Source organism: Haloferula sp. (assembly GCF_049672945.1).
Classification (GTDB): domain Bacteria; phylum Verrucomicrobiota; class Verrucomicrobiia; order Verrucomicrobiales; family Akkermansiaceae; genus Haloferula.
In genome coordinates this window covers 57672-115342 of record NZ_JBATWY010000054.1, presented here as the reverse complement: position 1 = coordinate 115342, position 57671 = coordinate 57672, and the positions used below count along the sequence as shown (strand labels likewise).

The window sequence follows — 57671 nt, the reverse complement described above, 5'->3', positions numbered from 1 at the left end:
TGGGTCATCTTCAACGATGGCGATGGTGTGGCTTGATTCGGTCATGATGGCGATGGCTGGTTGGCATTCTTGAGTGGGCAGTCGAAGACGATCCGGGTGCCTTCTGTTAGAGAAGAGTCAATGGTGCAGGTGCCCCCGATTTCCTTGAGGCGGTCGGCAAGGTAGGCGAGCCCGTGCCTGCTGCTTTGGGCGCTGGTTTCAAAGCCCTTGCCGTCGTCGGCGATTGTTATGGTGATACGATCATCGTCGTACTTCAATGAAAGTCGTACTTCGCATGGACCTGCATGGCGCAACACGTTGTGAAGGGCTTCCTTCACGGAAAGGCTCAGCTGATGTCGGAAGTCCGAGCCCAAGGCACGGGGTGGCAGGAGCGAAGGGATGTCGAGACGGCAGCGGATCGGGCTATCGCGAAAGATCTCGTCAGCGAGGCGAGTCAGGTGGGAGGCGAGTTGATCAAGGCTGTCGTGTGCGGGGTCGACTGCCCACACGAGGTCGTCCATGGCGACGACGAGATCACGGGCGGAGTGGTTGAGCTTGCCCAGATGGCGTCGCGAGCTTTCGGGGTCGCGGTCGAGTTCCCGCAAGGCCATGGAGGCGGAGAGGTTCAGGACGGTGATCCGGGTTCCGAGGTCGTCATGCATATCTCTCGCAATCCGGGTTCGATCGCGTTCCAGCGCATTTTGAAAGGCGAGTTCCCGCATCCGTCGTCGATTGCGACGCCTGACGGTGCGGAGTATGTAGAGGGCGCAAAGTGCGACGACTGCGGATGTGAGGGCCGGAAGGAACCAGGGGCGTTGCCAGATGGGCAGTCGGATGACAATGGGCAGTGAGAGGCTTGCGGTTGTTGGTGGTTCGCCGGTGGTGAGTCCGATTGCGCGGAACTTGTAGCTTCCGGGAGGGACATTGACATAAGTGGCGCGGTGAAGGCTTCCGCCAATGATGTTGTAGGCCTCGCTCCACGAGATGATGACCGTGCGACCTCCGTAAATGATGGGGTCGAAATTCTGGATGCAGGCCCATTCTCCGAAGTGGGTTTGATCGCCGTCGGAAAGCGTCAGGGCCAGCCCCGGGCCCTCCCCCGAAACCTGAGCGATGCTCGGATCGCTGCCACGGCGGCTCCAGCGTTGGGGAAGTCCCAATGGTGAATCGAGGTCGTCACCGCGACTGAAGTCGCCGTTTTGCCAGAGGGGAATGCTGTCCTTGCCGGGCAGGCTGATGTCGATGTCGTCGATAACGAACGTGCCGGTTGTATCCGGAGATCCCGAGGTGATGGCAATGTAGATCTGCCGACCTTCGGAGGGAATGAAAAGCGGTTCGGCGCGGGACGTCCGTATTGATTCTTCCGGACTGTTCTCCCACCCCTTGCTGCTGCCGACGGCATTGAATTTTGCTTCGGAGATGATCTGGTTTTGCCCATTCCTGACCTGGCAAACCATGCTCATGCCGCGGGTGCTCTCTCTCCAATTTTCGTCGACGCCTTCCAACTGACAGTGGAACTGTACGGGTTCGTTGGCGGGTCCGGATGGGTAGGTGAAGTCGAAATCGAGGCGGTGCAGTCCGGGCTCGAGGACAAGCGTCTCGCCATTGGTGCTTTGAAAGTCTGTGGACTCTCCATCGACCAGTACGTTGGCGAGAAAGAGCGGGAGTTCGTCGAATCCGGGCAGCGGATTGTTCCTATCCGAGATCGCTTTCGAAGGGATGCGCTCGCCGGGTGGGACGAGGATGAAGTCACGCGCGTTGCGGGCGACTGAGCTGATCCGGACTTCATCGATCCGTCCGGGAAAGGGACTGGACTCACCGTCTGTGGAGTCGGATTGGCGGGCCTCGTTGCCGATGGCGAAGTCACCAACTCGGCCGTTGAAGTCGTGGATGAGCGTGCCACTGCCGATGCGGTTTGCTTTCTCAACTTCGGGCGAGATCCGTGTCCAGTAGATCTGAACGTTGTTCGCGAGGTTCGGAATCCCATTGTAGGTGATGGCGACATGAAACCAGTCCTCGGTATTGATGGCATGAAGTCCCTCGGTCGGGATGGCGGCGAGTGCGCCTCCCTGCGATCCGCTATCACTCATGGGGGCAAAAGTGAGGACTCTCTGGCGATCAATCAGCAGGCTGAAAATCCGACCGTCGATATCGTCGTCCATTGAGAGGATCATCATCTCCGGAGAGGCGGCGTCGGCTGGCAGCAGATCGAACTTCAAGAGTGCTTCGTAGGTGAACGCTCCCCCATCGCCGAAGTACTTGAACGAGCTCGGAGCATTGTCCCGGTTGTCGGGGTGGAGCTTCGGAGAGATCGTCAGGATCGCGCCTTTGAGACTTCTGCTTCCAAGCTCGCCGCCAGCGTGATGATTGAAGGAGACGGCATTTTTCAGATTGGCGATGGAGGGCTGTCCCGGTTTGGCTCCGTTCAGGAGGCCAAGCAGAGGAGTGGGGAAACGACCACTGTCTTTGAAGGGAGGGGCGGCCTCGTCGAGGTGCCAGAGGTGGAGGGTGTGCTCGTCTGACGAATAGGGAGTGAGTGTGTCGGACCATCCCACCGCGCTTGGCAGGAAAAAGGTCAGGAGCGTGAGAAGGCGGTGGGCCACAGACATGATCTGAGCAGAAGCCCGTGTGCGAGGCGAGTCGTGACATTGCTAGCAGTCACGGAGGCACCGGTTGGAGCGAGCGAAACATACTGGATCCAAGGTTTCTCAACAGGGCATCTCCCACGTTTAGGGGATGCGGGATTCTTCGTGGGAAGAACATGGTTTGGGAGAAGTGATCTCCCGATGAAGTGTGTTTATTCCGAATCGGACTGCTCCCACGGCCGTGAAACGGGCTGATGCGTTGCGGTGATTGCTTCAGGAAGACCCTCGGCAATCGGGTCGCCGCCCGCGAGGCGGATGTCTTCGAGGGTGCCCAGGTAGTTCTTCTTGAGGTCGACGTCGCCGACTCGGTTGGTCCACAGCGGATTCCTGTAGTGTTCGAGAACGGCTTCGGTGTAGGTTTTCCAATCGCGTGCTGCTTCGACGAGTGCGGCGATGGCTTCCTGCTGCTGCTGGGGTTCTTTGGTTTTCCGGAAGAGGGCCAGTTGAGTCGCCGCACGGATCTTGTTCGAGTAGTAGCGACCCATGCTTGCGACGATACGGATGTCGGTGGTGACTCGCTCCAACTCGGAGCCTGCGCCTGGCTTGAGAGTGGAGATCAATCGATCGGCCTCGGCGGCATGGTGATTGATTTCAGTCGCCAATTGAAGAGGAGCGGTGTGTTCGGATTTCTTCCCTGCAACAAAATCGGGAATCGATTGATAGCCGGCCAGAGGATGGGGTGGGAGGGTGATGAAGCGGTCGACATCGTTGAACCCGGTTTTGCTTTCGGAATGTCCCGCGCGGCTTTGGCAGCCTTCGATGTACCATTGGAAGTCAAGGGCACCCCAGTGAAAGCCCGTCACCGCCGGGTAGATCATGGACGCTTGGTGCCATGCTTCCTGCAGCGCCGTCGCGTCATCCATGGAAATGGCGAAGCGCTGCGAGAGCCAGGCGATGATTCGTTCTTCAGAGAGTGATGGATCGTAGCCGAGGCGACCCCAGAGCATCCATTGATACTCATGTTTCACGAGTTCGAGTTCTCCTTGGCCGTCACCATCGCGGTGAAGAAACTCGCGACCCCAGATCCACTGATCGGATCCCAGGTAGTAGCCTTGGGAAACACGGTAGGGAATGTTTTTGATGAACTCCCGGACGAAGGCGGGCGAGCCCCAACGGAAGTAGAAGGTATCGTCATTCCGAAGCGTCCAGATCGTTTTGACCTTTCGCGGTTCGAGGTCTTTGACGAAGGTCTGATGATAGTGCTGTTTGGTGGCGCTGTAGACATGGGCCTTGGCGTATTTGAAGCTGAAGATGAAATCGATATCCGGGTTCTCGACGAGTGGTTTGAAGGTGTCGAGAATTGCCTGGGAACTCGCTTGATGCTGGCGGTGGATAAAGCGGATTTTCCGGCCGGGCAGGGCTTTGACGGCGTCGAGGACTCCCTGCCCGTAGGTCGCGAAGGCCCAGTCTTCCTTGGCCTGCATGGGTTGCTTGTGCATGTTCTCGCCGGTGGTGAGCCCGATACCGGCAAGGTCGGGGTAGGTTACGAACATTTCCTTCACGCTTTTGCGGAAGTAGTCACGAGTGACGGGGTTTTCGATGTCGTCAGTGATGCCATACTGGCCGAAGGTGCCATCGGTGAAGATATTCCAGGTGATGAAATAGAAGTCGATGTTACGAGACTTACCGTAGGTCATCACTTTTCGCCAGAAGTCGATCTTGTCGTCGATGGTCATCTCACGAACAACCTCGGCATTTTTGAGGATCTCCGGAGTGACGATGCCGACTCCCCAAAGTGAGTAGTTTTCGTTTTCCCGTATCGTGCGGGAACGGAGCACGTCATTGAGAGCGACCTTCTCGTAGCCGGGGACCTTCACCAATGAGGGGAAGGGGTGAAGGCTCCAGAGAGAGATGTAGTTGTAGCGGGATTTGGCAAGGGTATCGATGGTTTCCTTCCAGAAGTCGAAACTCCACATCTCCGGAATGTTGGCTTGGGCGGCGTCTGAAGCATCCGAGTAGCTGGGGGTTCGAGCGTCGAGGGGCGCGTTGAACTTGATGCCTCGCATCGCCATGTAGGGGTTGTGAATGGAATCGTCGATCAATCGGGGCTTCGCCGTCCGAAGGCGCTCCGCGACTTCCAGTCCCCCATACATCAAGCCTGCCGGGTCGAGAGCCGTCACGAGAAGGTGGCCTTCCTCGTTGGAGATCCGAAATCCTTCAGCTTTCAGTTCCTTGTCCTCCGGCACGAGCTTCAGGCGGATTTGGTGGTCGCTACCGGTTTGCGACAGGGCGTTTTTGGCGAATTGAATCCTTGGATCCACGGGCTCTGCGTTCAGGCTGTGGATGGCGAGAACCAGGGTTGCGATGATGGCGGGGACGTAACGCATGATCATGAGAAATGGTTTATCGGTAAGGGTAGTTTGGGGATGTCCACTTGAACAGTCCTGAAGTATTTTTCGCCAAACTGTCAGGATTGGTGCCCTTTGAGCTTTGTCACTAGAATACGTGGCATGCAGCATGGGTGAAGAATGGTTCATGATCTTAACCCGCGAGACCTTCCGGATCAATGAATCACACGTGGAGTTTTCTCTTTGCTCTTGAAGGGCAGTGAATTCGAGAAAAGGAGCTCGCGGGTGTCGGCCGCCTGTTGGTGCCGAACAAAACCTTGGATCCGATACGGTGGTAACATCAAAGAACGACAACGAAAAATCATGAGAAAAAATCAATGGAGAGCGCTGCTGGTGGCTCAAACAAGTGTGATCTTACTGCTCGGAAGCGCAATTGCGGGAGCTGGAACCATCGATCCAAGTCAGAGTGATTGGTACAAGCGCTACAAGGAGCAAGAGAATGTGCCCAAACCGGGTGAGATGCTCTTGAATGAGTCAAAAGAGCCTGAGCTTGAGCCAGGCTTCGTTGAGCTATTCAATGGCAAGGATCTCTCCGGCTGGGCGACCAAAGGGGGTGACTCGACTTTTGAGGTTAAGGATGGAGTCATCGTCGGGACCTGTGTGCCGGATAGTCCCAGCACCTATCTCTGCACTGAAAGGAGTGACTACGAAGACTTTATTTTCACCTGTGAGATCAAATGGGAGATCGATCTCAACTCAGGAGTGATGTTCCGTGCCGCGACGCGCAAGAAGGGATCGACGGAAGAGGTTTTCGGACCCCAGGCGGAGATGGAAGGGATCTCCGGTGACCGGAATTGGTCCGGTGGGGTCTATGGGCAGTCATGTGGTGGCTATTTCTATCCGCTGTGGCTGAAGGAGCATCAGGCGGCTCGAACGGCGCTCATTCCTGACGGTTGGAATCGTTTGACGATCGAGGCCAAGGGGAACGAGGTGAAGACATGGCTCAATGGCGTTCCTGCATCGTACTGGATTGGTGATGGCACCTACTCAAAGGGCTTTTTCGGGCTTCAGGTCCACAAGGCGAAGAAGGGCAAAGTGCTGTTTCGGAATATCCGGCTGAAGGAACTTGGCCAATAGGCGGCGGCGAATTCAGTCTTTGTGTTCTTCGAAGAGCTCGGTGAACTGCTGATGGATCTCGGGCTCGGTGCTTGAGAGGTCTTTTGTTTCGCCCGGGTCCGCATCGAGATCATAGAGCTCGATGGGGGCTTCCAGTCCGTAGCGGACGGCCTTCCATTGACCGCGGCGGGCGGCTTGGAAGACCTCACCGATGATTCCCGAGTTCGGGTCGCCGGCGAATTTTCCAAACTCCCAGTAGAGCGTACGTTCGGGGAGTGGTGTCGGCTTGTCTGTTAGAAGCCCGGCGATCGAGTGGCCGTTGGTTTTGACGCGGGGAACTTCCTTGAGGTTGACACCTGCGAGCTCGGCAAAGGTGGGAAGGACATCGGCAAAGGCCCACGGGGTGGTGTCGACTCGTCCTGTGGTGATGCTTGCTGGCCAGTAGGCGATCATGGGGACATGGATGCCGCCGTCGTAGAGATCCCGTTTCATGCCCTTGTAGGGAGCGGAAGCCTTGAAGAATGCCGGGTTGGCTCCGCCTTCATCGTGGGGGCCGTTGTCTGAGGTGAAGAAGATCAGGGTGTTGTCGGCGATGCCTTTTTTCTCCAAGGCGGTGACGATCTGGCCGACATAGTCGTCGAGCGCGGTGACCATGCCCGCCAGTGTGGCGTTCGGCTTGTCGACCTTTTCGGGGTAGTACCAGGCATATTTGTCCTGGTCGATATCGGTGGACATGCCGAGGTAGGGGACTTCCTCAAACTTGTCGGCATAGGGCTCGATGTATTCCTCGGGAGCGGCGAGGTCGGCGTGGGGGGATGAGTAGGCGACGAGGGCGAAGAAGGGGTTCTTTCGATCTTCGTTGATGTATTTGATGGCTTCTTCGGTGAAGACTTGTTGGGCGTAGACCTGCTTGCGACCGCCTTCGTTTTCTTCGATGCGGATCTTTTTTCCATCTCTCCAGAGGAAGGTCGGGTACTGACGATGCCCTTCGAGGATGGCATACATCCCGAACCAGGTATCGAAGCCCATTGCGAGTGGGTCGGTGACGCCCATTTGGGATCCGATCGAATACTTTCCGAACAGGGCGGTGTCGTACCCGCCTCGCTTCAGGACATGGGCGAAGGTGACGTCGAGTTCTTCGAGTTGGACCGAGTTCGAGTTGTTCGTCATCAGGCGTCCATCACGGCCGGTGAAGAGAGAAACGCGGGAAGGAGAGCAGACGGTGTTGCCGGAGTAGGCATCATTGAAGCGGATCCCATTTGCTGCGAGTCGGTCGAGATTCGGCGTTTTGATTGGTGTGTCACCGTAGGCGCCGATCTGGTTGAAGCCGAGATCATCGGTCAGGATGAAGATGATGTTGGGCTTGCTGGCTTGCGAGGCGGCATGGAGGGATGCGGCCATGAAGAGGAAGAGTAGGATCGAGGTTTTCATTGGGATTTTTCTTAAAGAGGAGTTTTGGGATTCTCGAATCAAGGCTGAATCGCCTGAGTTTCACCGAGGTGGATGTGCACCGGGCCGATGAGGCCGGCCTCGATCAGAGGTGATTTGGCGCTGGGTCCGGCGAGGGTCCAGGTGCGGCGTTTTTTTGCTGGAAGGGAGGCGTCGTAGGCGAGCCGGTTGTGCCAGGTGTTGGTGACTTTGATCTCCACCTGGTTTTTGCCGGGCTGAAGCAGCTCCGTGATATCGCTGCGGAAGGGTGGTGACCAGAGGGTGGCGGCGCGTTCTCCATTGATGAAGATCTCTGCGATGTTCTCCACTTGTCCGAGGTCGAGGATTGCTCGCTGGCCATTTTGAAGGGTCGGGATTTCGATCTCGGTGCGGTAGCTGGCGGTCCCGGAGAAGGCCCGTGCCGAGGGTTCTTTCAGCGATGACCATGGCATCAGCTTGGAGAGCTGGTGCTGGTGAGGCTTCATCCAGTCTTTGGGGAAGGTGAGGGTCCATGGGGTATCGATGGGAAGGGTCTTCACTGCTCGGCTGACGATCTCGATGGTGGATTGGTCCGGACGGCTGAGCTGATAGATTCCGTTCTGGTAGGTAGCGAGGCGGGTGCCTTGTTCGAGGAACTCAAACTTCAGGGGCGCGGGAGCGATCTTGGGCTGCACCGGCATGTTGCCCTGGAGACCGAGGTGAGGGTAAGGGGCGGCTTTGTCGCTTCGTGAGGTTTCATTCGCATCGATGAGGGTGGTGCCATCGAGGGTGATGCGGGTGAATGCGGGTTGTGCTTCGCCAGAGCGGAAGATGACGAAGATGGAGCCGGCGGCGGGCAGCTGAACCGGGATCCGGGTGCGGCCATTTTCGGTTTGAAAAACGGACACGGGTGCCGTTGTGTTGGTGAGAGGGTCCCAGAATTCCGGGCGACCGGTGGCGCGGAAATCAAGGGTCGCATCGAGCGGCGTGGCGCGGTCGGCGGTGATGAAGTAGATCTCGGAATCATCCGTGCGGCGGTGGTTCCAGGCGAGCTTGCGGAGGCCTTTGACATCGGGCTCAATGCCGAGGGTGGTGAGGGCGGTTCCGAGGTCGTCCCCCCAGAGCAGACGTCCTTTTCCAATCCTCCGATCACCCTTGTTTTCGCCTCCCCAGAGTTCTTCGACGAGTGCGGTGAAGCGTGTGTCGGCAGCGTCTCCGCCGACCAGGCTGGGGTTTTCAAGCGGGGCGCTGCCGATCACGGTGGCGCCTTCGTTGATGAGTTTCCGGAGACGCTCAAGCGTGACGGGCGAGAGTCGGCGACATTGTTCTTCGGGAAGCCAGATCGCCGACCAGGTGGTTCCTTCGGGTGTGCGCAGTTTGCCATCGACCACTTCGAGGCGGTTCAAAAGGACGTCCTGGTTGAGGTAGTCAAAGTCGTAGCCATCGGGAAAGGGTGCGTTCTGAATGGGTCGGTGGTCGAGGTCGTCGCCGAGATACCAGAGCACGTCCGCGACGGGTTGACCTTGCTGGAGCAGGTGCTGGCAGCGGGCGAGGTAGTCGGTGAAGAGCGGCATGTGTTTCCACCAGGTCTGGCCGCGGATGAAGGGCGAGCCGATCCGGCCGCCGAAGGAAGTGCCGGGCACTTTATCGAGCGGGTTGTGGGTGTAGGTGTGAAAGACGAAATGGTTGATCCCAAGGGCGAAGTTCCGATCCGCCATGTGTTTGTAGCTGAAAGGATGGTCACTCCAGTCGTGGGTGATGTCGGTGAAGGCTTCAGCGGCGATACGAGGTTTGCCGTAGATGTGACCGGCGGAGACGGTGGGGTGGATCGGCTTGGTCTCGTAGCCGCCCATGTGGGGGTCGTTCGGTTTCCAGATCTCGCACATCGGGATGTCGGCCTTGCTCTGGTAACGGAGGATATCGCCGGGTGAGACGTCGCCGATGGCAGTCTCGAAGGAGAGCTTCATGCCGCGCTCGCGGGCGAGCTCGGCAAGACGGCCGAAGTAGTTGTCGACCAGCAGGTCACTGATTGTAGCACGCCAGTCGCGCAGGAAGCGCTCGGTCGCACGGGCGTCGCCGACGACATATCCTGCGAGTGCGGGCAGCCAGTCGCGCAGCGGGTAAGCCCGGCGCTCGCTGAACTTTTTTTCCATCTTTGGCGTCCAGGTCTGCGTGTAGCATTCCCAGCTATCGATGAGCATGCCTTGCAGACGGCCCTTGTCCGCCGGGCCGCCTTCGGCACTGATGCGGCCGATGTAACCGGCGAAGTGCTGCTCGGCACCGGCAGCCGAGAGTTTGTCGCACTCGAAGCCGGTGGCTTCCGGGGGTGCCGGTTTGTTCTTCGTGCCGGTATTGACGTGGCCGAAACGGAGGACCGTCCACTGGCCGGCTGGCGCGGTCCAGGTGAGCTTGCCATTTCCGTCAGTCCGCTCGCTCAAGTCGATGATCGTGTCTGGGTCGATGACGGTCGCAGGATCTCGTTCGGGTGAATCGATGCGATGGATCTTGCGCAAGGCGAAGCCGGCCTGGGCACGCCAGTCCTGGACGCGGGCGGTGGAGGACAGCCGGAGATAGGCGAGCGCCATCGCGTGTTGGTTCTCGAAAATCATCCGGTATTTTTTTGCCTCGGCATCTGGAATCGAGAGGACGAAAGGATACTCGGGCTGGCGGTCCTGCCAGTTTGCGTAGGGGATCTCGTGGGTGATAAGGTCCTGCCATTTCGTGCCGATCATGGCCTGAATCCGGATGCGTGAATCGGGAATGAAGATCCTGCGCGCCATGAGTAATGAGATGGGTGGCAGTTCGATGGAACGGAGGATGCCTGCTTCGGCGAATTCGAACTCGACCCAGACGGGGTCTTTCGCGACAGGGATCTTGACGGTGAAGTCCTCTTTGCCCTCGAGGAGAGCTTTCCAAGGTAGGTCCTGCTTGTTGCTGCGAAGTTCCAACGGCTCGAGGAACTCGCCGGTGTCGCCTTCTGGTGTGGGGAAGGCGAGGACGGCGACGTCTTGATAGTCGCGCCAGTCTTCCTCGCTCGGCTGAGGTAGTGCGAGGTCGATGCTGATCTCACTGCCGCCGGTGACTTCCGAGCGGCTCCAGATGAGGTGGCGCATGGCTTTGTCCGGCGTGATCCACGGCCCGCCGGACATCGCCCAGCCGGGGCAGTTTTGCATGGTGAATAGGAGATCCAGGCGTTGGGCTTCATCGGCGACATGGGAAATCATGCTGTCCCACGTCGGACTGAGCGTCTGGATCTGGGGAGTCACGCCCGGCCAGGCGCGTCCGGAGCCGTGAAAGAGCTGAATGCCTTGGAGGCCGGCGGCTTTGACCGCTTCCAAATCCGTGGTCAGGGCTGGCTTGCTGACATTGCCGCTGATCAGGTGGAACCAGGTCTCCGGGCGGGCTTCTTTCGGAGGGGAGGTGAAGCCGTCTTGCAGGGAATCGGCAGCGGCGGCCAGCGGAAGCACGGAGGTGAGAACGAGGATTAGCTTGCAGGAAACGAATCGATTCATGGGTGAGTTTGTGAAACGGCTTGAGTGATGCAGGGTGTGCTTGCGCGATTCCGCTCGGTGTTCGGCTTGGGTGCTGAAGATCAGCGACTGAGAGGGCGGCGTCGAAGGTCGAAATGCGGGAAATGTTCCTGACGGAGAGTCTGCACAGCGAGCGAGGTCCGGCAAGAAGGAGTCCCGAACATTCAGGGGAGGGACGGCTCGTCATTTGGAGCTGTTCCGCTGCGAATCCTACTTGGTCTTGCGCCCGGGGTCGCTTGTCCCCTAACAGTATCGTGTGACTCATGGAGAAGAGAATGACGCGAACCCCCAACGCTCGGCATTTCCAGCGACTCCGTGGACTCTCGTGCTTCAGGTAAACGGCGACGATGGGGACCGGGCGCGCGATGCCTTGCAGGACCTCTGCAGCAGGTACTGGTTTCCGGTTTATTCGTTTGCGCGGAGGCAGAGGCTGAATCCCGAGGATGCGGAGGATGCGACCCAGGCCTTTTTCGAGCGACTGATTTCTTCGGACTCCATCCAGCGGGCGGATCGGGACAAGGGTCGTCTGCGATCCTTCCTGATGGGTGGGATGAAGAACTTTCTGGCTCAGCAATGGCGGGATGCGAACACCTTGAAGCGCGGACGCGAGGTCTCGATTGTCCCGATTGACGGGCCTTGGGCGGAGGAGCGTCTCCAAGCCGAGGCGGTGGGTGCCTTGGAAAGGGCAGAAGACGACTTGAGTTTCGACAGGTCATGGGCCATCGCCTTGATTGATCGGGCGACGAGGCGGCTTGAATTGTACTATGTGGAGCGCGATCGGATCAGGGTCTTCGAATCCTTGAAACCCTGTCTGGTCGGTGATGGCAGCTACGAAACTGATCCGGAGTTGATGGATGGTCTTGGTTCTGAAGGGATACCGGATTCAGCGTCTTGTTGAACCGGGTCGGGCGCACGAGTGAGGATCTTGATGGATCGAGTGTCGCAGGGATGGATGTGACACTCGATGATTCGGCTGCGACGAACATTCACGACGCAGGAATCTTTGAAATGTCCTTCAAGCCGGACGGTCGGAACATTGATCCTTTGGATTCGTTCGGAAGTGTGGAGCCGACCAGCTTCCTATCCAACTTCAATGGTTTGGATCCCAACGGGACATGGACTCTCTTCGTGGCAGACCTTGCCCCGGGTGATCAATCCACGGTCTTACAATGGGGTGTCACGATCTCAGCGGTGCCGGAACCGACCCAGATGTGCGTGATCATTCTCATTGCCAGCGGCCTCCTTTTACGACACCGGAAGCCATCGAGTATTCGTTGAGCTCCTTTGTTGGGTTCGGGGGGCTGATCTACTTCACTTCAGCCCTGAAGGTTCCGCTGAATTCATCCGCGAGGATCCAACGTCCGCTTTGCAGATCGGCTTCGACCGGGCTGCCGTTGATGAAAACGCCGGAGGATTTTTTTCCTGCGGGAAGATCGAGCTTTGCGGGCATTCCGTCCGGGAGTTTGACTGAAATACTAAAGGTATCGTCACTGGTCCAGTCGATGAAGATGGGGCCGCGTGGTGTCGGGATCTTCCCTTTGGCAAATTCGAGTTCGCCGGGATGGGGGCGGATCGAGGCTGTTTTCCAACCGGGTTCGAGGGCTTCGACACCCAGGACGTAGCGGGGAAGGAGGTTGGCGGGCGCGGCACCCCAGGCGTGGTTCCAATCCTGGTTGGGTTTGTATTTCTGGTCCCAGGCTTCCCAGGTGATGGTGGTTCCGCTGTTGACCATGTGCTTCCAACTGCGGTCGTTGTCGGCGGTGATCAGATCGAGGGCCTTGTCGGCGGCACCGTGATTGAACAGACCTTCGAGCAGGTACTGGGCGGCGTAGACCGAGCAGTCCATCCCTTTTCCTCGGAGGAATTCGATGACCCCGGCTTGCTTGTCTTCCGGCACCAGGCCGAAGGCGAGGGGGAAGAAGTTCGCGTGGTGGGAGGCGTGGTCGGTGCCGACGCCATCGCGGTAAATCCCGCGCTTCTCGTCGAAGAGTTGCTTCTGAAACTCGGCGTGGGTCTTCTTGAATCTGGCTTCGAACTCCTCGGCTTCCTTGTCTTTTCCGATCGCTCTGGCGAGCACGGCCAGGCGCTGGATGGCTGCAAGGTGGAAGGCGTTGACGACGGTGTTGCGCTTGGTGAAGACGTAGCCGTCGCGTTCGGTTTTCGGCCAGTCGACGATGTCGGTCTTCTTGATCTGTTGCGCGTTGCTGGCGACAAGACCGTCGGGGCCGACGCGCTCAAGAAGGGCTTTGGTTTTGAGTCGCTCATAGCGGGGAGCAATCCACTCGCTGTCACCTGTTTGCATCCAGTCGGCATGCGCGATGAAGATCATGTGAGGCGCCCATTCGGTCGGCCAGGTGGCGAAATCGATCAGTCGGTCATAGGTATCGCGCGCCATTTGCGTGTCGTTGTCGGTGTAGTAGTGGCTGAGCTGGTTGAGATAGGAATCCGCTTCGTAAGGAATGCGCTCCCGGTCACCATCGACGTAGACGCCGGCGAAAGTGGTGGCCTTGATCGAGTAGCGGCAGAGTTCCCAGATGCGATTGAGGGTTTCATCGGAAGATTCGAATGAAGCGGCGTCGTCATCCCAGTTTGCGGAAAACGCGGCTTGGCGGACGATTTGCTCCGGCTTCAGTTCACCGGGCCAGCCTTCGATCTCGACCCAGCGGAATGGGAGGACGACGCCCCACTCAGCTGGTGTTAGAATCGCTGGTGGGTGCTTGTCGTTGGTCTTTTTGGTATTTCGCTTGTCGGCTGGCGGGGCAGCGAGGATGGGGGTGGAACCGGTGAGTTGAAGCGTGGTTTTTGCGTAGCGGACCGTTCCGGGTGGCTTGCGATCAATGCGCCCATTTTTCAGGGATTCTCCGAAATGGACGGTGATCGTTTGGTCGGTGTTTTCCGGAGGAGCGATCATCAGGTTGCTGAAGGCGACGCGTCCGAAGTCGACGAGGATGGTCTTCTTGTTCGGAGAAGAAATTTTGACCGGAGGCTGCTCGACGAGTTTCACTGGAGCTCCCTCAAGAATTGAGGCGGTCGAGAGGATGAGGACGGGAAGGAGGCTAAGATGGAATCGGATCATCGGTGTGGGATCGTTGGCAAAATAGATAGCGGCTGGCAGCATTGGTCAGGGATTGGAAAGAATCGATCCTTATTCGTGTCGCCGCGTTTGATTCTTTCACGGAAGCAAGGGTTCGCAGTTTAGGAGGATCGGGACGATTGCTGAGAAACACGGAGCGTCGGCAGGATGTTGATTTCGGGTGATCGTCGTGCTCCGATTTATAATTTCTGGACCGTTCGGAATGAGATCCCAGCCTATTCTAGAGCTGGACCTCAGCAGGCTCCCAAGGGAAACACCAAGTTCAGCGCCTCAATCAGTCGCCCCGATCTTCCGTCTTCGAGGGTGCTCCTGCCTTGGCGAGTTTTGCTTTTGGGGGATAGCGAAGGGCGTCGATCGGCAGAAGGTCGATCTGTGTGCCGGGTGGAGTCTCGAGTAAATCGGTTTCGAGCAAGCTCGAGGTTTTGCTGAACAGCGGTTTCAACTCCGTCTCGATCGCGGCCGCAGCCCCTCCTGGGGTGATCTGTTTGTAGGGCCACCCTTTCTCGCCCAAGGCGAAGGGCTCGAGAAAGCGATAAGCCTGAGGCAAGCTCCGGCCATCCTCTGTTTCAAACTCCCAGAGATCGACGCCAAGTCCCCGCCCCATATAGGTTAGATTGGCAAATGCCCAGAGGTTCATGCACGAGTAGTGCAAGGACTTGGTGCGTCCGATTTCGCCTGGCTGCTGGCCGCTTGGTTTGATCTGAGTCGCGATTCGCGATGACTTGGTATCCTCAATCTTGGCGATCGCTTCATCGATTCGGCCCAGATAGATCATCAGGCCGACGACTTGCTAGTTGTACCAGCTGGCATGGTTTTGCGGGAGCTGATCGGCTTCCTTGCCCAGCTTGTTTGTCACCAACCAGTCGAGATAGGAATTCATCCAGGCAAGGAGCTCCGTCTTCAATTTGGCGGGTAGAACTCCGCCGCGCTCGAAGATCTGGATGGCCGTGATCATATTTGAGATTCGCGCCCATTCGAGGATCCCGGCTGGACGGCCTTCAGCCAGTCCTGGAACATTCTGGCTGTAGTTGAGGTTGGGGTTGACGCGAGTATCCGGATTCACGAACCAGATTTCCAGAAGCTCGAGCGCTTTGTCTGAGTATCGGGTGTCATCGGAAAAGTAGTAAGCGAAGCTGAGGGCCTCCATGGTCGTGGAGAAGTCACGTAGGCGGGTGTAATCGGTATCGGGTCCGCGGGCTGCCGGATTGGTCACGCCGTCGATAGCTTTCCAAGGGAGGCCGTCCGGCTTGGTTTCATCGGGCCAGCGGTAGGGCGCGTATGAGAGATAGTCGTGCTTATCCCCACTGGGAGGCCTCATGGTTTTGTTGACGACCGGATCGGCAGCTTGAGTTAGCAGCAACTCGCTCTGTGCAATAACCTGGTGGTAGTGGTCCGTGAAGTAGGGGTTCCCGGTCTTGATTGCTGATTTGACCTGGGCCAGATGGGATTCGTTGTAGAAGACGAAGTTGGAGTGCGCTTCAGCCGGGCTCACGCGTTCCGCACCCAGGATTGATGGATGGAGGTTCAGCAGGATCAGAACGATAGAAATGAGGAGGCGGGTTTTCATTGAGGATGGATCGGTTCTGGGGAGTCGCCTGCAATTCATCTGACAAGCTTGATTCCAAGGTGGGGTCGGGGACTGGGAAAAGTGAAGAGAACAAAAGGGGGAGTGTCCTTCGAGTTCCTTCGGATCCCTCAAAAGCACGGAACGAATGGAGGGTGAAGAACGGATTGATTCTTGGCGAACACTACAAGTTGCTGCAGTCCCTCGTTCTTGACCGATGGTGTGACATGATGACGAGCGATTATGAAATCGTCGCGTACAGTGAGGATGGATCGGGGAGATCGAGGATCGTTATCCGAGTTTCGATGTCTAACAACGGGTTCTTGTGTTCGAGAAGTCAAAGTGGGCCCCGAGCGCTGTCATAAGTTATTGTTTCACCTGCTGGCGGGGCAATTTGGCAATAGTGGAGACGCGTCTTTGATCATAATGAAGCGATGTGAGACGGTTCCAATGGCACCGAGCCGACTGAGAATGGTCGACCCAGTCACGCTTTCCTGAAGGTTCAATGGAGATGTCATGGCTCTGGGTCACAGAGCTGGCTCTAGCCCCGGCTTGGGAGTGTGTTGATCTTGGGCTTGAGCTGCGTGTAGATCGCGGTGGCTTGCGCGCGAGAATGCACATGGAGCTTCTCGTAGATCCTTCTGAGGTAGGTATCGACCGTGTGACTGCTGAGGCCCAGCTCGCTAGAGATTTCCTTGTAGAGATAACCTTGGGAGAGCAGATCGAGAACTTCGTTCTCCCGTTTGGAGAGCTGGCTTAGTTCGTTCTCATCATGGTTCGCTGGAACGGGTTTGCGGAAATTCTGAACGACCTTGCGGGCGATGGCGCTGGACATCGGTGAGCCGCCGGCGATCAAGTCGTCGAGGGACTCAAGGAGTTTTTCGGGCGCGTCCCGTTTCAGAAGGTATCCCGAAGCTCCGGCGGCGAGGGCATCGAAGATCCGGTCATTGTTGTCATAGACCGTGACCATCATGATCTGGATTTCCGGGAACTTGTCCTTCAGTCGGGCGGCGCATTCGATGCCGGACATGCCGGGGAGCTGGATGTCCACGAGGACGACCTGGGGAGGAATCCTGGACATTGCCTTGAGGGCGTCTTCCGCCGAAGGGTAGGTGCCGATGAGTTCGAGCGTCGGCGCTGCGGAAACGAGGTCGGAAAGGGTTTCCCTGAGGGAGGGATCGTCTTCGACGATGGCAATGGTGTGGGTCTGTTCGGTCATGGTTTGGCAGGGTTGGTTTGTTGGGGAAGGGGACAATCGAATACAACGCGAGTGCCATCATCGGGAGAGGAAGTGATGGTACATGTGCCGCCGATTTCCTCGAGACGCTTGCAAAGGTACTCCAGACCGTGCCGGGAGGAACCGGATCCGCTTTCGAAGCCCACGCCGTCGTCCCGAATCTCGATCAAAATACGGTTTCCATCGTATTTGAGTGAGAGGTGGGTTTCACAGGGCCCGGCGTGGCGAAGGATGTTGTGCAGGGCTTCCTTGACGGCAAGGCTGAGCTGGTGGCGGAAGTCGGAGCCTAGGATGCGCGGTGGCAGCAGTGACGGAATATCGAGTCGGCAGCGAATCGGGCTATCGCGAAAAATCTCCTCGGCAAGACGGGTCAGGTGGGAGGCGAGTTGGTCGAGGCTGTCATGGGCGGGATCGACGGCCCAGACGAGATCGTCCATCGCCACGACAAGATCGCGGGCGGAATGGTTGAGTTTGCCGAGATGGCGGCGTGATACTTCGGGGTTCTGATCAAGTTCCCGCAAGGCGACTGAGGCAGACAGGTTGAGCACCGTGATGCGTGTGCCCAGGTCATCGTGCATGTCGCGAGCGATTCGGGTGCGGTCTTTTTCGAGGGCATTCTGGAAAGCCAGTTCACGCAGTCGGCGGCGGGCACGGCGGCGGGCCAGTCGAAACAGGTAGAGCGCGAGCAAGGCGACGATGGCTCCTGCCAGCATGGGTGTAAACCAGGGGCGTTGCCAGAACGGCAGGCGAATGAAGATGGGTAGCGAGAGACTGGCGGTGGTAGGCGAATTGCCGGTGGTGAGACCGATCGCGCGGAAGGTGTAATTTCCCGAGGGGACGTTGACATAGGTGGCACGGTGGAGACTGCCGCCGATGACGTTGTAGGCTTCATCCCAGGAAATGATGACGGTTCTTCCACCATAAGTGACCGGGTCAAAAGACTGGAGGCAGGCCCATTCCCCATAGTGGTTCTGATCTCCATCCGAAATCACCAGGGCGCTCGCCGACGCATCACCGGTAATCAGGGCGATGGTGGGATCGGATCCACGCCTGGACCATCGCTGGGGAAGTCCTTGGCGTGAATCCAGGTTGTCGCCTCGGCTGAAATCGCCGTTTTGCCAAAGTGGGATGCTGTCTTTTCCCGGGAGGTCGATGCTAATGTTGTCGATGACGAGGCTGCCGGTCGTGTCCGGAGATCCGGAGGTGACCGCAATGTAGATGAAGCGACCTGCTGCGGGGATGAAGAGAGGTTCGGCTCGCGAGGTGAGTGTCGATTCCTCAGAACTGTTCGCCCAGCCTTTGCTGGTGCCGTCGGCATCGAACTTTGCTTCGGAGATGATCTGGTTGTTCTCGTCCCTGACCTGGCAGACCAAACTCATTCCCCGGGTGCTCTCTCTCCAGTTCTCGTCAACGCCCTCAAGTTGGCACCTGAGATAGATGGGTTCGTTTGCCGGACCCGATGGATAGGTGAAGTCGAAGTCGAGTCGATGTAGACCAGGTTCAAGAACGAGTGTCTCGCGGGATTGGTTTTTGAATTCGGCAGCTTTACCGTCGATCAGCACATTGGCGAGGATCAGTGGCAATTCGTTGGGGCCTGGAAGTGGGGTCGCGACATCAGAGACGGCGTTTGAGGGGATGCGCTTTTCAACTGGGATGAAAACGAAATCGCGAGGGTTTCTGGCAAGCGAACTGATCCTGACCTCATCGATGCAGCCGGGGAATGGCATGGACTCGCCGTCGTCGGGCCAGGACTGGCGAGCTTCGTTGCCGATCGCGAAGTCGCCGAGGCGACCATTGAAGTCATCGGTGAGCGTGCCGCTGCCGATGCGGTTTGCTTTCTCAACTTCAGAGGATAGCCGGGTCCAGTAGACCTTGAGGTTGTTGGTAAGGTTCTCAATTCCACTGTAGGTGACAGCGACGTGAAACCAATCTTCGGTATTGATGGCATGGACACCCTCGGTTGGGATGGAAGCACGAGCGCCTCCACTTGCACCGCTGTCGCTCATCGGGGTGAGGGTGAGGATCCCCTGACGGTCAATCAGCAACCTGAAGATTCGGGAGTCAAGGTCGTCATCCATCGAAAGGATGGTGAGTTCTGACTGTTCGGCGTCGGCCGGAAGCGTATCGAATTTCAGAAGTGCTTCGAAGGTGAACGCGCCGTCCTTGCCAAAGTACTTGAACGAAGGCGGAGCATTGTCCCTGTTGTCCGCATGGAGCCTCGGTGAGATGGTGAGAATCGCGCCCTTGAGGTTTTCGGTTCCAGGTTCACCACCGGCGTCATGGTTGAAGGAGATGGCATTCCTGAGATTGGGAATGGAGGGCTGACCCGGTTCGGCTCCATTTAGGAGACCTCGCAGGGGTGTGGGGAAACGGCCGATATCTCCGAATGGGGGAGCGGACTCGTCGAGATGCCAGAGGTGGAGGGTGTGGTCGTCCGATGAGTAGGGCGTCAGCGGGGGGACATCAGATCGTCCAACTTCGGAGAGCAGCAAAAGGATCAGGACGGCAGGAGCGCGGTAGGCCACAAGCTCGATCTGATCAGAACAATGGGAATGAAGCGAGACGTGACATTGAAAGGGAACAACGGGTGTCATGGGAGGCGTCCTGAAGTGCTCCAATTCAAGGGCTTTTGCCCGATCGGGTGTGAGCCAACTCACACGTTTGTGGGATGAGAATTGTCTCTTCCTGGGCACGGCACATCGTGTGCAGGAGCGCCGTGCGGCCCCCGGACCAATTGCCAGCCGGGTTTGAGGGCTTTCACACCGAGAACCCATCGTGGAAGACGATTGGTCGACGAGTTCCGCCGGAGTTCCCTTCGGGATCGAGGCGAGAGAAATGATGGGGACAGGGAAGAATGGATCCTTGTCCGTGTTGCAGTGCTTGCTACGGCCGGCGACTCCGGGGTTCCCACTTAACGGGGATAGGCAAGGATGATGAGAAGCACCTAGGATCTGCTGGTTGTGACGAGAAATGCTACCTTTGTAAGAAGGAAGCAATTCGTTTCGCAGCTGAAGAATAGAGTGCGTTAACCACTGAACCAAACAATCCAGACACTATGAATCAAAAAAATCTAGCTTCCCTAGCTGCCGTAATCGGAGCTGGAGCCATTCTCACTTCCGCAGCCTGTGGAGCCACAATCATCAGCAACGCTGCTGATGCTACGATCAAGGCCGATGGTTCCGTCCAGAATGGGACGTCAAACGAATTGATTACAGGAAGATCTTTTGCCTCTGAAGACCGGAGTTCCATCTACCTATTCGCTCTGCCGAATTTGGGTGCGACCGTGGACCCCTTCACATCGGCCAGTTTCAGTGTCGAATTCAAGAGCACCAAGAATATGGTCGATGGGCAGCCGAATGTCGATCTCTACGCATTGGCAAGTCGCTCGACTACTGCCATTACCGGTGCGGACCACTACTCTGGAGTCTATCAAACTGATGGGTCTGTTGGGGTTGCCCTGCAGGATGACTACCTTACCCCGTCGACCGCGGTCGAAACGGTTTACGTGACTGGGGCAGGTGCCAACGCTTCGCTGCTTGCATACTTGAATTCAGCCTATGATGGCGGCAACGGCATTGGGAATTTCGCAGTCATCAGGCTGAGTACTGACGGAGTTGTGGGGACGGATGTACGCTACAACACAACCACGAGTGAAGGTGCGATCGCTGCGGACAATGCCTCGCTCGCGCCGACCATCAATTTTACGGCAGTTCCTGAGCCAAGTGCTCCGATCCTTCTTGGTGGTGCGGCACTCCTCCTTGGTCTGCGTCGCAATCGCCGTCAGGGCTAGAGCGTCTCCATCCCACTGAACTTCCTGTGGCCTCTTCGGTGCAACCGGAGAGGTCGCTACCGTTTCGACTTCGTCGGAGTGCTCCCCTTTTTGAGGGAGAAGGTTGCACGAGATTTGCGTGGGAAGCGGAAAGAGGCCAAGAATGAAAAGCATATGGTCCCGCCTGCGGCCAATGCGGAAGATGGAGCGAATCCTCAAATCGTTCGCGGGCACCTAGATCCCAACAAGTTCCTTTTCTCATTTGAAACCCTGCATTCTCCTCTTCGCTGGGGCGTTTTTGGCCGTGCAGACGGCCCGCTCGGAGCTTGCTCTCACCGGGGACTTCACTGATCCGGGCAATCGTCGTGCTCCGATCTACAATTTCTGGACCGTTCGGAACGAGATCCCGGCCTATCCGAACGTCGGCCCCCAGAAGGCTCCCAAGGAGAATACCATGAACTGCATTCGGCTGCTTGGAGGGTGGTCGGTCAATGGCGTTCCGGACAGGAGTGAGGATGTTTGCTATTGGGATGATGCTCAGGGGAAGTACGCCTACCGATGGGCGAAGTTGACCGAACGGATTGATGCGGTCATGTCGGAAGGTCACGAGATCCATCAGCTCGTCCTCGACAATGTTCCGTGGGATTTTCAGCGCGGCTTCAGCTTCGGCAGCGGACCTGACGACGACTACCCGGCGGCGAACCAGGTGACCACGTATGGGAACTCCCTTCCACCCAGCGATCCGCTTGCCTGGAGCGATTTCATCAAGGCCGCGATGAACAAGCTGGTCGAGACCTACGGCTTGGAGCAGGTCGAGAAGTGGCGCTTCAGAATTGGAACTGAGTCGGACTACTACCCACACCACTGGGCCGGCTCGAAAACGGATTTCTTCAATCACTACCGGAACACGGCGAATGCGGTGCTCTCGGTATTGCCGAACGCGAAGCTGGGAGCGCATTTCCTCGGGGCGGGGGGGAATGGTCGCTATGGCCCTGAGTTTGTCACGTGGTGTGCTCAGAACAACGTCAAGTATGACTTCATCGGGATGTCCTACTATCCGTTCTACACCGAAAGCCGGCAGGTCGATGTCGATCGGGTGTACGAGGATGATCTCAAGCCCTTCATCGATGCTCCCGGTTGGAACCCGAACGCACGTCTGGAATTTCCCGAGTACTCGATTTTTACAGAGAGGGATGACGACGGGTTCAACATGGGTGTCGGGTCCTCACACGGTCCGGCTTTCGTCACGAGGATGGCGAAGATGATGTATGAGAATTCGATTATGAATGTCTATAGCTGGGGCGATCATACCAAGGATCCCACCCATCTGGCGCTTGCAACGATGCTTGGGAAGGACCGGTATGCGGGTGGAAAGAGCGGATCACCGTCCAACAGCCTCAATCGGATTGATGGGATCTATGCGGCCGATCCATCACGCACCTCGATTGACGCGCTGATATACAGCTACAATGAGAACCCTGCCTATATCGCGGATGAAACGGTTAAGCTTTCGTTCACGATTCCGGTTCCAACCGGGGAAGCGTATGAATATCGGGTCGCAACCTACGATCAGGATACGAACGCTCAGCAATTGTTCGTGAAAAAGTATCCGCTTGCCGGAAAATGGGTGAGCGAGGGTGGTTGGGTCACGAATCGGATTCGCCCGGGTTCGCCCAATCAGACCGACAAGAACGGCTATCTCAGCCAGATTCTTGAGGAGCCGGGCAAGACGCTTTGGAAGAACGAAGACGACTTTGATCGGTTTGAAAGACTTCAGTGGAGCGGCTGGAATGGCATCACCACGGTTCCAGGGAATGCCGCAGGCACGTCGAAGCTGGAGCTCAGCGTGCAGCTCTCATCATTCTCGTTCCAGAAGATCGAGTTCAGGAAAGATGTGCCGATTGATCCGTGGATCTCCCTCGATCTGGGAACGCCTCCGGTGCCCGGACACGTCAGTGGATCCCAGGGTGTCTACACGGTCGAGAGTGCCGGTGATGGTGTGGGAGGGACGGCAGATGAATGCCAGTTCGTCTATCAGGTGATCACGGGAGATTGCGAGATCACGGCGCGGGTCCGGGATCTGATCGATACCGACCCGGGAGCCGGAGCGGGTGTGATGATCCGTGGCAATCGAAATGCGAACTCGAAGAATGCCTCTATTCTCGTCACTTCAAGCCAGGGACTGGAATTCAATACTCGTTTGGACAATGGATCCGACACGACGAAGATCGGTGTTCCGAACGTCGAGGCGCCGCGCTGGGTGAAGATCACCCGGGTCGGAAACCTCTTCACGGGATTCCACTCCAGCGATGGGCTGAACTGGAGTTCGGTAGGTTCGGAAACCATCGGGATGGGCCAGACGGTGCACCTGGGTTTAGTGGTTTCCAGCAAAGTGAATGAGGAGATTTGCTCGGCGACCTTCGACAAGGTGCGGCTGCTGCCCCCGACGTCAGTCCCTGTCGCGGACGCCGGGTCCGATCAAAGCGTGCTCTCTCAAGACGGAGTCTCTGCGAATGTCGAACTCGATGGAAGTGGTTCCTTCTCTGCGAACGGAGAGATTGTCAGCTGGCAATGGGAGGAAGGCGGAGTCGTCGTGGCTACTGGTGCCAATGCGACGGTCTCGCTTGCTCCCGGAAGCCACACCTTGACGCTCGCTGTGACTGATGATGCGGGCGTGACGGGAAGTGATACGGTCGTAGTCATGGTGGAAGCGGTCATCTTGGGGGATCCTGGTGATGCGAGCCCGATCTCGAATGGAAATATGGGCAGCACGGCGAGCGACGCGAGTTTCTTTGCGGGGCGAGCGGGCAGTGGTGCCGGCGTGAACCGCTCACCGGTGTTCGTTTTCAAGCTTCCAGATCTGGGCCCTGAAGACAATCCCTTCAGCACGGCATCATTTGCGGTGGATTTCACGTCCCACCACAATGGGACCGTGCCGACAGCGAATCTAGATCTCTACGGTCTTCCGCGTGTTTCGACTTCGCCGATTGTTGTTGCGAGCGACTACTTTGGGGATGGTTCTCCGGATGCTGCTGCCACACTCGTGCAGGATGGCATGTTTACTCCCTTGAGTGCCTTCGGAGTGGGGCAGACAACACCGGCGGGAGATGCCAATCTGGTGGCTTTCCTCAACGAACAGTATGCGGGCGGCGCGGGCGCATTGAAGTATGTGTTTCTGCGGCTCAGCAATGATGCGGCGATGAACAACAATGTTCGCTACGTCTTCACCTCCACCGATGGGGCCCTTGCGGCAAATGGAGGTTCCGGTGATCCAACGATTCGTCCACAGATCCGTTTCACGCTGGGGACTCCACCTCCGGAGCCCCCGGACGGGTGGACGGTGGAGCGAAAGAATCATCCAACGCAAAAGGGGGAGATCATGGAGATCAGGGAGGACGGCGACATGATCGCGCAGTTTGTTTTCGAGGGGGATGCTCCGGCGAAGCCTCACCTGAGCCTCTTTGGTGTCGATGGTGAGATTGTCACTCAGGACGAGCCGGACGCGCAGTTTCCGCACCATCGGGGAGTCTTCATCGGCTGGGATGAGATTGTTTCCCCTTTGGGAAGCCACGACCTCTGGCACATGGATACCGGTCGGATGAGCACGGCGGAAATCGAAAAGGTGGTGATCGAGGATGACGGGGTGTCCCTGCTTGTCCGGATTGATTGGATGGCGACGCCGGATGATCCAGGCGAGCGACTGCTGACCGAATGGCGGACCATCTCAATCTCGCGACCGGAAGGGGTGACGCAGGTCGACACCCATTGCAAGCTGGAGGCTGCCCGTGCGCTGAATGTGGGTGGTGATCTCCAGCATGCGGGCTTTCACTTCCGGGCCCATGACGAGGTGAGTGGCCGCACCAATGAAACGAGGTTCATGGAATCTCCGGCCGGATTGTATGCGGGAAACGACTTGGAGTGGAGTCAGATGCTTTTCGGCAGAGGAGCCAGGAGTTATGGAGTGGGGCTCTTCAACGCTCCGGGAAATCCGGTCGAAGAACTCTCACAGCGCACCTACGGACGCTTTGGCTACTATTTCAGCCAGCCAATCGGGCAGGGCGAAAGCCTGGCTTTGGACTATCGGGTTCGTCTGTTTGAAGCGACCTCAACCTCGACTTCAGACCTCGTCACCTACGAGGCTGAGGACGCGACTCTGGGTGGCGGATCTATCGAGGCCAGTAGCAGTGATGGTTATACGGGTTCGGGTTACGTGGACTTTGTTGCGGCCGGTGGCGAGGATATCGAGTGGGATGTGACGGTCGACTCGGCAGGGGAGTATTCGGCGAATTTCCGCTACTCGCTTCTCTCGGGAAACCGGCCACTCGAACTCAAGGTCAATGGAGTCACTGTGGTTCCCTCGCTCGGATTTCCCGCGACGGGTGGCTGGACGATCTGGGGGCTTCAGCCCGTGATGCTGAGTTTGAATTCAGGTGCGAATACCGTGCGGTTGACCTCGATCGGATCAAGCGGTGCGAACATCGATCATCTAGGCATCGATCAATTGCTGGAGGGAGGAGAGATGGCTTCACGCTCAAGCAATGAGCAGGCTTTTCTAGGCTACACGCAGTGGTTGCAGACCGAGCTCGATAGTGAGTTGGACGGCATGGTCGACAGCTGGGAGTTGGGCTATTTCGGTAGCCTGAACCGGGACGGGACGGGAGACGAAGATCGGGATGGAAGCACGGATCTTGAAGAGCATGTCGCGGGAACGAATCCGAAGGATCCGCAGTCCTTCTTTCGCATCAAGGAAGTCGAGGGTGACGATACCGGTGGAATCGTCATCCGGTGGAATAGTGTGCCGGGTCGAAGCTACAGGGCTATGAAGTCCTCCACCTTGGAAGACGATTGGACGCCGCTTTCGGATCCAATTCCTGGCACCGGTGGGGTGATTTCGGTTAAGGCTGAAGTCTCCCGTGATGAAAGGCAGGGATTCTACAGGATTGAGGCGACGACTCCTTGAAGCCGGAAATCCAGCGCCTTGTTCAGTCGCTCCGATCTTTCGTCTTCGTGGGTGCGCCAGGGTTGGCTAGCTTGGCTCTGGGCGGATAGCGAAGGGCGTCGATCGGCAGAAGGTCGATCCGTGTGCCGGGTGGAGGCCTGAGTAAATCGGTTTCCAGCAGGGTCGAGGTTTTGCTGAACAAGGGTTTCAACTCTGCCTCGATCGCGGCCGCGGCCCCTCCTGGGGTGATCTGTTTGTAGGGCCACTCTTTCTCACCCAAGGCAAAGGGCTCAAGAAAGTGATAGGCCTGCGGAAGGCTTCTGCCATCCTTCGTTCTGAACTCCCACAGGTCCACGTCAAGTCCACGACCCATGTAGGTCAGGTTGGCCAATGCCCAAAGGTTCATGCACGAGTAGTGCATTGACTTCGTCCTGCCGGTTTCGCCCGGCTGCTGGCCGTTCGGTTTTATCTGTGCCGCGATACGGGAGGTTTTGGCGTCCTCAACCTTGGCCCGAGCCTCGTCGAGCCGGCCCAAATAGATCATCAGGCCGACGACCTGGAAATTGTACCAGTTGGCGTGATTTTGTGGGAGCTTGTCGGCCTCCTTCCCCAGCCTGTTTGTCACCAACCAGTCGAGGTAGCGATTCATCCAGCCAAGGAGTTCGGCCTTCAGTTCGGCGGGCAGAACTTCACCACGTTCGAAAATCTGCATCGCCGTGATCACATTGGAGATCCGCGCCCATTCGAGAATCCCGGCCGCCCGGCCTTCAGCCAGTCCCGGAACGTGCTGGGTGTAGTTGAGGTTGGGGTTGACGCGAGTATCCGGGTTCACGAACCAGAGCTCCATGAGTTCAAGCGCCCGGTCGGAATAACGCGTGTCTCCGGAGAAATAGTAGGCGAAGCTGAGGGTTTCCATGGCCGATGAGAAGTCACTGAGCCGGGTGTAGTCGGTATCGGGCCCCCGGGCTGCCGGATTGGTCACCCCGTCGATAGCTTTCCAAGGGAGGCCGTCTGCCTTGTCTTCATCAGGCCAGCGGTAGGGTGCGTATGAGAGGTAGTCGTGCTTGTCGCCGCTGGGAGGCATCATGGTTTTGTTGACGACGGGATCGGCTGGCTGAGTTAGCAGCAACTCGCTTTCTGCGAGAATCTTACGGTAGTTCTCGAGAAAGTAGGGGTCTCCGGCCCTGATCGCCGACTTCACCCGTGCCAGATGGCCTTCATTGAAATAGACGAGGTCCGAACCTTCTTTGCTAGAGTCGGCTGATTCCCTACTGTGCAATGGCTGAGCGAAGACAAGCAGGGCTAGCACAATAGCGACACGACGGGGGGCGGTCATAAGTGATGGATGGATTTTCGCCACTGGTCGATCTCCCGTTGAAGTCCGAGAAGTGAAGATTGAGGTTTGAAAGAAGTGAAGCGAACAAAAGGGGGAGGTGGCCTGGAAACCCGATCGTACCATCGGTTCGGGGGCTGGGTCGAAGGGTGAGTCTGATCGGGAAGGCTTTCCCTTTTCCGAGGGAAATGGGGCTGTCGGGTTTGTATTGGGGTGGGAGATCGGGCTAAGCATGGTTTCCGTGGCGCGTTTCCATCCGCTCTATTTCAAGATGAGAGGAAGGGTTTGGAAAGATGGGATCATGCCGAATAGCCAGGACAAGTCAGTTGAGATCTCGATTGCCGAAATAGACAGATTCGATAGGAGTGGCGGATTGAGGCATCCGTTCTGGATTGTAGTCCGCTGAGGTCGGATTCTCTTCGGGAAAACCCCAATGCGAGTTCCAAGAGCAAGTCCCGGAGGATCCGGTTCAGTTCCGGCTGATGGGAGAAACGCGGAGCGCAAGTGTTCTCGGTTCACCGATCCATTTCCCAATAACCAACCGCTGCCTGCTCTTGTCCCAGCTCAGATGCCTGGCCTGTTCACGATCCATTGCATTCGTGGCGCTCAAAACTTCCAAGTGGAGAGAATCCTGATGAAGCGTTAGAGACAAACTGGATCCAAGTTCCACGACAAAGCCGCTTGGGTAATGGCGTTCCGCAGGAATAAAAATCTCGGTTTCACCAAGAGATGAATCCGTGTTGAGGATGGCTTCAAAGCGACGGTTCTCAAAGTCGTTTCGGTAGCGCTCCAAGGTGCCTGCTACGACGATCGGACGAGGCCGGGCGATGACATCGGTGAGATACTTCCGTTCCACCTTCCCCGTGGGAGAAGGATCAGAGAAGATGGACCAAGTCATCCAGCGCCCCTTCTTTTCAGTCGGAATCTCCCTCTGTCCGCCACAAAACCAGGGCTTGATTCCGCCGATGCTTCGTTGGTCGATTTCATTGACGGTAAGTTGGTAGATTCTTGTGTAGCGTTGCTGCTCACTTGGTCTGTCGTCGGTGTCCGAGTAGACCGGCGAGCCCCATTCGCCGAGCAGCAAGGGCACCTTGGAGATGGCCGCCTGGCGCTCGAGGTCATCAAGCATCGGTGCGATGACCTCAGGGTCCATCTGGTAGAGGTGGGGTGCGTAAATGGACCGATCCCTTCCAAAAGGCTCTTCGATCGGCACGACAGGATCCCGGCCGGGCCCCGGTTGATCATTGGGTTTGCGAAGCAAGGGCTGGAAAAGCGCCCATTTGTCCGGACTGATTTCGTGCATGACATCGGTCATCCGTCGCAGCAGCGGCAGGAGTTGTTCCGATTGGATCCTTTCGTAGTTGGGGTCATTGCCCCGGGTTGGTTCGTTGAGGAGGTCGTAGCCAAATACCGATGGCTCATCCTTGTAGCGGACCCAAAGTCGGGTCCATCCCTCAATAAGGTGATCCTGAGCATTCTCTGAATCGGTCCAAAGCTGCTCCCAGAAGGCATCACCTCTCGGCTTGGCCCCATAATTGACCAACTTGAAAACCGTATACATGCCCGCCTCTCGCCCGAGACGGACGAGTTCATCGAAATGGGCAATTGCCTTGGGATCCGCTTCGGTTTCCGGCCACGCGCCGATCAGTCCCATCGGAACGCGGATCACCTGGAATCCCGCACCCATGCGAGTCATTCTCCGATAGTCCTCAGAGGTATAGGGAAGCTTTTCAAGGGTGACGAAGCCGCCAGGAATCAGCTGGCGGCCCTGGGCATCAAAAATCCGCTGGTGACTTGGAACCTCACCCGCCACAGCTTGTGCTTGTGAGAGGGCGGCAGCGATGAGCGACAACCCAAGCAGATGGACGAGGTTGTGTCCCAAATCGCTGATGGGATGTCGTGTTGAGGCAGGCTCCATGTCGGCATAATGCTGAATGATTGGAGATGTCATCCCATCAAATTGGGCTCCCCTTTTAGTGGTAGTGAACGCAATTCCGTTGCCTGAGAGGCACCGCTGCCGTGACAGTCACGTGTCGTAGCTTGAGAGGGCGATGTCAGCGACCTAGAACAGCCAAGATTCCTCTGCTGACTGTCTGGCGACAACCCGTGAATCAAGAACCTGAAAGAAACCCATAATGAAGATAACCCAAAAAACACTGGGCCTCATGGCCTTGACAACCATTGGTGCGTCCGGCCAGTTCGTACTGATCGATGACTTCGCCAACGGTGACACCATCACGCCGCCTTGGGTTGCCCCTGCGACTACTCCAAGCCCATTGGCAGTGGTTCCCAATCCCGCAAACAACACGGGTCAGGTTTTGGCGGTCACAGGTGTCTCGGGGGCGCAGAATATCCGCAAAGCGACCGGGGTCACGGCGACGGGCGGCATGATGACCCTTTACTTCGAGTTCTACGTTGCCTCTGGAGCAACGAGGGATTTGGACCTTGGCTTCTCGTTGACGGATCTTGATGAGGGAGGCGCTTGGGGCGATTTCTGCCCCCGCATCCAGTTTAAGAACAGTTCCAATTCGGAAACCGCCATTGCCGACATGGAGGCAATCGATGGTGGCAACGGGGGGCAGCTCCTTGATTCCGACTTTTTGCTGGATACCTGGTACGGGGTCTGGATGGTGATCGATGACGCCGCAAAGACCTGGCAGTTCTACGCTGCGACCACGACGACCAACCGCTTTCTTGTCACTTCTGGATCGGGTGCTCTCGACGCCTTTGGTTTTCAGCGAAACAATGGTGCGGATGCGCTGGATTTCATCTACATGCGCTACTCGGGAGGCAACAATGGTGACGTCATCTACTTGGACAACATTTACGTCGATGAGCTCGGGGTGAATTCAGACGTGCCAAACGAGCTTGAGACGAACCTGGCTCTTTTCGTCGATTCGGACATGGACTTGTTGGACGACAATATCGAGCTTCTCATTACCGGGCAGTTTTATCTGGCCAATCCCGAGTTGCTTCCGGGCGAGGCAAACCTCGATGATCTTACGGGCCTGTTTGCCGGTCCCGGCCCCGGAGCCGGAAGTGGGGATTTCGACGGCGATGGCTTGAGCGATCTGGAGGAGGTGACCGATACCAAGACCAATCCTATGGATGGCGATAGTGATGATGACGGTCTTTCGGACCTTGTGGAGACCAACAAGGGTCCCGATAGCTACTCGAGTCCGGAGGATACCGGATCGGATCCGAACAAGGCGGATACCGATGCGGACGGCATTTCCGATGGCAACGAAGTGGCGGGTCTGGACTCGGAAGGAAATACCCATGGTTTTGGAATGACCGATCCAACCCTAGTGTCCACGGATGGTGACAGTCTAGCTGATGGCTGGGAAGTCGACAACATGCTTGATCCCCTGGATGACGGAAGCTTTGGGGAAACGGAAATCGATCTGAATGACGGTCCGAATGGTGACCTTGGCGATCCGGACGACGACAAACTCGGCAATCTCGGTGAGTTCAACCGGAAAACATTGGCACAGGTCGCCGATACGGATGATGACGGCTACAATGACTATGAGGAAGACGGGACCGGATTCTATGGATTCGAGTCCTTTGAGTTCCCGGGCTTATACCATGCAGGCACCGATCCTCTCAATCCCGATACTGACAACGACAAGATCCTCGATGGTTGGGAGAACCCGGATCACCCGAATGCTGCGGCGAATCAGGCAGCACCTGGTCCAGACATGCCCTATTGGAGTGATCCGAACATCTGGGATACCGATGGCGATCAGTTCAGCGACGGTACCGAGGTTTTGAACGGCAGCGATCCCGATGGATCGGAAGCCCCTGTCCAAACCGCGGGTTTCAAGTTGCTCGAGAATTTCGAGGGCCCGGGCATGACCATTGGACAGACCTTCAATGGAGTGAATGGATGGAGAGTCTCTGATACGGCAAACCTAGTGGCCGAAGAGCCAATCGCAGGCGGAGATGCCGTTGGTAGCATGATAGGTGCGGGTAGTGCGGTAGTTGGTCTTCTCAACAGCCTGGACTACCGGGCACCGGTGCTTTCCATCGTCGAAGGTCAGACGGGCACCATCTTCCTCCAGCTTTACTCGGGTACTGTAATGGACAGCAGTTATGGTCTGAGTGATGACATCGATGTGCCGTCAACTGGATTCATTTTCGCAAATCTCGAGCCGCAGTTCTCGTTCAATACGAAGGGGGTTCCTCCCTATTCGATTGGTGGGCGGGACCCGGGAGGTGTTGCTTCCGATCAGGTGGATCTACTCGTGGACAACAGCTGGTATGACATTTGGATAGTCGTCAACAATCAGGACGACACCTACCAATTGTGGGTCAAGCCCGCGGGAGGTGAGAAGACGCAGGTAACATTCAATGGAGGGGAGACTGACTTTGTGTTTCGAAATGGTCAGAATACCAGGGCTCTCATCAACGTTCTGATGGTAATGGGCGGAGCGACGACCGGGACCGGTTACTTTGACAACCTGTACGTCGACCCCATTGCGGCAAACACGGAGTTTCCCGACGGGGTAATCTCGAAGCCGGCGACTCCGGAAGTATCCGATCTCAAGGTGACTTCGGTGACGCGAAACGAGGCGGGAGATGTCCTGATCACCTTTAGTCCTGGAGGAGCGGGCTATGTCCTTACCTCATCGCCGGATCTGAGTTTGGATTTCGAATTGGCGGAGGGAGCAACCTATGATGGGGTGGATACTTTCACGGTGCCTGCTGCGTCGCTGGGGTCCGCCACGGAATCCTTCTTCCGTGTTGAGGACGCGCCTTGAGCGTGCCAATCGAACCGATCTCGGCTGGGGTTGCGTGAATTGTGCAGCCTCAGCCTTTTCGGCTAGAACGATGAGCATTCGGATCAGCAAAAATCGGAGGGTGCCTTCATCTCGGCACCGCGTTTCGCTTGTTTGTGGGTTGATGACATTGGTCGCTTCTCCCTTGCAGGCCCTAACGCTTGTGGATGAGGACTTCGAAAGTGGTCTTCCGGCCTGGACCTATGTTGACAACCACAGTGGGGGAAATCCCAACAAGTACTCCTTGGCAAATGGTCACAACGGATCTGGAGGAACGTCTGGGAATGCCGGCTATGTGGGTCCGAATATTTCCAACAACGTCGGAAACGGAGGTGTCCCCGGGGCGTGGGTGCAAGTGCCGGAACTGGTGGTTTCACCCGCCCAACCATGGGGTCTGGAGCTTGACTTGAAATTCGATTCGGAGGGGGCGACCAACGACGATGCTGCAGTCTACTTTGGCGATCTAGACGGCCGGAATTTCTTCACTCTGGTTTTCAATGAGACGGTCAACAACAGTGATCTCCTCTACATTGAGGGAAATGAGCGGGCGGGCGTCGCCCTCAATGCCTTTGTCGATACGGCACCGGTGCAGGGAGTCTGGTATCGGGTCTCCCTTGATTGGAATCCGACGTCCAAAGTTCTCGGTCTTCTGATCAAGCGTTCCAGCAACAACAGTACGATTGCCTCCACCTCGGTGACGCTCGATGGCGGTAGTGCCGGCACGCCGGACCTGCTGAGCTTTGTTGGCGGATTGCAGTTCGGCTTTGGAACCTACAACGACAACGGAAGTTTCGACAACATCGTGCTGAACGGCACGGTCCTGAGCAACGAAGTCACTGTCGGTGATGACTTCCTGACGCTTGGAGTCGGAAACTCGGTTGCCTTTGATCCCAGTCTCAATGATAGCGCTGGTCTCGGCTCGATCGACCCCTCTAGCGTGATGATCACCTCTTCACCGGCATCGGGCAGCGTCATCTTTGATGCGTCTCGGAACATGCTCGTCTATGAGCACACCGGATCCATCGCTGGAGGGGACTCGTTCACCTATGAGATCGCCGCGGAGGATGGAACCGCAGGGAGCGGGACGGTTCAGATCACGATCAGCGATGCGCTGCGTCTGCCGAATACCACGGTGAACATGCCGGAGAGTCCACCAGCCGGAGGGGCTCTCAAACTGGTCGATGCGCTACCCGGTCTGACTTTCAATACGGCGGTGGCGGTGACTTCGGTGCCCGGAACGCCCGAGGCCCTCCTGATTGCCTCGATCAAAGGGCAGATCTGGTATATTCCGGACACGAGGGTCTCCAGTCCGAGGAAGGTCGAGATCCTCAATGTCTCCTCGCTCTCGAACTTCACCAACGGCCGCAGCATCTATTCGATCCAGTGTTTTCCGGATTTCGCCACAAGTCGTCATATTGTGGTGAACTATCAGGGCGACAAGAGTCGGATCCCATCGAGCGGGGTTCCGAATCTGATGAAGGACGATGAGCCTTTCAGCACCGTCACCTGCGACCTCAGGGTCTCGCGTTTCACGCTGAGTGCGGCACACATTGCCGATGCGGTTTCGAATGGCATGTCGAACGCCGAGAACAATGCGGTGCTGGCAACCGAGTTTTCCTATCTGAACATTGCCGAGCAAGCGACCTACCACTCGATCAACGATGCCCAGTTCGGGCCGGAAGGGTATCTTTACGTGAGCTTCGGCGACGAGGGTGAGCAGAACGAGCCCTTCCGCAACGCGCAGTTCATCACCAAGGACCAGTATGGCTCGATCATTCGTATCGATGTGAAGAAAAACCCCGCGAACCTGAAACCGAATCCCCACTACTCGATTGCGGCCAATGGTGGACTCAACGGGGCGGGGAAGTACGAGGTTTACAGCAACCCGGCGACGCAGGATCCCAACTTCTACATCCCGATCGACAACCCGTACGTCCACACCAGTTTGAACGGAAGTTGGGATGGGGTTTTCAATGGAGTCGACCTGGTGGCGTCGGGTGAGCTTGGTGACGTGCGCTCTGAGATGTGGGCCAATGGTTTGCGCAATCCCTTCAAGTTCCACCTCGAAACGAATGACAGCACAGGGGAGACCGAGGCATGGATCGGTGATGTGGGACGCAAGGAGCGCGAGGAATTCACCGTATTGAAGAAGGGCGAGAATGCCGGCTGGTCCTACTATGAGGGTACCTATGTTTCGACCTTGTTCAGCCATGGAATTCCGCCGACGGTTCACACGCCTCCGCTTTGGGAGTATCCCCACACGCAGGGAAACACTTCGGCGATTGGTGGGTTTTTCTACCGGAGCGGTTCGACGGCGCAGTTCGTTGGGAAATACATTGGAGGCGACTACGGGTCCGGACGAGTTTGGACGATCGAGCGGGATGCGAATCCTTCCAATCCGCCGATCGTCACCGAGTATCCGGAACTGCAAGGTCCAGGAAATGCGATTGTGGACTTTCATCAGGATCCGGTGACGGGTGACGTGCTGATTCTTTATGTCGGGGGTAGTGGGAAGCTGATGAGGATCACCGAGTCCGGTGCGCCGAGCGCCTTTCCGCCAACACTCGCGGAAACCGGGATCTTTGCCGATCCGCTGACCCTTGAGCCCAATCCGGGAGTGGTGGCCTACAAGCCGAACTTGAAGTTCTGGTCAGACGGCGCGGAAAAATCACGCTGGTTCGTGATCAAGGATCTGGCTGATAGGATGGTTTACTCACTCGACGAAAATTGGGATTTTCCAGAGGGGATGGTTTGGGTGAAGCACTTTGATTTTGATCTCGATCGGGACAATCCGGGGACCAACATGAAGCGGCTCGAAACGCGGGTCCTGGTGCGCAATGAAGGTGGATCCTACGGCGTCTCCTATCGATGGAATGAAGCCGGGACCTCCGCCAGTCTCGCGGCCTTGGGCGGTGAGGACTTTGAGATCAGCTACACCGAGGGGGGCGAGAACAAGGTCTTGCCGTGGCACATCCCCTCGCGAGCGGAGTGTCTTACCTGTCACTCACCGGTGGCAGGGCATGCGCTGAGCACCAGCACCCGTCAGCTCAATCTCGAGGGAACCATGGCGGGACAGAGCGGCAACATGATCGATCTGCTGGATTTGGCCGGCTATATCACAGGCTACTCGGGTGATTCGTCTTCGCTGCCGAAGTATCATCGTCCCTCCGACACGTCGGTTGATATCGAGACACGGGTGCGATCCTATTTGGCGGTGAACTGCGCGTATTGCCATCAGCCGGGTGGAAGCGGTCCGCCATCGTGGGACGGGCGCCCCGAGCTGACGATGGAGAAAACCGGCATGCTCTACGGATCCCTGCTGAGCGAGGCGACTCCTGACCACAGCGATCATGTGGTAAGAGTGGGGGACAAGGCGAGCTCGGCCATCTGGAACCGGGTCAACGCGCGTGCTGCCATCCCTGGCAAGGAGACATTCAATGGTTATACCCAGATGCCACCGCTGGCCTCCAATGCGTTTGATGACGAGGGGCTCGCCTTGCTATCCGAGTGGATCGACAACTTCGCCAATGTGCCGCCTTCGCCGGTAGCGGAGCAGACGGATGTGTCTGAAAATGCAAGCGTCGGGGTGCTGACCAGCCTGGATACCGCGACGGATCCGGATGTGCGTGATGGTGTGAGCGATCAATCCCGGCTGAGTTATACGATTCTTTCCGGAAACGAACAGGGCTTGTTCAAACTTGATCCAGCAAGTGGTGAACTGAGCGTGAACGGTATTCTGGATTATGAGCGTCAGGCTCAGCATGTGCTGCTGGTCCGAATCAACGACCACTTCGATCCCAATCCGGGGGTCGTCGATCACAGCATCGTGATTGATCTGATCGATGAGGTCTCGCCGGATGCCACTGACGACGGAAACGGCAACGGTATCTCTGATGTCTGGGAGTCCGGGTATGGATTGGTTGATCCAGATGGCGATGATGACTCCGGTGACCATGATGGCAATCCGCTCTTCTTTGAGTTCCTGTCGGGAGGCTGCCCGCTGGTGAACGAATCGCCCTCAAGCTTGAGCCTCTCCATCGCCCCTGATCCGGATCCCTCGAAGGCACGGATCGAATGGAGGGTAAGGAACGGATTGGTTCTAGGCGAACACTACAAGTTGCAAAAGTCCACCGTTCTTGACGGATGGAGTGACATGATGACGGGCGATTATGAAATCGTCTCGGTTTGCGAGGATGGGCCGGGGAGATCGAGGATCATCATCCGAGTGTCGATGTCTAACAACGGGTTCCTACGCTTGAGGAGCCGAAGCGAGCCTTGAGAGCGTTGGGTGATTGTTTCACTTGAGAGAATATGGCCTGCTCTTTGAGTCTTGGCCCAAGTCATCCAGTCGTCGTTACCAGCAGGGATCTTTCTTGTGCCGCCACAGAACCACGCCTTGATTCCGCCGATGGATCGCCGGTCGATTTCGTTGACCGTAAGTTGGTAGATTTTGGTGTAGCAGCTTCTGCTGCCGCGGATTTTTGTCGGTATTCGAGTAGGTTGGCGGTCCCCATTCGCCCATGAGTATGGGAACCTTCGAGATGGCGGCCTGGCGTTCAAGGTCATCCAACATTGGCACAATGACACTGGGGTCCATCTGGTAAAGATGAGGGGCGTAGATGACTCTCTCTCTCTGCCGAAGGATTCCTCGATGGGAACGACCGGATCGCAGCCTGGTCCCGGCTGGTCCCGGCTGGTCCCGGCTGGTCCCGGCTGGTCTTCAGGCTTGCGGAGCAGGGGCTGGATGAGCACCCATTCATCCGGACTGATTTCCTGCATGGCATCGGTTGGGCGGCGCAGTAGTGGAAGAATTTGCCCCTTCTGAATCTTCTCGTAGTCGGAATCACGTCCACGTGTCGGCTCATTCAGAAGGTGGTATCCAAACACGGACGGTTCGTCCTTGTAGCGGATCCATAGACGGCTCCAGCCCGCAAGAAGGTGCACTTCAGTCTTGTCAGGATCGCTCCAAAATTCTTCCCAGAAGGCATCGCCGCGTGGCTTTGCTCCATAGCTGACCAGCTTGAAAATCGTCCGAATGCCAGCTTCCTTGCCAAGCTGATAGTCGTTAGGGAGGCGACTTTGGAAGTCGAATATGACCGGTCCGAATTGATTTTCTAATCAATTGGTTTCCCACTTTTTTGGGAGACCATTGCGGCGGGACCGCCGTGACCTCCTTGGAAGGTCTTCGACTCGCAGAGGTCCATCTTGTCATCAAAGATGGTCCAATCAAGAACATCTCCCACGCAAGTGGGATAGCCAATGGCGAACGAATTGTTCTAACCTTTTGGTCTGGATAGATCTAAAGCCTATCCATTCGAGATTCCCAATTAAAAACACAATGAAAATGACTTCTAATCTGATCTCACCCAGAGTTCTAGTGCTTTCAGCAAGCTTGGCACTTCCCTTGATTTCAGGGGCCGCAACCATCTTTGGCGATCCCGCTGACGCTACCGTGCGCGCTGACGGTGTCGTTCAAAATGACACCTCGACCGAACTCATCGTCGGACAAACCTTCGGGGCCGCGGAGCGTAGCTCGGTTTTTGTGTTTCAGATTCCGAATTTTGGTGCGGTTGCTGACCCGTTCACCGCCACTTCGTTCGATGTCAACTACTTCAGCACCACCAACATCGACGGATCCGAGCCTTATGCCGTCGACGTCTATGCACTGGGTAACAGGGCAAGCAGTGAGGTGTTGCCTGGAGATTACTATACTGGTCCCTATAATGGTGACGCGACGGATGCGACCGGGCTGCAAGCAGCGTTGGTGACCCCGGCCTCAGCCTTGGGACTTTATTCGACAGACTCAGCAGCGAACGCGACTTTGCTTACCTACCTGAACGCTGCATATGACGGTGGGACAGGCGCTGGAACATTTGCCTTCATTCGTTTGAGTCTCCAGACTGAGGTGGATACCAATGAGCGAATGAATTTCACGGCCATTGAAGGCTCGATTGCAGCGACAGACCCTTCGATTGCTCCGCAGATTACCTACACTTCGCCGTTTCCTATCGTTCCTGAACCAAGTGCTCCTTTGATGCTCGGTGCTTCGGCTCTTCTTTTTGTGTTCCGTCGCCGGAATCGCTGAGTCGGGGAAGACTTCCCAAACTTGAGTTTGCTTCATTGCGGCCTCTTCGGTTTTCCGGAGGGGCCGCTTGCCGTTTTGGGTTGAACGCGAGGCGGGGACCGAATCCATTCGGTTGATTTCTCTCTCCAACGCGGGTGGCAGTCTGAAATACGTTTGCCGTGAAAGGTGACTTCAGGGTCATCAGGAATCGAGATCACGGGTGCTGGTTTTGCGCTCCCCATTATGGGGGAGAATCGAGGCTTTTGGTTGATGATGACGGTGGGCAGAGGCCATCCTACCGACCCTGAAATCTAGAGTCAGGCCTTGATTGGAAACCCGCCGATCAGCTCAATCGTTCCTTTTTCACTAAATTCCATGAACAAGACCCTATGCCATCTATGCAGCGCCATTTTGGGGCTTGCACCGATCCTGCAGGCGCAGCAGGTAATCACCAAACTGCGGGTCATCAATGCTGATAACAATCAACCCTTGGTTGGCTATGATCCACTTGTTTCCGGGGCTGTGATTGACTTGGAGACCCTGCCAACTCGCAATTTGAGCATTGAGGCGATCACCGATCCCGACCCGGTCGGGAGCGTGCGTTTTGCCTATGACGGCAATCCGGATTTCAAGACAGAGACGGTTAGGCCGTATGCCTTTTTTGGTGATACTCAAGGATCCTTCCACGCATGGACACCGGAACCCGGGAGTCACACCGTCCAGGCCACGCCATACACGGGTGGAGGTGCCAGTGGCACTGCCGGTACCCCGCTATCGATCAACTTCACCGTGGTGGATGGCGGTGGAGGAGGGAGTAACCCGACCAGTGGCACCTATCTTCAAGCCAATGGTTTGGTGGTGATGGAGATTGAGAACACGCCTTCACCCTACGACCTCTGGCTGAAGAAGACCAGTATCAGTGGATTTACCGGTTCCGGGTATCTCGATTTTAATGGGAATACGACCGAGAGTGGGCCTGCAACTTCGCCACTCGAATTTAAGTTCAAGATTAACCAGTCGGGCCTCCACTACCTTCATCTCTACTGTGCCCGGGAGACCGTCGGCGGCCGTACTGATGTGGCGAACGACTGTTATGTGCGGGTGGAAGGCGACTACAGCGCCGGCCCCGACGCGGGCAACAGCCACGGCGACGATGCACCGCTCAGTCTGCTGAAAAGCGACACCAAGTTTTACGGAGGAAACCACCATGAGTTTGTCTGGGCTTCAGGGAACCGCCTCGATCCCGGCGGCGACACCAATAAACGTGTGGCCATTTATGACTTCAAAGCCGGTCAGGAGTACAAGCTGGTCGTCTCCGGTCGCTCGAAGTTGTTCAAGATTGACCGCATCGTCTTCCGCCACGCCAACGTGACCAGTGGCACGGCTCAGAACATCAATCTCCCTGAGTCGGAAAAGATCTCGATCCCGAATCACAGCTATTCCGCGCTGGATGATTTCCCCATCATCGACGCCGGTGAGGTCGCCTACAAGAAGGTCGCACGTTACGATGCGCTGGAAATCGACGCCTCTGTGCCTGCCAATCGCGACAAGTTCGGCCGTGCCGACCGCTTCTTTGACGGCGTGGATGGGAGTTATGCGGTGAAAATCATCACCCTCACCGAAGAAGACGGCGAGTCCACCTATCGATTGCTGGTCAATGGTTCGGTCGTCGCGAGTTACCAGAACCCGCTCGTGGGCGTGGATTCCCCACTGGATCTCGAAGCCAACACCCACACCTGGAGTGACATCAAACTCAGGAACGGGGATCAGATTTCGGTGGAGTCGAACACCCACACCAACGGGCTCATTCCTGAGAACGGCGGCACCGCCTGGGCGCGCGGGCGCTGGCGACTCCTCGAGCTATTCCTGCAGTCTCGCGCGGCTGCGGAGGGGCCGCCTGCGGGACGCCTTGCCGTCGTCACCGATGGCAATGCGCACGACCCGGATGACGTCGCAGCCACCCCGATCGTGTTGGCGATGCTTCGTGCGAAAGGCGTGGCCAATCGTCTCGTTCACTACAACCATTCGTGCGAACTCAGGAACAAGCCGATCTTCAATCAGGCAGGAGGTGATACAGAGCAGCTTTTACGTCAGGAAATGAACCAGATCAGTTGTGATGGCACCGCCAGTCGCTGGGGAGGATTCGATCATCTGACCTTCTGGAACTGCCGCACTCAGTGGGATGAGGCCGTCGCGGATCTCAGGGCTGATCTTAACGCATCGACCGCTGCGGATCCGCTTTGGATCATCGAGGCGGGCGAGCCCGACGTCATCTATGAAGCCGCCATCGGTGCGAATCCGGGAGTGATGCAGCATGTCTACATCATCACCCATCACCCGAATAATGATATCGGCAAGGATTACGATCTCGATGATGTTCTCTCCTTGCAGTCACCCGGTGCGAGTGTCGTCCGCATCAGCGATCAGAATACGAATCTAAAGAATAATCTCTCGGACTGGCACTGGGCGCGGGATCATGCCGACCCGCGGGTCAACTGGTTATGGGAACGAGGGAAATTCGCGGCGGACGACGCCTTCGGTGAGGTGAAGTTCAAGTTTCCTGCGATTGCCGGAAAGTTCGACTGCTCGGATGCGGGTATGACGCTCTACTGGCTTACCGGCGCCACTAGCGGTGGTCTCCAGAATGGAGGGCCGGCGGAGATCGAGCAAATGCTGAACACATATATTGACGGCGGCATTCCGCTCACGGCCCATGCCGGTCCGGATCAAAGTGTGATGGATGCGGATGCTGATGGTAGCCATGAGGTCACGCTTGATGGCAGCTTGTCGATGGCCGCAGATGCCCCGATCACGAGCTATGTGTGGACGGAAGGAGCGACAACCTTGGCGACGGGTGAGACAGCCGAGGTGACGCTCGATCTTGGGAAGCACATCATCAATCTTACCGTGATCGACGAAACTGGAGCGAAGCATCGCGATACGGTGGTCATTACGGTGACCGAGTTCAGCCTCTCCAGCGGACCGATGTTTGGGGATCCGGCAGATGCAACCCCTCGCGGCGGAACCGCAGTAATGGACTCCGACTCAGACTCATTGATCGCAGGGCGGACCTTCAGTGCGGATGATCGTAGTGCGATTTGCGTGTTTGAATTGCCGGATCTGGGGATGGTGGACGACCCATTTGCTTCATCATCCTTCGAATTCTACTTTGAAGACACGAGAAACATGGCCCCGACCGAGCCGAGTGTCGATCTCTACGGACTGGGTTCGAGGGCGGCAAGGACGGTGCTGAATTCGGACTACTATACCGGTGTTTATGGGGGCGACACCACCGATGCGATTCCCTTGCAGCAAGGAATCCTCACGCCGACCAGCGCCACTGGCGCGACTTACCGCACCGACTCGGTTGCAAGTGCTGGATTGCTTGAGTATCTGAATGACCAGTATGCTGGGGGGGAGGGAGCAGGACAGTTCATTTTTCTCCGCTTCAGCATGAGCGCTGCGGTGGGCACGGATGTTCGCTACACGATCACTTCGGGGGACGGGGGCGTGCCAGGACCACCGGACACGAGGCCGCGGATCATCTATCAAGTCTTGCCGGATCTTGACCGGGATGGAATGCCCGATACATGGGAGATTCAAATGTTCCGCAGCAAGGAAAAGACAGGCTCTGGTGATGAAGACGGCGATGGGCAGTCAAATGAATCGGAATACATTGCCGGAACCGATCCTGGTGATGGAAGCTCCCGATTGCAGGTTGGCAGCATCGTCGAGATGGTTCCTGGATCGAGGAATTTCACCCTCCGCTGGGCCAGCGTGTTGGGCCGGACATACCTGGTGAGGAAGTCCACAATCCTTTCCGGCGATTGGCTGCCTGCTTCATCCCGAATTGCAGGCACGGGATCCGAGCTCACCTTTGAAGACGTTTCCAATCCGGAACCCAGCTGCTTCTACAGAATTGAAGTCACCATTCCTTAGCTTTTATCAAACCTCTCGGCAGATGCCGAAGGCAGGAACTTCCTGAGCATGGTTTCAGGTGGATATCATGTCGGTGGACTCACTTGTTATAAGTTTTCGAGGCTCCCCTTTTAGGGGGAACTGGTGAAATTCCATTGATTGAGGTGAACCGTGGAGCTGATGGTAGAGCGTAATATTTAGATTTGAACCGCCGAAGGCGTTGGCGTGGGGAAGGAACCATAATTTCCAGTTTCTCAACAGCTCTCGAGGAGGCTCCCAGTGTAGAATTAAGAACCCAGAACCAGTTAGAATGAAAATAACAAAAAAAACCCTAGGTCTCATGGCCGCAACAACCATCGGAGCGTCCGGTCAGTTCGTGCTGATCGATGATTTTGCCAACGGTGACACCATCACTCCGCCTTGGATTGCTCCTGAGACCACCCCAAGTCCATTGGCAGTGGTTCCCAATCCTGCAAACGACTCGGGCCAGGTTTTGGCAGTCACCGGTGTCTCGGGGCCACAAAACATTCGCAAGGCGACCGGGATCACGGCGACGGGTGGTATGATGACCTTTTACTTCGAGTTCTACGTTGCCTCTGGCGCGACAAAGGACTTGGACCTCGCCTTCTCGCTGACGGATCTTGACGAGGGAGGTGCTTGGGGTGATTTCGGCACCCGCATCCAGTTTAAGAACAGTTCCAATTCAGAAACCGCCGTTGCCGATACGGAGGCAATCGATGGTGGCAATGGGGGACAGACCCTCGATACCGAGTTTTTACTAGATACTTGGTATGGGGTCTGGATGGTGATCGACGATACCGCAAAGACCTGGCAGTTCTATGCGGCGTCCACGACCACCAACCGCTTTCTTGTCACCTCAGGATCGGGTGCTCTTGATGCCTTCGGGTTTCAGCGAAACAATGGTGCGGACGCGCTGGATTTCATCTACATGCGCTACTCGGGAGGAAACAATGGCGACGTCATCTACCTGGATAATATTTACGTCGATGAGCTCGGAGTGAATCCGGACGTGCCAAACGAGTTGGAAACGAATTTGGCTCTCTTTGTTGATTCGGACCTGGACACATTGGACGACAATGCCGAGTTGCTCATTACCGAGCAGTTTTACCTGGCCAATCCTGAGTTGCTGGGAGCGGCAAATCTGGATGATCTAACAGGATTGTTGATCGGCCCTGGCCCAGGTTCCGGAAGTGGGGATTTCGACGGCGATGGCCTGAGCGATCTGAAAGAGACGACCGAAACCATGACGAATCCGATGGATACGGATAGTGATGATGATGGTCTTTCGGACCTTGTAGAGACCAATAAGGGGCCTGATAGCTTCACGAGTCCGGAGAATACCGGATCGAATCCGAATAGGGCGGATACCGATGGCGACGGCATTTCCGACGGTAACGAAGTGGCGGGTCTGGACTCTGAAGGATCCTCCCATGGTTTTGGAATGACCAATCCAACCCTGGTCTCGACGGATGGCGACAGCTTGAGTGATGCCTGGGAGGTCGACAACATGCTGGACCCTCTGGATGACGGGAGCGTTGGCGAAACGGAACTCGATCTAAACGATGGTCCGAATGGTGATCTTGGTGATCCGGACGACGACAAACTCGGTAATCTTGACGAGTTTAATCAGAATACCCTGGCACAGGTCGCCGACACGGACGAAGACGGCTACACCGACTACGAGGAGCATGGAACGGGTGTCTGGGAGGGTGAGTCGTTTGACTTTGTGGGCCTCTTTCTAACCGGGACTGATCCTAACAATCCTGACACCGACAAGGATGGACTACTGGACGGTTGGGAGAACCCCGATATCGGAGTGGACTTCCCGGCTGCTCCCGGACCGCTTGAGCCCTACTGGAGTGATCCGAATGATTGGGATTTTGATGACGATCAATTCAGTGATGGCTCCGAGGTCCTGAATGGATCCTCTCCGAGTGGTAGCTCCGCTCCTTCGTCGCCGGTGCAGACGGCAGGTTTCCAGTTGCTCGAAAGCTTTGAGGGTGACGGCATGATAGTCGGCGAGACCTTTGACGGCGTGAACGGTTGGACGGCTGTCCCGAACCGAAACCAGGTGGCGATTGAGCCGATCGCGGGTGGTGACCAGGTTGGCAGTCTTGTGGGAACAAACCTGGCAGCATCAGTTTACAAGAGCCTGGACCAACGGGCTCCCGTACTCTCGATCATTGATGGAAATATCGGCACCTTTTTCTTCCAGCTCTACACAGGCACCAACATGGACAATAGCTATGGAATGATGGATCTGATCGAGCCTGCCAGCTTTGCTTTTGGAAGCTTCGAGCCACAGGTTGCCTTCCAAAACGCAGGGGTTCCCCCGTTTGCCATTGGCGGTCGAGCACCGGGAGGCGTGACGACGGATCAGTCGGACCTGATGGCCGACAATACCTGGTTTGATGTCTGGATAATTGCCGACAATTCCTCGGACACCTATCAGGTGTGGGTGCAACCGGCGGGTGGACTGAAGACACAGCTCACCTACGATGGAGGGACGACGGATTTCGTATTTAGGAACGGCACGAGTGATCCTCTGATCAATGCGATGATTGTCATTGGTGGCGCCTCCAGTGGAACGGCCTTGATCGACAATCTGTATGTTGACCCGGTCGCAGCCAACACGGAATTGCCGGAGGGCGTGACTTCCAAGCCGGCGGCGCCGGAGGTGTCCGATCTTCGAATCACGTGGGTGACCCGCAATGCTGGTGGCGATCTGCTGATCACCTTCAGACCGGGCGGAGCGGGTTATGTGCTAACTTCATCTCCTGACCTGAGTAGCGGCTTCGATGCCGCTGATGGGGCAACCTACGACGAGGTGGACACCTTCACCGTGCCTGCGGCGTCACTGGAAGGGAGCACGGAGTTCTTTTTCCGGGTTGAGGATGCTCCATGAGGTGATTGCTTGAAGGGCTTATGGCCGGTGTTGCAGGAATGGTGCGGCTCCGGCCTTTTCTTTGGGTGGGAATCAGGGCGATCAAGCTGGGGAAGGAATCGGACCAGGATGAATAGGATGAGGGCTGTGGAATCCGGTAAAAATCAGGTCCAGCATCGTGATTGGGCTCAAATGCCAGCCTTGGATTGGGGACAATGAATCCAATATCCTATCCGTCTTGGTCCAAAAGACACTCACGGGGTGCCGATTTGTCCCTAACTTGATCGCCCTGGGGTGGGAACTGAAATTCAGGAAGAATAGCTTTGCTAAGAATAGTTCTTATGGATACCGATACCGCCGATGGCTAGGAAACAGGTGCGGTTGAAAGACGTTGCGGAGAAGGCGGGTGTGGCGGTGAACACGGCTTCGACCATTCTAAATCGGCGCCCGAATTCATGGGCATCGAAGGAGACGGAGGAGAGGGTCTTCAAGGCCGCGAAGGAACTCGGCTACCGGCCGAACCGGGCGGCAGTGGCCTTGCAGGCCGGTCGTTTCAACACCATTGGGCTGCTGGTGGCCGATTTGCAGAACCCGTATTTCACGCAGTTTGCTTCGCTGATGGGAGTGGTGCTTGAGGAGCGGGGCTATGATCTGGTGATCGAGAACTGGCGCAATGATCTTGAGCGGGAGAAACGTTTGCTGGGGGATTTCGTCCATCGCGACGTGGATGGAGTGGCGGCTTTCCTGAGCGATGTGAACGCCCATCAGGATTTCCTTGAACATCAGGGTCGGCTTGGTTTTCCGATTGTGGTGTATGCGATGCCGGGAGCCGGATCGGCGTCGGTGGACATGGTGATTCCCAATTTCGAGATCGGGCTGCGTCAGGCTGCGGTCAAGCTGCATGAACTGGGCCATCGGAAGTTCGTGTTTCTGTCGGCGAGGTCGGAAGGCCAGCGTGTCGGGATGCGGCCACGTTTGTTCCGCGACGCGATCGCCGAACTGGATGACGGGGCGAATGTCGAAGTGGTCTCGTGTGGTCCTTCGATGGAGGCGGCCCGGGAAGTTGGGTTGAGGATCCTTGCCGAGCAGGACCGGCCAACTGCCATCGTTGCCCTCAATGATTTCACGGCGGTTGGGATCATGCGCTCGGCCAAGGAATTGGGCCTCGCCATTCCGGAGGATCTCTCGGTGGTGGGGATCGATGGCGTTCCCCTCGGAGCTCAGCTTGCAGTGGCGCTGTCGACGGTCATGCAGCCTTTGGAAGAGATGGCGGTCAGGACCGTGGAGATGATGATCGCGCGTATCGAGGGAGGAGACGATTTGCCGATGCAGCGGGAGGAATTCCCGACGAGCTTCGTTCAGCGGGAGTCGATTGGGAAAGCGATGCCGAGGCGGGCCTAGTTCTTCTTCGCGGCTTTTTCTGATGCGGCGTAGGAATCATGCCCGGTGGATCCGGAACCGAGTGCTTTGGCAAATGCCTTCGGAAGCTGGAGGGCATGTTGCTGTTTGACCGGTGAGAGTTCGGGATTGTCGGCGAGATTGCTCCACTCATGGGGATCCTTCTGGTGATCGTAGAGTTCTTCGGAACCGTCGACGTAGCGGATGTAGCGATAGCGTTCGGATCGAAGGGCGACGTTGCCGGGACCGAAGCTGGTGCGGGCGAGATGTTTCCAATCCGCATCGGTATCCTTGAGGAGAGGGACGAGACTGTGTCCTTCATGGATCGGATCCGGTGCTAGTCCGGTAAGCTCGAGCAAGGTCGGGTAGAGGTCGATCAAACCGACGGGTTTTCTAGTAATTCGTCCTCCTTCGATTCCAGGCCCGGCGATCATCACCGGCACCCGGGTACCATCCTCCCACAGCGAACGCTTTGCCCAGCGGTCCTTCTCACCCAGGTGAAAGCCGTGATCGGAGAACAAAACGATGATGGTGTTGTCCTTGTGCGGGCTCTTGTCGAGTGCCTCGAGAACCGTGCCGACGCATGAGTCGACGAAACTTACCGAGGCAAGGTAGGACTGGACGGCGTGCTTCCATTCGCCGCTGCTTCGGACCCACTCTTGGGTCGGGGCGACGTGCTTCAAGCGGGTGATGTTGATGGCATACTCGGAGAGGTCGGAGAGATCATCGTCTTTGACTTTCGGAAGCTTGATCTCGTCGAGGGGATGGAGGTCGTACCATTCCTTGGGCACGAACATCGGGACATGGGGGCGATAGAATCCGACGGCGAGTAGGAAGGGTTTTCCAGTGTTCGGCTTCGCTAGTTCTTTCGCAGCCCACTCGGCGATCTTGAAGTCAGGCATTTCCTCATTTGAATCCGGGAATGCACCCCAATCCCAGAGGGGATGTCCGTGGGGTTGGCTGATCTTCTTCTTCGGCATCGGGCCGAAACCGCCGTAGCTTCCTGCGTAGTTGCTGATATAGAGCGAGTTCTCCTTGTTGTGGAAAAGCTTCCCCGCGCCACTGACATGATAGCCTTCCTGCTCGAACCTTTTCGGCAGGGGTGTGGACTTGGCGGCTACCGGAGAAGAGCCGATGTCCGGGTTGAGGAAGTAGATGCCGCTTGTTTCCGGATAGAGCGAGGTCATCAGGCTGGCCCTCGAAGGGTTGCAGACCGGCGATTGGCAGTGAGCATTTGAAAAGAGGACGCCGCGTTTGGCGAGGGCATCAAGGTTTGGGGTCTTTGCCTGCGGATGCCCCTTGAGGCAGCCGATCCAATCGTTCAGGTCATCGATCGAGATCAAAAGAATGTTCGGCTGCTCTCTGGCTTGCGACAGGCAGGTCGCCGCGAGTGCGATCAGAAGAACTCGGATGGGAGCAAAGATGGCGGTCACGGTTTTAGCGGCTGATTTCGAACTGATAACTCCCTGCCGGAACGAGGGCTGTGGACTCGCCATTCACTTCACTGAACCTGGCTTCGCCCTTGGTTACGGTGATCTTCTCTACAGGGAAAGGAAGGACAATACGTCCGCTGGCATTGGGCGGGATCACGGTAGTCATTTGCCAGGCGGCATCCGTTTTCTTCCAGCCGTTGGATGCCTTTCCGTAGCGGGTGTCGAGGCTTGCTTCCGCGTGGTCTAGAGGAAAGCTCTCATCGAGAATCGGGGCGACAAGCACTTCCGCGTAGCCAGGTTTTTCAGCGGTTGGGGCAATTCCTGCGATTCGTTCGTAGAGGAAGCTTCCGACGGCACCGTAGGCATAGTGATTGAACGAGTTCATCGAGTCATCACCAAAGCCGTCTTTTTTGGTATAACTGTTCCAGCGTTCCCAGATGGTGGTGGCACCCTGATCGATGGAATAGAACCAGCTGGGGTATTCGGAGGTGAAGAGAATGTCCCTTGCCTGCTGGCGAAGGCCATATTTCTCGAGGGTTTGGATAATGACCGCCGTTCCGATGAAGCCGGAGTTAAGGAGATTGTCGTCCTTGCTGATCCGCTCTGCCAAATTCCGGGCGGCCTTCCTGGCGAGATCCCCATGAAGAAGGTCGAAGGCAAGCGGCAGGATGTAGGCGGTCTGAGTTGCGGTTCCTTCGATCACTTCTCCTTCAGGGTTGAAGAACTTGGCGGATACGGATTTCGAGATCGAATCAAACAGTTCCCGGTAGTCTTCTTCTTCACTCTCCAGCCCGAGGGCATCGGCAGCTTTGGCGCAGAGCGAAGCACCATAGGCATAGTAGCATGTCGCAAGAATCCTGGTCGAGGTTTCGCCGCTGCGGTCATCCTTTCCAATCGATTTGGTCCCGTAGCTCTTGGGCTGGAGCCAGTCTCCGAAGCTGTTCGGCTCGTCGACGATGCCGTCCTTGGCCTTGGCCGTGTAGTAGCCGACGCGTTTCTTCATCATCGGGTAGAATTCGCGCAGGACATCGAGGTCGCCGGTGCGGAGGTAGAGTTCCCACGGAATGACGAACGCGGCATCACCCCAGCCAGCGGAGTTGATCCAGTTTCGATATTGATTTGAAGGAATGATGTGAGGCACGCCGCCATCGGGCTTCATCTCTTGCCTGATGCTTTCCAGATAGCTCATCCAGAAGGCATGGGTGTCGTAGTTGAAAAGGGACACCGGACTGAAGACCTGGGCGTCGCCGGTCCATCCGTATCGCTCGTTGCGCTGCGGGCAGTCGGTTGGGATGTCGAGGAAGTTGCCGCGCTGGCCCCAGACAATGTTGCTTTGCAGTTTGTTGAGCTTCGTATGCGACGAATCAAAGGTCCCGGTGAGGGGGAAATCGGTGTGAAGGACCTGACCGCTCACCCAGTCGAGGCTTGGTTCCGCAGTCGCGTCGTAGCCGGAAATTTCGATGTACTGAAACCCGAAGAAAGTGAAGGTCTGGGTGTATTCCACGATGCCGTCCACTGCCGGGATGTAATTCGCCAGCGAGCGAGCCGTTCGATAATTTCCGCGGTAGAGCGTGCCGTCCTCCTCAAGCATTTCGGCCATTCGAATGGTGATCGTTTGCCCTTTCCTTGCCGGGAGCTTGATCGAAATCCAGCCGACCATGTTCTGCCCAAGATCATAGACGACCTTGCCATCTTCGAACTTGCGCATCGAGATCGGCTTGAGGGTCTCAATGACCCGGCTGCCTTGAAAGCGCTTCGGAGAAAGCGATACCTTCGGGTCGAGCGGGGTGGCGGCAACCGCTTTGAATTTTTCAGCGCCCTGGTAGTCGGGAAGATCCCAGCCATCGAGTTCCTTGCGGGCATCGTAATCCTCACCGTGCCAAATGTCGGCCATGGTGATCGGACCATCGGTCGTGAGGCTCCAGCTTTGATCCGTCACAATGGTTTCAAGCACCTTGCCTTCCGGAGACTTGAGTTCCAACTGGGCGAGAAGTTCAGGCATCTGGCCATAAAATCGCTTCGAGATCGTACCGGCGAACCAGCCGTCGGAAATACGCGCAGCAAGGACGTTCTCACCTTGGCGGAGAAGTGGGCCGACGTCGTAAGTCACGGTTTCGATCTTCTGGGTGTAGTCGGTCCATCCAGGGATAAACGCATGGGGCGTCACCAGTTGGCCATTGATCCGGAAGTCGACGATGCCCTTCGCTGTGAGGTAGAGCCGTGCCATTTCCGGGACTTGTTCGATCTCGAAAGTCTTGCGCAGGTGAACGACGGGATTGCCCATTTCCCCGGGAGCCTTGAAGCCCTCTTTGGGGAGATGAATCCATTGGCCCTTCCAGTCCGAGTTTTCTAACAGACCCAGTTCGAAGTGTGCCCAGTCGGACCAATCGGATTCTTTGGAGTCCTGATCCCAGTAGCGAACCCGCCATGCCACTCGCTGCCGTGAGCTCAGGTCCGGTCCGTCGTAGGGGACATAGACGGAGCGGGCAGACTCCACCTTGCCGCTGTCCCAGAGCGTTTCCGGGTGTTCGCTTCCGGTGTCGGTGACAACGAGTTGGTAGGCGGTTTGACGCGCTCCTTGGCGAGGATCCTTGAGCTTCCAGGAAAAGCTCGGCTTCGGGTCGTGAAAGCCGAGCGGATTGATCCGGCCTTCGTTGACGGAGAGCTCGGCGGGAGGCTCAGGAGTCGCCAAGGTGCTTGGTGACCAAAGGGTGAACAAAGTCAGGAGGATCAGTCTCATACCTCAAAGAAGCTAGAGTTCGCTGGGCACTTGGCAAGGGCTCAGGAAAGGTTTCTTGTAAGTCTGGAGAAACCGCCGTCCTGATCGGTTCAAGGCTCGAGATGATCGAAGCCGCAGACACAGGACGTGCCAGAAAGCGCTTCACGAGCAGGCGCTCCTTCTGCGCCGAAGTCTGTGAGCGAAATCGCGTAGCGATAGAACGCGCGGTCCTCAGGTGGGTTCGGGTCGCTGAGGTCCAGTTGCTGATCGCTTGAGATGGCGACGGGATCTCCAACGGGAGACCAGGAGGTCAGAGTCAGGTTTGCCCTTTCGAGTTGATAGGTTCGGCCGGCCCGGGCAGCGATTCCCATTTCGGAGTCCGCGGAAATACTGGCACTTGGTCGGTCGTTTGCGAGGTCGGGATCGGTTCCTGCGATCATTTCATCGCGATCACTGTAGCCGTCTCGATCAGCGTCGATGAGGTCCTCGCCTGCAGCATAGGGGTCGCGGCCGTTCTCCTCCTCGATCCAGTCGGGGACCGTATCGTTGTCACTGTCGGGATCGATCATGTTGGGAAGCCCGTCGAAGTCGGGGTCGGCGATTCCCTCGATGGCATCGGGAATACGATCTCCATCGTAGTCGCCGTCGCTGGTGAAGATGGTGTCGATTGCGAGTGTCGCGTTTGCAAGCGCCGTGGGATCGAGCCGCAGGTTGATGATTGAATTCCCACTCCAACTCGGATGCTGCGAGGCGTCGAGGTAGACCCATTGTGGGGCGCTTGACGCCGGGTAATTGGTGGTGATCCGGCGTGAGGGATCCGCGCCGCCCGCTCCGGGTATGCCCCAGAAAAGGTCCATCCGTGAAGCCTTGTCAGCCTGCATGAGGACCAGGAATCCCTGCACGGCATCGCCTGAAATGATGGGATGATCGCGAGTAAGCTTTGGATCGATCCCAGTCGTCGTGAACTGGTAGAGACTGCTGGCGATCACTGGGGTGCCGATGTCTGCAGTCGCACTCCAGCCCTCGGCATCGCCATCGAAATCGAAGAAGATGACCCCATCAAGTGGGTCACGAGCCTTGGCGATCTCATCGCCGTCGTTGATGCCATCATTGTCACTGTCGGCGTCCTGCCAGTTCTCCAAACCATCGTTATCGGCGCCGCCCGGAGCCTCGTCCACATCAAGCAAGCCGTCGTCGTCGGCATCACCATCCGTCGACCAGATCCGATCAATTTCGATGGTGGCGCCTGTCATGTTGATCGGATCGAGACGTAGGCTGGTGATCGTTTTGCCGAGCCAATCGGGATGGCTGAAGAGATCGAAGAGGACGGTGCGGAAGACGTTGTCGCCTTGCAGCGTGATCGTTGGCACCGGGCTGACCGCCACCCCAGGACTGCCAACGCGGCCCCAGAAAAGCTGACAGCCACCTGCCCGGTTTGAACGAATGCGCACGGCGATCATTGGGTGGTCAGCCGAGTTGAGCCTCAGGTTCGGGCTGGTCAGCTTGGGATCGGAAGACTGGGTTTCGCCACTGAGCGATCCATTGGTGACGGTGATCGGACCCATGTCGCTGTCGGGAGTCCAGCCTTCCGCGTTGCCTTCGTTGTTGAAGAGGAAGAACAAGCTGGGAGCCCAGGGATCACGACCATCGGCGAGTTCCGTTCCGTCCGGAACCCCATCTCCATCGGCATCAGGATCAAGAAAATTGTCCGTGCCATCGCCATCAATGTCGCCGGATGGTTCATCGGCGTCGGCGATTCCATCACTGTCCGAATCAAGTGAAGTGGAGCGGATATCCACCGAGTAAAACTGGGTCGAATCGGCACCGCCGGTCACGGCCACAGTGTAGAGGCCCACATCGTTCAGCTGCAGGGTTACGGACTCGGTTTCTCCGGACGGCTTGTCGTTGATATTCGCCATGGTGCTACCCGAGGGGTTGCGGACGATGAAGGAAAGATTGCTGCGGTTGGGTGAGTTGAGGGTTCTCGTCGTGCCGCCTTCAGGGACGTAGTTGTAAATCACACCGCGTGGACTGACGGAGATGTCGACCTCGATCGGAGCGGCGATGGTGAAGGAGAAAACGTCGATGTCTGAATTGTCATCGATGGAAACGATATCGGTCTGGTTGGCGGAGACGAGGATGTCGTCGATGTCGGTTCCCGCTTGAGCGATCCGGGTTGAACTGACGAGGCCGAGTGGAGTGGCGCTGGCGGGAGTATCGTTGCCACCATTCTTTTCGAAGAAGTCGCCGTACTTGCGATGGAGGGCGAGCAGATCATCGAGCTGGGGTCCATTCAGGTTGCCGCCGCTGGCGGTGACGACCGAGTTCGAAGCGCTGCCTTCGACCGTGACATGATCGAGTCCGAGTCCGTGAGCGTGTTCGTGGCCAACGATGAGGCGCAAGGTGTTCGCGCTCGCGAAGGTTCCTCCAGCGGTATTGAGAACCATGTCGCCGTTGTTAGGTGAGGCATTGTAACCGAGAGCACCGGAAAGTGCCGTGCCAGCGATGCGGATGTCACCGCGGGTGGGCGATGAGGATTTGCCGGGAGCACCACTGGGGGCTCCGTCATCCGTGACATACTGATAGCTCAGTCCGGTCTTGCTGGCGTAGATATCAAAGCGGGACTTGATCGCGGCGAACCATGGGCGGAGGGTCAGGTCCGTGATGCGCTCGTTGGCTGGGACATTCCAGAGCGTGTCGAGGCGGGCGATGAGATTGCTCTCCGGATTTGGATTACTCGGTGGGGTGAGGATGGATGGCAGGGAAACGCCATCAGGAATGATACTCCAGGTCAGGGTGAGGGGTGATCCAAGGGTCAGGCCGGAACCACTGCTTGCCGTGCTGGTCCATCGTTGACCGTCACTCGTATTGGCGGAATGCAGAGTTGCCGGAAGAAGGATAAGACATGCGATGAACGACCTCATGGTAAGGTTCAGGCTGCCGCTCTTCAGTTGACGTTACCAAGTGAGCCTGGCCAGTATCTTTCGACAAATTCCTGGTTGCTGAGGAAGGGTAGGACTTCGGTATGCCCGTCGGCGAAGAGCACGATCTGGTTCCTACGATGAACGTCGTCGTTCGGACCATCCGGGCCACCGCGGTCATGGTAGGCGTGGCTTCCGGAGCCGACGACATTTTCGATTCCTTCGGTGCCGGCGTGCCATTCAACCACGGTCGCAGCGGTTGACGGAGAAGAAATGATCGACATGGGAACGCCCTGATTGAAGGGGCGGGTTTTCCATCCCCGGAATTGAGTTCCGTTCGACCAGTTCGTCGTCCATGGGACGATGGCATAGCTGCGGGCATACTTGTCGCTGCTTCTTTGCTTCTTGTCGGATGGGCAGGCGAAGTAGGAAGCGGGCTTCTCGATTTCGGGCCAGTTTTCTTTCGTGAGTGGTCCGTTGCCTTTCAGGCTTTCGTCGCCGACATAGCCGAGGTAGGGCAGGATGGCGCGGTCCCATGCGATTCCATCCAGCTTTCCGGGAAAGCGCCGGAAGTCGGCCTGATGAGCGGCCAGGCCGAGCCCGATCTGCCTGAGATTGTTGGTGCATGTCGCGGTCGTGGCGCTTTCCTTGACTCGATTCCCCATCATGAAGGCAAGGGTGGCCAGAACGGTGACGATGACGATGACCACCATCAGTTCTGTGAGGGTGAAGCCTCGAGGCCGCTTCAAGGTTGATACTGATTTCACTGGATTGAGGTGGTTCGGATGGTTGCTGGAGTTGCCTTTGCCGCGAACGGGTCGAGGGTGGAAGGGACGCTGTTTTGATGGGTTTTGCTCTAACGAGCTTGCTGGAAAAAGACTTCGAAGTCGTCAAAGATGGAACTTCCTGAGGACCACGAGGTGAGTCCGAACTGGCTGTCGATCGGGACGGCTTGTCCCAGGTCAAAAGAAGCTGCCTCGAAGTAGGGGCCGCCCGCCGGATCGAAAATACGCAGACTTACAATCGAAGAACCTTGGGTTCCTGCAACTTCGAGTTCGAAGAGTTCTCCGCTTGAGAAACCCGGCGTTGGGTAGTTGGGCAGTGAGTTCTCCGCGAGAAGAGGGGCACCACTTTGGTTCCCTTGATTGACGCGGAAGAGCCGGACATCCTTGTCGGCTCCGCCGGGTGTGCTGCGACCGTCGGCCAGCATGAACTGCCAGAAGCTGGAATCCTCCCCGTTGCCGACGATTCCGAAGGCGATTCCCGAGGCAACGCCGGTATTGGTGAAGCCGGTCTTGGCCGTGACCCGAAACTCCGATCCGGACGCGAGCCCTGAGGAATTGAAGGTGGCCAGTGTGACGGGGCCTGGGGGTGCAGCAAGTTGGTTTGAATTGAAGGTGAAATCGGCTCCCCCATTGCCTGCGATGGAAAGTGCCCAAGCAGAGTCAGCGTCGAGAGCGCCGGATTTACCGTCGAAATTGTCCTGGCCGACCGAACCTTCAGACGTCGGAGCCGGAACGAAGCGTTGGCCTCGACGGGTCATCTCGCTCGGTGAGATATTGTAGTCCTCGGTCTCACGACGCCAGTGTCCGAGTTCGCGCCGAAGCTCCAATCTAACGGAAGCAAGCGAGGGATCGTCGATCAGGTTGTTGGTGCACCAGAGGTCGGCATCGAGATCGTAGAGTTCCTCGGGTGGGAGGTCGCCTTCGACGATTTGACGGAGGAGTTCCCGTTGGGGTGTTCCAGTGGCGGCGACGGTGGCATCGTAGGTGTTGTTGTACCAAGGGCTTCCCGGTTGGTATTGGTCCTGATTCAAAACGGCATTCGGTACCGCGAGACTGCCGCCGACTGGCTGCGTCAGATTTCGAATGTAATAGTAGCGCCCATCCGTGACGGCCCGGCCGGTATAGTAGCGGTGGCAGGCCGTGAGCATGGTCTTGCGGTCGGGGAAGTCATTCTGTGTGCCATCGAGGATCGGCCACAGGGATTTCCCGAGATGGCTCGGCATTTGCGGGGTGCCGGTCAGTGCGGTGAGCGTGGGGGTGACGTCGAGGTGGCTGACCGGTTCACGAATGCGGCGCCCACCGTTGATACCCGGACCGGAGATGATCAGTGGAATGTGGAGACCAGCGGAGTAGACGCTTTGCTTGGCGCGATGGAGGCCCATGCCGTGGTCGGAAGTGAAAAAGACGATGGTTTCGCCGCTCAGGCCGTGTGCGGCGATTCGGTCGAGGCAGGCCTGGAAGATGTCGTCAATGACCTCGATGTTGCCGAGGTAGTTGGTGATGTCCTGCCTGACAGCCGGGACATCAGGGTAGCAATTCGGGACGTCAATGGCTGCGGTATTGACGTTGGTCACGCGACCGTCGCCGACTTGGCTCCCGGTTTGCTGCCAGACACCGTTCGCTCTGGGAACGGCGTGAAAGGGAAGGTGCGGCGATCCGAGATTGGCCCAGAAGAAGAAGGGTCGATTGCCGGCCTTGGCAATCACATCATCCATCGCACTTGCTGCAACTGCGGGAGTTCCCAGATTGGCGTAACCTTCGTGATAGGGGAACTTGCGGATCGGTTGGACGTGGGACTTGGACGAAACGGCGGTGAACCAACCGCGGTCGCGGAAGATTTCGATCAGGGTCGGCAGGTCCTCATGAACGCCGCCAAGCCCGAGATTGGAGGGGTCCGAACCAGCGGGGAGAGGAAAGTTGAAGCCATAGTTGGTGACATTCCGGTGGGCGCTGTTGGTGTGTGGAAAGGTGCCCGTGTAGAAAGCCATCTTGCTCGGGCTGCAGACTGGTGAGAGGGCGAAGGCCCGATCAAAGACGACACCAGATCCTCCCATCGAATCGAGATGAGGTGTCTCGATCCCGCGCGTGCGATTGTTGGCCGGAATGTCACTATCACCTGCGAATCCGTCGGCCGGATTGGTGTCGTAGAGGCCCAGGTGGATGTTCTGATCCTCAGTGATGAAGTAGAGGACATTGCGGAGAGGGACAACCGGCGAGGTGCCCAGCATGAACTCCTGTCCGTCGAGAACCGTGTCATTGTCGAAGTCGGTGCTGGCAGTGATGTGTTCGAGACCGGTGAAGCCGTCGCTGTCATTGGAGAGGATACACCATCTCTCGAAGTCGTCGTCGATGCCATCATCATCACTGTCGCTGCGAACGAGAGGGTTGGTTCCGTTGAGAAACTCGATGTCGTCGGGCACCTTGTCGCCGTCGGTATCCCAGTTCTCCGGGTCGGTTCCCAGAATACTCTCTTCCTTGTTCGTCAGCGAATCGGTGTCGGAATTCAGCGAGTCATAGCGGGAGATGGAATAGAACTTTCGCGACCCGCTTGTAGGAGTCACCGTTGAGCGAAGTGAACCATCGGATTGGGTCGGTTCTGATCGTCTGGTCCAATCGACAAGATTCTCGGTCTCGTGAATCGTGTCGCGCATCCACTTTTCTCCCTGATGGTCAAACTGATCGAGACCCTCGCCAACTCTGAAGTCAATGGGTTCAAAGAAGGAATCCGGGTCGGTCGGATCGGTCCATGAGCCCCCTTCGGTTCGATTGCTACTGCCGTCGCCGTCGTCATCCGCATCGAGATTGGCGGCTGCAGCAGGGTAAAGGCTTTCCCAAACATCGCTGATCCCATTCTGATTGGCATCAAGCGCCAAAGCCGTCAGCGGATGGCTGATGGTCGACGCTAACAGGATGGCTCGAAGGCAGTTCAAGAGATGGGTTTCGTTGAGGATTTCAAAAGCTTGGTGTCGTCATTGAAGGGCCGACGCATCGTCTATGCTTGGCGCGGCTGAAGAAGAATGGCTCTAAGCAACGGTTCTTATCACATTGCTATCGGAACCACGCTTTGTCATGGCACACATTCGTGTGTCAGGAGATTTGTCATCGTTGTGGCGAGAGGGATTCAGGGCTCTTCGACCCTGATCCGGTAGAATCCACGATCCTCGTCTGTGCTGGCCGAATCCCGGCGGAGTTCGACGATTCTGGTGATGCCGTCGGCTTGGGTGGCGCTGGAGACTTCCGTCCAAGTGGCTGTGGTATCGATCCAAGGCGTCAGGGTTTGGGATTCCTCCACGTCGAGAGACAGGCCGGTCAGATTGATGCGCTGATGGATTCGCAGTTCGGGGAATTTTGATCCGCCGTCCTCAGCAATCCGGAGTGTCGGAAGGCGGTTGGTCGCGACCGTATCAGGATCCGCGCCGAAGGAGTAGGCGAGCAGTTGCGGCATGCCATCGACCAGGCGGGATTGCTCGGGGTATTCGGAGACGTCCGATTGCTCCCACTCCTGATAGATGAAAGTGGCTTCGGTGGAGGCCGAGCCGGAGCTTGAGGCGATGCCGGCCTTGAGATCTGCGTCGAGCGCGATGGTTTCGGTGGACAGCGTGGTCCAGGCAAGACCGTCAGGTGAACAGGATGAGGTGAAGGTGTTTCCTTTTCTGGTGAGACGCAGGAAGAGCGGCTTGGACAGCTTGGCGCTGGGGCCGCTGGAGCTTGGTTCGCCCGTTTGGACACGGTGGATCAGGGAGCAGTCACCGGCGTCGCTCACTCCGGTCATGACGAAGGCGCTGTCGGCATCGAAGGACTCGCGGAGCATGATGCCGCCGATGGCGGAGGTGGCATTCTCCATCG

At 57.1% G+C, this 57671-nt stretch carries 26 protein-coding genes and 2 pseudogenes (2 of these 28 cut by a window edge); 11 read left to right on the top strand and 17 right to left on the bottom strand.

Annotation, left to right across the window (positions count from 1 at the left end):
* From WBG04_RS04860 to WBG04_RS04850, 3 genes are all read right to left on the bottom strand, one after another.
* On the bottom strand, positions 1 to 45 hold the 5' portion of the coding sequence (locus WBG04_RS04860; RefSeq protein ID WP_424313253.1) for a response regulator. It extends 591 nt beyond the left edge of the window; 45 of the gene's 636 nt are visible here — the first part of the coding sequence; its start codon is at positions 43 to 45; the stop codon falls past the left edge of the window.
* Positions 42 to 2588: a histidine kinase gene (locus WBG04_RS04855; RefSeq protein ID WP_424313252.1), complete on the bottom strand. Its 2547-nt coding sequence runs from the start codon at positions 2586 to 2588 to the stop codon at positions 42 to 44. The genes WBG04_RS04860 and WBG04_RS04855 overlap by 4 nt, the downstream gene beginning before the upstream one ends.
* 188 nt (positions 2589 to 2776) lie before the next feature.
* Positions 2777 to 4957 (bottom strand): carbohydrate-binding family 6 protein, encoded by a 2181-nt coding sequence (locus tag WBG04_RS04850; protein WP_424313251.1) that lies wholly within the window; start codon positions 4955 to 4957, stop codon positions 2777 to 2779.
* A 318-nt stretch (positions 4958 to 5275) separates the two neighbouring features.
* On the opposite strand from WBG04_RS04850, the gene WBG04_RS04845 reads away from it, so the two are divergent.
* The gene (locus tag WBG04_RS04845) at positions 5276 to 6049 is read left to right on the top strand and encodes a 3-keto-disaccharide hydrolase (protein ID WP_424313250.1); all 774 of its coding nucleotides are present in this window, start codon (positions 5276 to 5278) and stop codon (positions 6047 to 6049) included.
* 12 nt (positions 6050 to 6061) lie between these two features.
* On the opposite strand, the gene WBG04_RS04840 is transcribed toward WBG04_RS04845, so the two are convergent.
* A complete protein-coding gene (locus WBG04_RS04840) occupies positions 6062 to 7459 on the bottom strand; it encodes a sulfatase-like hydrolase/transferase (protein ID WP_424313249.1) in 1398 nt (465 codons plus the stop codon).
* A 38-nt stretch (positions 7460 to 7497) separates the two neighbouring features.
* On the bottom strand, positions 7498 to 10947 hold the full coding sequence (locus tag WBG04_RS04835; RefSeq protein WP_424313248.1) for a glycosyl hydrolase: 3450 nt from the start codon (positions 10945 to 10947) through the stop codon (positions 7498 to 7500).
* A gap of 274 nt (positions 10948 to 11221) precedes the next feature.
* Here WBG04_RS04835 and WBG04_RS04830 point away from each other — a divergent pair, with 274 nt between their 5' ends.
* Positions 11222 to 11863, top strand: coding sequence for an RNA polymerase sigma factor (locus WBG04_RS04830; protein WP_424313247.1), 642 nt, complete (start codon positions 11222 to 11224; stop codon positions 11861 to 11863).
* On the top strand, positions 11857 to 12243 hold the full coding sequence (locus WBG04_RS04825; protein WP_424313246.1) for a hypothetical protein: 387 nt from the start codon (positions 11857 to 11859) through the stop codon (positions 12241 to 12243). The genes WBG04_RS04830 and WBG04_RS04825 overlap by 7 nt, the downstream gene beginning before the upstream one ends.
* A 28-nt stretch (positions 12244 to 12271) precedes the next feature.
* Here the strand turns inward: WBG04_RS04825 and WBG04_RS04820 are convergent, their stop codons facing one another.
* The 4 genes and pseudogenes from WBG04_RS04820 to WBG04_RS04805 all read right to left on the bottom strand — a co-directional run bounded on the left by WBG04_RS04820 (position 12272) and on the right by WBG04_RS04805 (position 19454).
* The gene (locus tag WBG04_RS04820; RefSeq protein WP_424313245.1) at positions 12272 to 14083 is read right to left on the bottom strand and encodes a family 78 glycoside hydrolase catalytic domain; all 1812 of its coding nucleotides are present in this window, start codon (positions 14081 to 14083) and stop codon (positions 12272 to 12274) included.
* A 250-nt stretch (positions 14084 to 14333) separates the two neighbouring features.
* Positions 14334 to 15377 (bottom strand): annotated as a pseudogene (locus WBG04_RS04815) (alginate lyase family protein).
* Positions 15378 to 16164: 787 nt separating this feature from the next.
* Positions 16165 to 16842: a response regulator gene (locus WBG04_RS04810; protein WP_424313244.1), complete on the bottom strand. Its 678-nt coding sequence runs from the start codon at positions 16840 to 16842 to the stop codon at positions 16165 to 16167.
* Entirely contained in the window at positions 16839 to 19454 is a 2616-nt protein-coding gene (locus WBG04_RS04805; RefSeq protein ID WP_424313243.1) for a histidine kinase, read from the bottom strand. Before WBG04_RS04805 ends, WBG04_RS04810 begins: the two co-directional genes overlap by 4 nt.
* Before the next feature lie 461 nt (positions 19455 to 19915).
* On the opposite strand from WBG04_RS04805, the gene WBG04_RS04800 reads away from it, so the two are divergent.
* Together WBG04_RS04800 and WBG04_RS04795 are read left to right on the top strand one after the other, a co-directional pair.
* Positions 19916 to 20650, top strand: a complete 735-nt coding sequence (locus tag WBG04_RS04800) for a PEP-CTERM sorting domain-containing protein (protein ID WP_424313242.1) — start codon at positions 19916 to 19918, stop codon at positions 20648 to 20650.
* A 241-nt stretch (positions 20651 to 20891) separates the two neighbouring features.
* Positions 20892 to 25589, top strand: coding sequence for a DUF6807 family protein (locus WBG04_RS04795; protein WP_424313241.1), 4698 nt, complete (start codon positions 20892 to 20894; stop codon positions 25587 to 25589).
* A gap of 22 nt (positions 25590 to 25611) precedes the next feature.
* Here WBG04_RS04795 and WBG04_RS04790 read toward each other — a convergent pair whose 3' ends face one another.
* Entirely contained in the window at positions 25612 to 26904 is a 1293-nt protein-coding gene (locus WBG04_RS04790) for an alginate lyase family protein (protein WP_424313240.1), read from the bottom strand.
* A gap of 466 nt (positions 26905 to 27370) precedes the next feature.
* Positions 27371 to 28852 (bottom strand): cellulase family glycosylhydrolase, encoded by a 1482-nt coding sequence (locus WBG04_RS04785; protein WP_424313239.1) that lies wholly within the window; start codon positions 28850 to 28852, stop codon positions 27371 to 27373.
* A 214-nt stretch (positions 28853 to 29066) separates the two neighbouring features.
* Between WBG04_RS04785 and WBG04_RS04780 the strand changes: the two genes are divergently transcribed.
* The 6 genes from WBG04_RS04780 (at position 29067) to WBG04_RS04755 (ending at position 45970) form a co-directional block, all read left to right on the top strand.
* Positions 29067 to 31664 (top strand): hypothetical protein, encoded by a 2598-nt coding sequence (locus tag WBG04_RS04780; RefSeq protein ID WP_424313238.1) that lies wholly within the window; start codon positions 29067 to 29069, stop codon positions 31662 to 31664.
* A gap of 142 nt (positions 31665 to 31806) precedes the next feature.
* Complete coding sequence (locus WBG04_RS04775) at positions 31807 to 35961, top strand: cadherin domain-containing protein (RefSeq protein ID WP_424313237.1); 4155 nt, start codon at positions 31807 to 31809, stop codon at positions 35959 to 35961.
* Between the two features lie 1059 nt (positions 35962 to 37020).
* Complete coding sequence (locus WBG04_RS04770; RefSeq protein ID WP_424313236.1) at positions 37021 to 37767, top strand: PEP-CTERM sorting domain-containing protein; 747 nt, start codon at positions 37021 to 37023, stop codon at positions 37765 to 37767.
* Between the two features lie 354 nt (positions 37768 to 38121).
* Positions 38122 to 41685 (top strand): PKD domain-containing protein, encoded by a 3564-nt coding sequence (locus WBG04_RS04765; protein ID WP_424313235.1) that lies wholly within the window; start codon positions 38122 to 38124, stop codon positions 41683 to 41685.
* A 319-nt stretch (positions 41686 to 42004) separates the two neighbouring features.
* A complete protein-coding gene (locus WBG04_RS04760) occupies positions 42005 to 44590 on the top strand; it encodes a hypothetical protein (protein WP_424313234.1) in 2586 nt (861 codons plus the stop codon).
* Between the two features lie 339 nt (positions 44591 to 44929).
* Positions 44930 to 45970 carry a LacI family DNA-binding transcriptional regulator gene (locus WBG04_RS04755; RefSeq protein ID WP_424313233.1) on the top strand — a complete coding sequence of 347 codons (1041 nt, stop codon included), beginning with the start codon at positions 44930 to 44932 and terminating at the stop codon, positions 45968 to 45970.
* On the opposite strand, the gene WBG04_RS04750 is transcribed toward WBG04_RS04755, so the two are convergent.
* From WBG04_RS04750 to WBG04_RS04725, 6 genes and pseudogenes are all read right to left on the bottom strand, one after another.
* A complete protein-coding gene (locus WBG04_RS04750) occupies positions 45967 to 47400 on the bottom strand; it encodes a sulfatase (RefSeq protein ID WP_424313232.1) in 1434 nt (477 codons plus the stop codon). The genes WBG04_RS04755 and WBG04_RS04750 overlap by 4 nt on opposite strands.
* A 4-nt stretch (positions 47401 to 47404) precedes the next feature.
* On the bottom strand, positions 47405 to 50140 hold the full coding sequence (locus WBG04_RS04745; RefSeq protein ID WP_424313231.1) for a family 78 glycoside hydrolase catalytic domain: 2736 nt from the start codon (positions 50138 to 50140) through the stop codon (positions 47405 to 47407).
* Between the two features lie 89 nt (positions 50141 to 50229).
* The gene (locus tag WBG04_RS04740; RefSeq protein ID WP_424313230.1) at positions 50230 to 53043 is read right to left on the bottom strand and encodes a hypothetical protein; all 2814 of its coding nucleotides are present in this window, start codon (positions 53041 to 53043) and stop codon (positions 50230 to 50232) included.
* A gap of 23 nt (positions 53044 to 53066) precedes the next feature.
* Positions 53067 to 53807 (bottom strand): type II secretion system protein, encoded by a 741-nt coding sequence (locus WBG04_RS04735; protein WP_424313229.1) that lies wholly within the window; start codon positions 53805 to 53807, stop codon positions 53067 to 53069.
* A gap of 89 nt (positions 53808 to 53896) precedes the next feature.
* Positions 53897 to 56755 (bottom strand): sulfatase-like hydrolase/transferase, encoded by a 2859-nt coding sequence (locus tag WBG04_RS04730; protein WP_424313228.1) that lies wholly within the window; start codon positions 56753 to 56755, stop codon positions 53897 to 53899.
* A 191-nt stretch (positions 56756 to 56946) separates the two neighbouring features.
* Positions 56947 to 57671 (bottom strand): annotated as a pseudogene (locus WBG04_RS04725) (arylsulfatase) (it continues 2251 nt past the right edge of the window).

Coding starts and splice junctions, on each gene's coding strand:
- WBG04_RS04780 (WP_424313238.1), top strand. CDS start 29,067: ATGGCCTTGACAACCATTGGTGCGTCCGGCCAGTTCGTACTGATCGAT.
- WBG04_RS04740 (WP_424313230.1), bottom strand. CDS start 53,043: ATGAGGTCGTTCATCGCATGTCTTATCCTTCTTCCGGCAACTCTGCAT.
- WBG04_RS04790 (WP_424313240.1), bottom strand. CDS start 26,904: ATGACCGCCCCCCGTCGTGTCGCTATTGTGCTAGCCCTGCTTGTCTTC.
- WBG04_RS04755 (WP_424313233.1), top strand. CDS start 44,930: ATGGCTAGGAAACAGGTGCGGTTGAAAGACGTTGCGGAGAAGGCGGGT.
- WBG04_RS04820 (WP_424313245.1), bottom strand. CDS start 14,083: ATGCTGCCAGCCGCTATCTATTTTGCCAACGATCCCACACCGATGATC.
- WBG04_RS04745 (WP_424313231.1), bottom strand. CDS start 50,140: ATGAGACTGATCCTCCTGACTTTGTTCACCCTTTGGTCACCAAGCACC.
- WBG04_RS04810 (WP_424313244.1), bottom strand. CDS start 16,842: ATGACCGAACAGACCCACACCATTGCCATCGTCGAAGACGATCCCTCC.
- WBG04_RS04840 (WP_424313249.1), bottom strand. CDS start 7,459: ATGAAAACCTCGATCCTACTCTTCCTCTTCATGGCCGCATCCCTCCAT.
- WBG04_RS04760 (WP_424313234.1), top strand. CDS start 42,005: ATGGCCGCAACAACCATCGGAGCGTCCGGTCAGTTCGTGCTGATCGAT.
- WBG04_RS04765 (WP_424313235.1), top strand. CDS start 38,122: ATGAACAAGACCCTATGCCATCTATGCAGCGCCATTTTGGGGCTTGCA.
- WBG04_RS04855 (WP_424313252.1), bottom strand. CDS start 2,588: ATGTCTGTGGCCCACCGCCTTCTCACGCTCCTGACCTTTTTCCTGCCA.
- WBG04_RS04850 (WP_424313251.1), bottom strand. CDS start 4,957: ATGATCATGCGTTACGTCCCCGCCATCATCGCAACCCTGGTTCTCGCC.
- WBG04_RS04785 (WP_424313239.1), bottom strand. CDS start 28,852: ATGACATCTCCAATCATTCAGCATTATGCCGACATGGAGCCTGCCTCA.
- WBG04_RS04835 (WP_424313248.1), bottom strand. CDS start 10,947: ATGAATCGATTCGTTTCCTGCAAGCTAATCCTCGTTCTCACCTCCGTG.
- WBG04_RS04805 (WP_424313243.1), bottom strand. CDS start 19,454: ATGACACCCGTTGTTCCCTTTCAATGTCACGTCTCGCTTCATTCCCAT.
- WBG04_RS04845 (WP_424313250.1), top strand. CDS start 5,276: ATGAGAAAAAATCAATGGAGAGCGCTGCTGGTGGCTCAAACAAGTGTG.
- WBG04_RS04775 (WP_424313237.1), top strand. CDS start 31,807: ATGACATTGGTCGCTTCTCCCTTGCAGGCCCTAACGCTTGTGGATGAG.
- WBG04_RS04800 (WP_424313242.1), top strand. CDS start 19,916: ATGAATCAAAAAAATCTAGCTTCCCTAGCTGCCGTAATCGGAGCTGGA.
- WBG04_RS04770 (WP_424313236.1), top strand. CDS start 37,021: ATGAAAATGACTTCTAATCTGATCTCACCCAGAGTTCTAGTGCTTTCA.